The sequence below is a fragment of the Salipiger bermudensis genome, assembly GCF_017309175.1.
Lineage (GTDB): Bacteria > Pseudomonadota > Alphaproteobacteria > Rhodobacterales > Rhodobacteraceae > Salipiger > Salipiger bermudensis.
Genome location: NZ_JAEKJV010000018.1, coordinates 54907 through 111101, shown reverse-complemented (window position 1 = coordinate 111101; position 56195 = coordinate 54907). Strand labels below are relative to the sequence as shown.

The window sequence follows — 56195 nt, the reverse complement described above, 5'->3', positions numbered from 1 at the left end:
ATCGGTGGGTCGGGGGATTTCGCCCGCAACGCCTATGTCTCGATCTTCATGACGCCCTCGACCGCGAAGGGCGGCAAGATCTCGGCCATCGTGCCGATGGCCTCGCATGTTGATCACATCGCGCAGGATGTGCACGTGCTGGTGACCGAGCAGGGTCTGGCGGATCTGCGCGGGCTGGCGCCGAAGCAACGCGCCGAGCTGATCATCGAGCGCTGCGCCCATCCCGACTATCGTGAAGCTTTGCGCGACTATGCGACGCGGGCGAAGGCTGGCTCTTTCGGAGGTCATGCCCCGCATCTTCTGGGCGAGGCGCTGTCGTGGCACCAGCGCTTCGTCGAGACCGGATCGATGGGCTAGGGTGCGACATGCGGCGGTCTTACCGCTGCCTGCCGCGGATGTCGCCCTGCCGCGCGCCGAAATCCGCGCGGGGCAGCGTGCTGCGACGCTCTGCGTCTTGATTTCACGGACCGTCCGTCCGACGCTTGGGGCGACGCGACTCTGTCCTGCTTTGCCACGCCCGCCCGGGAGGCCCAGACCATGTCCCTGCTCGCCGACCTGCTGACCACCGTATTCGAGCGCCGTGCCCGCATCGGGCCGATCCTGCGCCGCGATCCGCGCAGCACCGAGGCGCTGATCTCCGACCTGATGGGCGCGAGATCGGAAACCGCGGCGCTGTCGCTGGCGCGGCGGGTGCTGCAGCGCTACGTCGAGATGGATGATGCCGGGAAGCTGGCCATCTTCCGCCACGTGGCCGAGACCTACGGGCTTGATGCCGAGGCGCTGCGCAGCGCGCTCGACGCCTTTGAGGCCGCGCCCTCCGGCACCACCTACCGCGCCTTCACCCACGCCTGCGAGGCCCCGAGGCAGGAGCTGATGCGGCGTCTCAACGCGGTGCCCGGCGGCACCGAGAGACTGGTGCAGATGCGCGCCGACCTGCGCCGGCTGGGCGGCGACGAGGCGGCGCTGCAGGCGCTGGATCTCGATGCCAAGCACCTGCTCCGGGCGTGGTTCAACCGTGGCTTCCTCGTGCTGCGCCCCATCAGCTGGGAGAGTCCGGCGCATATCCTCGAGAAGATCATCGAATACGAGGCGGTGCACGCGATCCACAGCTGGGACGACCTGCGTCGCCGTCTCAAGCCCGCCGACCGGCGCTGCTTTGCCTTCTTCCACCCGGCGATGCCCGACGAGCCGCTGATCTTCGTCGAGGTGGCGCTGACCAAGGGCATTCCCGGCTCGATCCAGAAACTGCTGGCCGAGGATCGCTTGCCCGGCGGCAGCGGCGAGGCCGACACGGCGGTGTTCTACTCGATCTCCAACTGCCAGCCGGGGCTCGCGGGGATCTCCTTCGGCAACTCGCTGATCAAGCAGGTGGTCTCGGACCTTGCCGCCGAACTGCCCGGTCTCAAGACCTTCGTGACGCTGTCGCCGATCCCCGGCCTGACGCGCTGGCTCAAGGCAGAGGGCCGGGGCTTCGATCCGCAAGACGGCAAGGCGATGGCGGCGCTTGCAGCGCATTACCTGCTGCATGCCAAGCGCCCGGACGGCCAGCCCGTCGATCCGGTGGCGCGCTTTCACTTGGGCAATGGCGCGATGGTGCAGGCAGTACACGCGGAGGCGGATGTCTCCGAGAACGGGCTGCGCCAGTCGGGCGGGGTGATGGTGAACTATCTCTACGATCTGAACCGGGTCGAGAAATATCACGACCGGTATGCCGACAGCTTCGAGGTCACCGCGGCGCAGGGCGTGAAATCGCTCGCCAACACGCGCGAGAAGGTGGCGGCGGGCTGAGCCGACCGCGCCTGCGCGCCGCGACCTAATGCATCTGCAATCTGGGTAACGGAGGGCGCCTGCGGGGCGCTCAGAACGCCTTGAACGTGAGCGTGGTGAGGGTGCGCTCGATCCCCGGCACATCCGCGAGCTGCTCGTTGATGTAGTGGCCGACATCCGAGCCCTCGGGGATGTAGAGCTTGACCAGCAGATCCCATTCGCCCGAGGTCGAATAGAGCTCGGAGTGGATTTCGCGCAGCGCGATTTCTTCCGCCACCTTGTAGGTGGTGCCGGGGGTGCAGCGGATCTGGACGAAAACGCAGGTGGTCATGGCGGTCTCCTTCGGGCGCAAGCTGGCACAGACGCCACGCCGGCACAAGATGCGCCAGCGCGCCGCTTGGCCTGCGCGCGCGGCGCGCCTATAAGCGCCCGGACATCCGAGGAGTATGCCCATGCGCAAGGCCAGCATCAGCCGCAAGACCGCCGAAACCGCGATCGAGGTCAGCGTCGATCTCGACGGCAGCGGCACCTATGACAACCAGACCGGCGTCGGCTTCTTCGATCACATGCTGGACCAGCTGTCGCGGCACTCGCTGATCGACATGACGATCCGCGCCGAGGGCGATTACCACATCGACGATCACCACACCGTCGAGGACACCGGCATCGCCATCGGGCAGGCGCTGGTCGAGGCCCTGGGCGACAAGCGCGGCATCCGCCGCTACGGCTCCTGCCACCTGCCGATGGATGACGCGCAAGTGCGCGCCGCGCTCGATCTCTCGGCGCGGCCCTTCCTGGTCTGGAACGTCGACTTCCCGAGCCAGAAGATCGGCACCTTCGATTGCGAGCTCGTGCGCGAGTTCTTCCAGGCGCTGGCGACCCATGGCGGCATCACGCTGCACGTGGACCAGCTGCACGGGTTCAACTCGCACCACATCGCCGAGGCCGCCTTCAAGGCCGTCGCCCGCGCGCTGCGCGAGGCGGTCGAGCCCGATCCGCGCAAGGGAGACGCCATTCCCTCGACCAAGGGCGCGCTCTGAGCGTGCCCGCGCCTAGGCGGCGATGACGGCCCCCGTGCCCGCAAGGGCGCGGGCCAGCGATTTCGGGTAGCAGATGAACAGGATCGCCGGGTTGGCAATGCCCTCGGCCGCGATGGTCTCTGAGAGCGCGCCCAGCGTGGTGGCGACGTGCCGCTCCTCCGGGGTGCTGGCCCGGGTCACGATCTCGACCGGGCAGGCGGCCGGGGCGCCGGCGCCCATCAGATCGGCCTGAACTTGCGCGGCGCGCTCCACCGCCATGTAGAATGCCATCGAGGTGCCGGGATGGGCGAGGCGGGCGCGGTCGGGGGCGGCGTCGCCGGGCTTGCAGGTGCCGGTGGTGATGACGAAGGTGTCGGTCTCGCCGCGCTCGGTCAGCGGGCGCCCGATGCTGGCGGCGGCGGCCGACGCGGCGGTGATGCCGGGCACGATCTCGATCTCGATGCCGGCGGCGCGCGCGGCGGCGATCTCCTCGCAGGCACGCCCGAAGATCGACGGGTCGCCGGATTTCAGCCGCACCACCCGCAGCCCGAGCCTGGCCTTGGCGACGATCAGCCGGTCGATGCGGCCCTGCGGCCATTTGCAGGCGCCCACGTCCTTGCCGACGTAGATGCGCTCGGCCCCGGGGCGGGCGAGCTCCATGATCTCGGGATCGACAAGCCGGTCGTAGAGCAGCACGTCGGCGGCACGGATACGCTCGAGCGCGCGCAGAGTAAGCAGGTCGCGGGCGCCGGGTCCGGCGCCGACGAGCGCGATGTGGCCTTTGGTCTTCGGATGCGTCATCGGGAGGATCTCCATGCGCAGGGTGCAGAAACAAAAAAAGCCGCCGACACGTCGCATCATCTGAAGCGACGGATCGAGCAGCTTTGCTCAGCGATCCCGGTCATTCGGGAGACAGGTGCGGCGCCGTTGCCGCGTGTTCTCAGCTAAGAGGGCAGGGGCGGGATTCGCGCAAGGGTTTTGTGCCGCAGCGGGGGGCTGCCCGCCGGCTTGGGGCCGAGCGGGGGCGTATCTGCACAGAACGCAGGCAGTCCGGCGCGATCAGTAGCGCTGCCGCTCGATGCTCACCCGACCGTTGGCGTCGCTGCGCAGGAATGTCAGGTCGCCATAGTCCAGCGGAGGAGCTCCGGGCAGGCCGAGGGTCTCCCAGATCGTCGTCAGGTTGCCCTTGTTGCCGACCCAGAGCACGCTGCGCCCGGCCGATGCGGCGGCAAGCGCCGCGGTCGGGGCTTCCTGCGGGATGCGGTTGACGGCGAGGCCGCGGGCCTCGGCGATGGGGGCGGCGGTGTCGAGATTGCGCTGGATGCCGGGGCTGTAGATCGCGTCGAGCGCCACGCCGTCGAGCGCCGTCACCAGATCCCGCGCACGCTGCCTGCCACGGTCGTTGAGCATGTCCTCGGAGCCGCTGCGGTCGCCATGCCGGGTCAGGATCAGCGTGCTGTCCGGCGCCAATGTCACCGGCCCGCTCGCGCCGCAGGCGGCGAGCGCGGTGGCGGCGAGGATGAAGTAACGGCGTTGCATGGCGATGACCCTCCCTGATGTCCCTCGCGGAAGCATATCAAAACGAGACGCCTTGCCGGATGTTTTCTTGGGCCGGGATGGGGGCGGTCTTGATGCGGGCGCAATGCAAAGGCCCCCGCAGATCGCTGCGGGGGCCCCTGTGTATCGTGTGACCTGCGCTCGGTCGCGCGGGTGTCAGTCCAGCGCGGCGTCGCAGCGCGCGCAGGTCGCGGGGTGGGCGTGGGTGCCCACGTCGGGAAGGATCTTCCAGCAGCGCTGGCACTTCTGGCCCTCGGCCTTCTCGAACACCACGCCGACGCCCGGCACCTCGGTCATGCGGAAGGCCTCCTGCGGGGCGGGGTCTGCGGTCAGGCGGATGCCCGAGGTGATGCAGAGATCCTCGAAGGTCACGGTCTTGAGGGCCGCGAGCATCTCGGCATCTTCCACATGCACGATGGGGGCCGCCTCGAGCGAGGCGCCGATCACCTTGTCCGTCCGCTGGATTTCCAGCGCCGCGGTCACCGCGCGGCGCGCGGCGCGGACCTTGGCCCACTTCTCGGCCAGTGCCTCGTCGCGCCAGCTTGCCGGCGTCTCGGGGAAGTCCTGCAGGTGGATCGAGCTTTCCGCGCCGGGGAAGCGGTCGAGCCAGACATCTTCCATGGTGAAGACGAGGATCGGCGCCAGCCAGCTGGTCAGGCGGTGGAACAGGATGTCCATCACCGTGCGCGCGGCGCGGCGGCGCTCGGTGTCGCCATCGCAATAGAGCGCGTCCTTGCGGATGTCGAAGTAGAAGGCCGACAGGTCCACGGTGCAGAAGGTAAAGACCGACTGGAACACCGACTGGAAATCGTAGCTGCGGTAGCCTTCCTGCACCTTCGCGTCGAGCTCGGCGAGACGGTGCAGCACCCAGCGCTCGAGCTCGGGCATGTCCTCTGCGGCGACCCGGTCGGCCTCGGTGAAATGCCCCAGCGCGCCCAGCATGAAGCGCATGGTGTTGCGCAGGCGGCGGTAGCTGTCGGCCACGCCCTTGAGGATCTCCGGCCCGATGCGCTGGTCGGCGGTGTAGTCGGTCTGGGCCACCCAGAGACGCAGGATGTCGGCGCCGTACTGCTTCACCACCTCTTCGGGGACGATGGTGTTGCCGAGCGACTTGGACATCTTGTTGCCCTTCTCGTCCAGCGTGAACCCGTGCGTCACCACGTTGCGATAGGGGGCGCGGCCGATGGTGCCGCAGGCCTGAAGCATTGAGGAGTGGAACCAGCCACGGTGCTGGTCGGTGCCCTCCATGTAGACATCGGCGATGCCGTCCTCGGTGCCGTCCTCGCGGTCGCGCAGCACGAAGGCGTGGGTCGAGCCACTGTCGAACCACACGTCGAGCACGTCGAAGACCTGCTCCCACTCGTCCGCCGCATAATCGGACCCGAGGAAGCGTTCCTTGGCGCCCTCGGCGTACCAGCAGTCGGCGCCCTCGGCCTCGAAGGCCTCGCAGATGCGGGCATTGACCGCCGGATCGCGCAGCAGGAAGCCCTCGTCGGTGGGCAGGGCGCCCTTCTTCACGAAGCAGGTCAGCGGCACGCCCCAGGCGCGCTGGCGCGACAGCACCCAGTCCGGGCGGCTCTCGATCATCGAGTAGAGTCGGTTGCGGCCCGATTGCGGGGTGAATTTCACCAGCTCGTCGATGGAGCGCAGCGAGCGCTCGCGGATGGTGGTGCCGTACGCGTCCTGACCGTCGCCCACGGCGCGGTCGATCGCGGCGAACCATTGCGGCGTGTTGCGGAAGATCACCGGCGCCTTGGACCGCCAGCTGTGCGGGTAGGAGTGCTTGATCTTGCCGCGCGCCAGCAGTCCGCCGACCTCGGTCAGCTTGTCGATCACCGCCTTGTTGGCGTTGCCTTCCTTGCCGTTCGGCTTGAGGATCATCTTGCCGCCGAAGAAGGGCAGGTCCTCGCGGAAAGAGCCGTCTTCCATGACATTGTAGGTGATGACCTGCTTGAGCATCCCGAGATCGCGGTAGAGCTCGAACTCCTCCATGCCGTGCGATGGCGCACAGTGCACGAAGCCGGTGCCTTCCTCGTCGGTGACGAAGGGCGCGGCACGGAAATCACGCGGATCGTCCCACTCGCCTTCGCCGCCCTCGGCGCCGGCCAGCGGATGCGCCAGCGTCATCGCGGCAAGCTGGTGCGGGGTCACGTCCGAGACGCGCGTCCACTGGCTCTCGTCGAGGCGCGCGCGGGCAAAGGTCTGCGCCGCGAGCTTGTCGGCGAGGATGTAGCGCTCGCCCTTGGCGGCCCAGCATTCCTCGGGCGTGTCGGTGACCTCGTAGAGCCCGTACTGGAACTCCTCGCCGAAAACGACGGCCTTGTTCGAGGGGATGGTCCAGGGGGTGGTGGTCCAGATCACCACGTAGGCGCCGAGGAACGTGTCATGCGCGGCCTGCGCGGCGCTGACCGCCGCCTGGCGCTCGTCGTCGCTTTCTTCCTCGCTGGCGCGGTCGACCTCGGGGGCGTCATATGCGCTGACCTTGAACTTCACCCAGATGGTGAAGCTTTCCTTGTCGTGGTACTCGACCTCGGCCTCGGCCAGCGCGGTCTTTTCCACCGGCGACCACATCACCGGCTTGGAGCCCTGGTAGAGCGTGCCGGTGGTCAGGAACTTCATGAACTCCTCGGCGATGACGCGCTCGGCGTGGTAGTTCATCGTCAGGTAGGGATCGGCCCAGTTGCCGGTGATGCCAAGGCGCTTGAACTCGTCGCGCTGGATGTCGACCCAGCCTTCGGCAAACTTGCGGCATTCCTGCCGGAAGTCGATCACCGGGACCTCGTCCTTGTTCTTGCCCTTGGCGCGGTACTGTTCCTCGATCTTCCACTCGATCGGCAGGCCGTGACAGTCCCAGCCCGGCACGTAGCGCGCCTCGTGGCCCATCATCTGGTGACTGCGGACGATCATGTCCTTGATCGTCTTGTTCAGCGCGTGGCCGATATGCAGGTGACCGTTGGCGTAGGGCGGGCCGTCATGCAGGGTGAACGGCGGGCGCTCGGCGCCTTTCTCGCGCAGGCGGTCGTAGATGCCGATGTTTTCCCAGCGCTCCAGCCACTCCGGCTCGCGCTTGGGCAGGCCCGCGCGCATCGGGAAGTCGGTCTTGGGAAGGTTCAGCGTGTCCTTGTAGTCAGGCGTTTCGGCGCACATGATCTGTGGTCCCGGTTCTTGAATCGTGAATTGGGGAATGGTCGGTCGGCGCGGTCGTCCATACGCCTTGTCCCGGCGACTCTGCTCTCAGAGCGCCGGGCATGTAATTCGAATGATGATCTCGAAACGGCCCATCATGGGCGGCCTTATAGGCCCGCGACTCGCGATGGTCCAGAGCTTGCGGCGGCGGCGCCAGGCGCGAGAGCTTGGCGAGAATCCCCCGAGCCGCGGCCGAATCCGGCGTCAGACCGCCGGTTGCGGCGATGCCGCGCTGCGGCGCGGCGGGGATCAGCCTACCTTAGGTTGTATTTCTGGCGGTCGATTGCCGCATTCGTCGTGATCGGGTCGCGGGTCGATACGCGGCCGGGCGGCTGTGCTTCACTTGGTCCAAGGAGGCGCGGCAGACCGTCGCGCCGGGCATCTGCCCCCCCCCCGCGCCGAGAAGGAGAGCCGTCATGGCCTATCCCGACGAACAGCTGAAGCGATCCGATCCCCATGCCCCGCAGGGCCGGGCCGATCCGGGGCCGCTTGGCCGCGCGCGCAGTGGCGGCAGCCGGCTGACCGGGATCCTCGTCGCCGTGATCCTGGTCCTCGGCGTGGTCTTCGCCGTGAATCTGTTTCTGGGCGGCGGCGAGACCGACACCGCGCCGGCGGCCGTCTCAGACACAACCGATACCACGGTGCCAGGGGATGGCGCCGTGGCCCCCGCGACCGGAGGGGCTGACGACACGGCACCGGTTGCGTCCGACGCGCCGGCCGAGTAAAGGCCCGCGTTCGCCGCTCCCGCCCCGGATCGAGGCTCCTTCCCTGACGGGAGTCGCGCCACCACTCACGGACCCTTGGGCGGGGGCGGCACATGTGTCGCGAGAATGGGGCATCGCGACCGCATCGGCGTCGCGATCCGGTTCCCGTCGAAATGTGACAATCCGGCCGCAACTGGCGGGAAGTGGCGCAGGCGATCCCGTCTTTGCGCGATCCGCCGCGCATGTCTGCGGCGGACGGAAATACCGCGCGACAAACACCCGTTCGAGGCCCATGTGAGCCTTGTTCTGCTCTTTCTGCCAATCGAGTATATTGCAATGTCCCAGTCGAGAGACGACTGCCCCCCGCCCGTGCGGCCCGAGCCGCTGTTGCCCGTCGATCTGCGCGGTCTGGATTGGACCGCCGCGCTTGTCTTCGCCGTTCTGCTGGCGCTTGGCATGCTGGTGGGCCACGACGCCGTGACCAACACCCGCGACACGCTGCGCGAACCGATGATCGAGGTGCAGGCGGCCTTGCCCTGACTCCGGCCTGCCGGCGATACGTTGGGCGCGCCGCCGGGGCTCAGGCACCGGCGAAGAGGCTGCCGACGATATAGGCGATGCTTGCCGCAACGCCTCCGATCACGAAAGTCTCCAGCCCGGAGCGCCACCACGGCGCCAGCGACCAGCGGCTCTTGTAGGCGCCGATGGCGAAGAACACCGCCATGGTCAGGAGCGTCGCGACGATAAAGGAGTGGGGCAGGGCCAGCAGGAACGGCAGCAGCGGCACCATCCCCGCGATCAGGAAGGCGCCGAAGGTGAAGAGCGCCGCCCGCAACGGGTGCGGATCCACCGAGGACAGGCCGTAGATCCCGTCGAGAATCATTGCGACCGCGTGCTCGGGGGTGCGGCTGATCTCGTCCGCGGCGCTGTCGAGCGTGCCATCCTGTAGCCCCTTGGCGGCGAAGATCCGGCGCAGATCGGCGCGCACTGCTTCGGGGTCGTGCCTGAGCCGCAAGGTCTCGATCCTGCGCAGGCGGTTGAGGTCGTCGAGCTCGGCCTTGGTGCCCGAGTAGTTGCCGGCGGCCATCGAGAAGCCATCGGCAAAGACATTGGCGAATCCCAGCGCGATGATCACCAGCGGCGGCAGGCCCGCGCCCGCCACCCCCGCAACGATGGCGAAGGTGGTGACCGCGCCGTCGATGGCCCCGTAGATGATGTCACGCAGGTTGCCGCGCCCGTTCGGAACGGCGGACGGCTGCGGGTCGTGGCTGGCAAGGGTCATGGCTGGCGTCTCCCGTCGCGACTCTGCCGCAGCGGTGGGGCGCATGGTATGAGATGGATCAAGCCGCGTCGGATGTCCCGGCTGCCGGCGCGGCTCAGGCCTTGTCGGCGCTCTTCACGAGCCCGGAAAGCGCGCTGCGGATGATCACGCGCACCGAGGGGCGCTTGACCGCCTGGAAGGGCAGGGGGCGGCAGACCTCGATGGCGGCAACGCCCACCCGCGCGGTCAGCGCGCCGTTGACCAGCCCCTCGCCGAAGCGGCGCGAGAGCTTGCCAAGCAGCCCGCCGCCGAGGATCGGCTCGAGCATGTCGTCGCCCACCGCGACCGCGCCGGTGGCCACCAGATGCGACATCACCGCCTTGGTCAGCCGCCAGCTGCCCAGCGTGCCGGAGCGGCCACCATAGATCTCGGCGATGCGGCGGATCATCCGCATGTTGGCGCCGAGCGCGGTGGCGACATCGGCCAGCGCCAGGGGCACCAGCGCCGTGACCGTCGCCACCTGCCGGGCCGAGGCCTCGACCTCGCGCCGGGCGGCGGCGTCGAGCGGTGAGAGCAGCTCGGTCTCGGCAAGTCCCAGAAGCCCCGACGCGTCGAAGATCTCGGCCTCGCGCTCGCGCAGGCGCTCGCGGCCCCAACGGGTGTCGTCGCGGCCCGCGTAGAGGGCGGTGAGTTTGCCGGTGACGGCGCGGGCGGCCTTGAGATCCTCGTCCGCCAGCGCCTGCGCCGAGGCGCGGTGCAGCGCGTCGACGCGGCTCAGCCGGGACAGCGCCGCCAGTTCCTTGATCACGATCAGCAGCACCACCAGAACGAAGAGCGCCATCAGCGCGGTGACGGCGTAGCCCAGCAGCGGCACCGAGACGATCAGGTCGGTGACGAAGCGCCAAGCGGCAATCGAGACCAGCGCCGAGATCAGCGTGCCGAGCAGCGCCCAGAACCAGCGTGCCAGCCACGACGGGCGGCGCGCGGCGAGCACCGCGGCGGTGGTCATCGCGCGGCCCTCGGGCAGGGTCGGGGCTATGTCCGGCTCGGGCACCGGGGGCGCCTCGGAGGGGGTGGCCGGGGCGGCGCTTTCATCAATCTCGAACAGCACCGGGCCGCGTCTGTCGCCGGGTTTGTCCTTGTCGCTCATGATCCGGGCTCCTTGGCTGCGACGCTGGCCGGGGCGATCCAGCGGTAATGGATGTCGGGCAGACCTTCCTCGTTGTCCGAGCCGTCGCCGCGCTCGATCTCGGCAAAGCCCGTGCCTTCGTAGAAGCGGCGGGCAGCGGTGTTGGCGGCGAAGGTCCAGAGGTCGAGCGCAGGGCTTTCGGCCTTGGCGTGAGCCATCAGCGCGCGGCCGATGCCGCGGCGCTGCCAGCCCGGGGCGATGAAGAGGGCGTGCACGTAGCTGCCTTCTCGGGCGAGAAAGCCCGTCACCGGGCCGCCCTCCGCGGCCTCGGCCACCGTCACCCAGCCGCGCGCGATCAGCAAATCGGCATGGGCGATGTCCTCGGCCGCCGAATGGAGGCGCGGTTTCCAGGCCCGCGCCGCCACCGCTGCGGACATCATCGCGCCCATCGGGCCCGCGTCTAGGCTGCGCGCCGGGCGCAGCGCAGACGTCACGTCCGGGCTCACAGCCGGTCTCCGATCAGGAACTGCGCAGCGCGGTCGAGGCGGATATGCGGCGGGCCCTCGCCGGGCTTGAGGCTGAGCCGCGACGGGGCGAAGCGCATGATGGCATAGTCGCCGTCGAGCCATCCCTCGGCGCCCTCGCGGGCGGGACCGAGCAGGCGGGCCGGGTCCTCGGGCAGCTCGCCGGGATAGAACGCCGCCTCGCGACCACGGCTGCCATCGTCCTGCAGCAGCGTGCCGCGCACGCAGTCGAAGCTGTCCCCGTTGCGCGGCAGGGTCTGTTCGACCGTGGCACGCAGAGAGGCGATCGACATGGCGCCGGTCTCGGCCCCGGCAAAGCGTGCGCGGTCGCGGGCGTCGCGGGTCAGCGCCTCCATGATGGCCGTCAGCCGGCCGTGCTGGGTGTGGTGCAGATGGTCGGCCTTGGTGGCGGCGAAGAGGATCTTCTCGACCCGCTTGCCGAGCAGCAGGCTGGTGAGGAAGGCGTTGGCACCCGGGCGGAAGGCGGTGAGGATCTCGGCCATCGTCCGGCGCAGATCCTCCATCGCAGCGGGGCCGGCATGGATCGCGCCGAGCGCATCGACCAGCACCACCTGCCGGTCGATGCGCGAGAAGTGGTCGCGGAAGAAGGGCTTCACGATCTGGGATTTGTAGGCCTCGAAGCGGCGCTCCATCTCGCGCCAGAGCGATTTGCGCGGCGGATCGGAGGGCTTGGGCAGCGGCGCGAAGGTCAGCGCCGGGCTGCCCTCCTTCTCGCCGGGCAGCAGGAAGCGACCCGGGGTGCAATCCGAGAAGCCGGCATTGCGCGCGGCGTGCAACGCTTCTGTGAAGCGGGAGGCCAGTGCCTTGGCGCGGACCTCGTCCAGCGTCTGCGCGCTGTCCTCGGCGTGCGCCATCGCGACGTAGTCGGCACCTCCGGGGCGATGCTCAAGGCGAGAAAGGCTCTCCTCGGCCCACTCGGCATAGCTCTTGTCCATCAGTCCCAGATCGAGCAGCCACTCACCGGGATAGTCGACGATGTCGAGATGCACGGTGCGTGGGCCCGACATGCCAGACAAGAGCCCGGTCGGGCGCAGCCGCAGCGACAGGCGCAATTGCGACACCGCGCGGGTGCTGTCGGGCCAGTGCGGGGTCGGGGAGGTCAGTGCGCCGAGATGGGCCTCGTAGTCGAAGCGCGGCATGGTGTCGTCGGGCTGCGGCTGAAGATAGGCGGCAAGGATGCGGCCCTCGCTCTCGGCCAGCAGCTGCGGCATCCGCGCCCGGTCCATGAGGTTGGCCACCAGCGAGGTGATGAACACCGTCTTGCCGGCGCGCGACAGGCCGGTGACGCCGAGCCGGACCACCGGCTCGGTGAACGGGCTGGTCAGCGTGTCGGTGACGTTTTCGACCCCGCGGGTCAGCCTGTCGGCGATGGTTCCGATGACCAAGGTCTGCCTCTCTGCCTGTGCTTGTCTGGCTGTGCTGCGCCCTACAGATAGACCCGGGGCCCCACAGTTGCCAGTGAGGCAGATCAGAAACCGAGCAGGGAGAGCATCCAGAAGCAGGCGGCGGAGAGCAGCGCGGCGGCGGGAACGGTGATCACCCAGGCCGCGACGATGGTCATGAAATGCGACCGTCGCACAAGCTTGCGGCGGGCACGTTCCTGCCGTGCGAGGCGGGTCCCGCTGGCGCCATTGACGTTCGCCTTCCGGGCGCGTCGCTCCATGTACCACTCGCGGAAGAAGCCGACGCCGAACACGCCGCCGACCGCGATGTGGGTCGAACTCACCGGCAGGCCGAGCCACGAGGCGGCGATCACGGTGACCGCGGCGGAGAGCGCCACGCAATAGGCGCGCATGGGGTTCAGCTTGGTGATCTGGCTCCCGACCATGCCGATCAGCTTCGGGCCGAAGAGCACGAGGCCGAAGGAAATTCCCAGCGCGCCGATCAGCATGACCCAGAGCGGGATCGTCACCTCGGCCGCCACTCCGGCGGATTGCTGGACGTAGACCACCGCCGCGAGCGGACCCACGGCATTGGCCACGTCATTGGCGCCGTGGGCGAAAGAGAGCAGCGCCGCCGAGACCACCAGCGGCAGCCGGAAGAGAGTCTTGAGCGAGCGGTTGCGGTTCTCGAGCCCCTCGGACTGGCGCCGGATGAAGGGCACCGACAGCGCCCAGAAGATCACCCCGGCCGCCGCGCCGATCAGCAGCGCGGTGGGCAGGTCGATCTTCATCACGTGCTTAAGGCCTTTCAGCGCCAGATAGGCCCCGAAGGCGGCGCTCATCAGGCCGATGAGCACCGGGACCCAGACCCGCGCGGCGGCGATCTTGTCCTCGACATAGATCACCCGCCACTTGATGAAGGCGAGCATGGCGGCGGCGATGATGCCGCCCAGCAGCGGCGAGATCACCCAGCTTGCGGCGATGGCGCCCATCGTCGGCCAGCTCACCGTGGCAAAGCCCGCCGCGGCGATGCCCGCGCCCATCACCCCGCCGACCACCGAATGGGTGGTCGAGACCGGGGCACCGACCCAGGTGGCGATGTTGACCCAGATCGAGGCCGCCAGCAGCGCTGCCATCATCGCGCGCACGAAGACCATCGTGTTGGACAGGCCTGCCGGATCGATGATGCCCTTGGAGATCGTCGACACGACGTCGCCGCCGGCCAGCAGCGCGCCTGCGCTCTCGAAGACCGCGGCGATCGCGATGGCCCCGAGCAGCGACAGCGCCTTGGCGCCGACCGCCGGGCCCATGTTGTTGGCCACGTCGTTGGCACCGATGTTGATCGCCATGTAGGCGCCGAAGGCCGCCGCCACGACCACAGCGAGCCCCTGCGGCTCACCGCCGGTGAAGATTGCTGCCGCCACCGCTGCCAGCGTGACGAAGACCAGGCTGACGCCCACACCGACCAGCGGGCGCGACGTGTACATGGTGGCAGCCTCGAGGCGCGACAGGCGATTGAGATCCTGATCGAGCGTCTTCCACTGATGCGGGGGCGTGTCCTGGGGCAATGTCGGAAAGTCCTGTAGGTCTGGCAACCGGTCCGGCGCGTCTTGCGCGGAGCTCAGTGTCGCGCCGTGTCAGCGAGCAGGGCCGGCAGGTCGCGCAGCAGCTCCGAGAGTTGCTCCTCATCGACCCGCTCGGCGGCCTCCTCGGGTGTCATCCAGTGGCGTTCGCGCTCATCCATCTCGGGATAGCTGTCGAGCAGTTTCTCGACCGAGACGGCGTAGACATCGACATCGGTGGCCACCGGGAGGCCGCCATCGAGCACCTTGTCATAGCGATAGCGGCCGATACGCGCAGGTCGTCCGGCCTCCGACTTGACCCCGGCCTCTTCCCACGCCTCCTGAAGCGCGGTGCCCGCAGCGTCGGTGCCGTGCATCGGCCAGCCCTTGGGGATGATCCAGCGCTTGGTTTCGCGCGAGGTGATCATCAGAACCTCGGGTCCGGTCTCGCCCGCGCGATGGCACAGCGCCGCAATCTGCACCCGCGGAGGGCGGCGCAGCATGGGGGCAATATAGCTTTTCCAGACGCGGGCAAGCATTCGGGTCACCGGTTTCGGGGCAGGTCAGGTCGGCCTCCCCTATAGAACCTGTCGCGAAAACTCAAGCCGGCAAGGCCGCAAGGGGGGTGCGGCATTGCCGAGATGCGACAGCGCTTGTATGGGAGCGGCCATGCCCAGATACGCCCTTCTCGTCGAATATGATGGCCGCCCCTTCGCCGGATGGCAGCGCCAGGCCGATCAGCCCTCGGTGCAGGGCGCGATCGAGGCGGCGTTGGCGCGGCTCGAAAAGCGTGACCACACCATCGCTGCCGCCGGGCGCACCGATGCGGGGGTTCATGCGCGCGGGCAGGTGGCCCATTGCGACATGGAGAAGGCGTGGGACCCGTTCCGCCTCTCCGAGGCGCTCAACTTCCACCTCAAGCCCGCGCCGGTGGCGATCCGCGCCTGTGCGGCGGTGAGCGACGACTGGCACGCGCGGTTCTCGGCCCATGAGCGGCGCTACCTGTTCCGGCTGCTGGTGCGCCGGGCTCCGGCCACGCTCGAGGCCGGGCAGGTCTGGCGGGTGATGAACCCGCTGTCGCTCGAGGCGATGCGCGCGGGCGCGGCCCATCTCATCGGGCAGCACGATTTCACCACCTTCCGCTCGACCATGTGCCAGGCCGCCTCGCCGGTGAAGACCATGGACGAGATCCGCATCGAGCAAACCGACACCGGAGCCGGAACGGAGTTCCGCTTCCACCTGCGCGCCCGCAGCTTCCTGCACAACCAGGTGCGCTCCATCGTCGGCACGCTCGAGCGTGTCGGCGCGGGCTCCTGGGCGCCCGAAGACGTCCGTTCGGCGCTCGAGGCCCGAGACCGCGCCGCCTGCGGGCCGGTGTGCCCGCCGGACGGGCTCTATCTCATGGGCGTGGGCTACGCGGACGATCCCTTCTCCGGCACATTCTAAACTGCGTTGCGGGGATGCCCGTGACCCGCGGTCAAGAAACCGCTTTGCGCCGCGGGCAAACCCCGCTATCAGCGCAGCCATGACGTTTGCGATCCGAATCCGACGAGCCTGAACGCTCCTCTGTCGTGCCTCCTCACCGGGGAGGCTCCTGCTTCGCACGTCTCACCCCCATGAAACTTGACTTGGCCCCGTGCCCTTGGCACCAATCGGGCCTCAATCCACCGAGGATATGCTGATGATCCCGTCCGTCCTGCCGACCTATTCCCGCGCGCCCCTGCACTTCGTGAAGGGCGAAGGCACCTGGCTGGTTGAGGAGGACGGCCGCCGATTTCTCGATCTGGGCAGCGGCATCGCGGTGAACGCGCTGGGTCACGCGCATCCGGCGCTGGTCGCCGCGCTGACGGCGCAGGCACAGAACCTGTGGCACGTGTCGAACCTCTACGAGATCCCGCAGCAGCAGGCTCTGGCCGACAAGCTGGTCGCGGAAAGCTTTGCCGACACCGTGTTCTTCACCAATTCCGGCACCGAGAGCTGCGAGCTGGCGGTGAAGATGGCGCGCAAGTACTGGTACGACAAAGGCCAGCCCGAGAAGACCGACATCATCGCCTTCGCGGGCTCGTTCCACGGCCGCTCCTCGGCGGGCATCGCCGCGGCGGGCTCGGAGAAGATGACCAAGGGTTTCGGCCCGCTGCTGCCGGGCTTCAAGCACCTGCCTTGGGGCGATCACGAGGCGCTGGACGCGGCCATCGACGACAACACCGCGGCCATTCTGATCGAGCCGGTTCAGGGCGAGGGTGGCATCCGTCCGCTGCCCGACCAGTGCCTGCAGGGGCTGCGCAAGCTCTGCGACGAGAAGGGCGTGCTGCTCGTTCTCGACGAGGTGCAATGCGGCATCGGCCGGACCGGTCGGCTCTTCGCCCATGAATGGGCCGGCATTGCGCCCGACATCATGATGGTCGCCAAGGGCATCGGCGGCGGCTTCCCGCTGGGCGCGGTGCTGGCCACCGAGGAGGCCGCCTCGGGCATGACCGCCGGCACCCACGGCTCGACCTATGGCGGCAACCCGCTGGGCTGCGCGGTGGGCTGCGCGGTGATGGATCACGTCACCGACCCGGCTTTCCTCGACGGGGTCAACCGCAAGGCCGGCCTGCTGCGCCAGAAGCTCGAGGGCCTCGTCGCCGCCCATCCCGACATCTTCGAGGAGGTGCGCGGCATGGGCCTGATGCTCGGCCTCAAGTGCAAGATCGCCCCGGCGGACCTGGTCAAGGCCGGCTACGAGGCGCTGGTCATCACGGTGCCCGCCGCCGACAATGTCGTGCGCCTGCTGCCGCCGCTGACCATTACCGAGGACGAGATCGGCGAGGCCATCGCGCGTCTCGACACTGCCGCCTCCGCCCTCGCAACGCCCGCCTCTTCTTCGGTTTGACAAATACCTCGGGGTGAATGGGCGCTTCGCGCCCAGAGGGGCAGCGCCCCTCCACACCGCCAGACAAAAAAGAACATTCGCATGAACCACTTCCTCGACATCCACAAGACCGACAAGGACGACCTGCGGTCGATCATCGACGCCGCCAAGGCGATCAAGGACAAGCGCAACGGTCGCCCGCGCGCCGCCCCCGACGACGATCTGCCGCTCAAGGACCGCATGGTCGCACTGATCTTCGAGAAGCCCTCGACCCGGACCCGCGTGTCCTTCGACGTGGGCGTGCGCCAGATGGGCGGCCAGACCATGGTGCTGTCGGGCTCCGACATGCAGCTCGGTCACGGCGAGACCATCGCCGACACCGCCCGCGTGCTGTCGCGCTTTGTCGACATGATCATGATCCGGACCTTCGACGAGGCGGTGCTGACCGAGATGGCGGAATATGCCGACGTGCCGGTGATCAACGGTCTCACCGACCGCACCCACCCCTGCCAGATCATGGCCGACATCCTCACCTTCGAGGAGCATCGCGGCCCGATCGCCGGCAAGAAGGTGGTGTGGTGCGGCGACGGCAACAATGTCTGCGCCTCGTTCCTGCACGCCGCCGGCCAGTTCGGCTTCGACCTGACCTTCACCGGCCCGGTGCAGCTCGACCCCGAGATGGAATTCGTCGGCCTCGCCCGCAACCAGGGCAGCACCATCACCATCGAGCGCGACCCGTTCAAGGCGGTCGAGGGCGCCGACCTGGTGGTCGCCGACACCTGGGTGTCGATGCATGACGCGCAATCCGCCAAGGAGCGCCGCCACAACATGCTGCGCCCCTACCAGGTCAACGACAAGCTGATGGAGGCCGCCGGCAAGGACGCGCTCTTCATGCACTGCCTGCCGGCGCATCGCGGAGAGGAGGTCACCTCCGAGATCATGGACGGGCCGCAATCGGTGATCTGGGATGAGGCCGAGAACCGGCTGCACGCCCAGAAGGCGATCATGCGCTGGTGCGTGGGGGGCTGAGACGCCGCACCCGGCTGACCGGCCTCGCGCCCGCGTCACCGGGGTCTTTAATGAGTATTTGGAACGTAGAGAAGACCCGGGCCGGTCACTTGGCGGGCCCGGGTCTTCTCTGGTTCAAAAATACCTCGGGGTGAATTGGCCCGCAGGGCCAAGAGGGGCAGCGCCCCTCAGCTTCCCCGCGGCTTGGCGCGCAGGGTCGGGTCCGCCTGGCGCGGGTCCTCGGGCCACGGGTGCCTCGGGTACTGCGCCTTCATGTCCTTGCGCACATCCGCATAGGAGCCGTCCCAGAACCCCGGCAGGTCCATGGTGGTCTGCACCGGGCGGCGCGCGGGCGAGAGCAGCGTGACGCGCAGCGGACGCCGGCCCACCGTGGGGTGGCTGCGCTGGCCGAACATCTCCTGCAGGCGCAGCGCGATCTCCGGGTGCTCGCCGGAATAGTCGATGGGGATCTCGCGCCCCAGGGGCGTGGTGAACTTGCCCGGCACGGACGCGTCGAGCGCCTGCATCTGGCCCCAGTCGAGCCGGGCGCGCAGCGCCGGCAACAAATCGAAGCGCTTCCAGTCCTCGGCGCTCTTCACTCCGGAAAGGTAGGGCAGCAGCCAGTCCTCGAGCGTCTGCATCAGCGCGGGCTCGGACATGTCGGGCAGGTCGAGCCCGCCTTCGCGGCCGATGGCTGCGCGGGCGCAGAAGCGGCGCGCGGCGTCGGAGAGGGCAATGCCGAGATCGCGCACCCCGTCGAGCATGGCGCGCGCCACCGCGTCGGGCGGGGCATCCTTCCAGAGCCGGTCGTCGAGCGCGATGGCGCCGAGCCGTTCCTGCTGACGCGCCAGCACGCGGCGCTCGCGCTTCGACCACTCACACAGATCGCGCCAGCGGATCTGGTCCGGGAACAGCGCGCGCAGCTCGCTTTCGGTGATCTGCGTGGCCTGCCGGATGCGGGCCTCGCGCGGATTGCCGTCGGTGTCGGTGACCACGATGAGCCGGGCCGAGGCCAGCGGGTCGGCGGCGTCGAGCATCGCGCCCTTGCCGCCGGAGAGCTGGAAGCGCGGAGCGTCGCCCTTGCGGCGCAGGCCGATGCGGTCGGGATAGGCGAGCGCGGCCATGGCGGCGGCGCTCATCGTCTCGTCGTGGCCTCCCTTCGTCCGCGCCCGCAGCCGCTTGGCCTCGGAGCGGATGCGCTCCAGCGGGGCGCGGTTGAGCCTGTAGGGCCGGGTCGCCTCGAAGCGTTTGGGGTCGCGCAGCGCCTCGAGCCGCAGGGCGAGATCGGTGGGCGCGCCGGTGAGCGGGTCGCGCTCGGCCAGCAGTGCCGCGAGCGGGGCGGCCTCAGGGCCGGCCAGCGTCAGCATGTGGCCGAGGCGCGGATGCAGAGGCACTGCGGCAAGCGCCTTGCCGTGCTCCGTGATGCGGCGCTGGTCGTCGAGCGCTCCCAGCATCTGCAGAAGCGCCTGCGCCTCGGCAAAGGCGCCGGGATTGGGCGCGCTCAGGAACGGCAGATCCTCCGGCGTGGCGCCCCAGAGCGCCAGTTCCAGCGCCAGCCCGGCCAGATCTGCGGTCTCGATCTCGGCCGGGGGGTAGGCTTGCAGAGCGCCTTCCTCGCCTTTGGTCCAGAGCCGGTAGGCCACGCCCTCGGCGACGCGACCGGCGCGGCCGGCGCGCTGGGTGGCCTCGGCGCGGGTGACACGCTCGGTCACCAGCCGCGCCATGCCCGAGCCCGGGTCGAACCGCGCCCGTCGTGCGCGGCCGCCATCGACCACCACGCGGATGTCCTCGATGGTCAGCGAGGTCTCGGCGATCGCGGTGGCGAGCACCAGCTTGCGGCCCTTGCTCTCGGGGCGGATGGCGGCGCGCTGGTCTGCGAATGCCATGGCACCGAAAAGCGGACGCACCGTCACGTCGCCGGGGAGGCGGCCCTTGAGCCTCGCCTCGGTGCGGCGGATCTCGCCCTCGCCCGGAAGGAAGGCGAGAATGCCGCCCTCGGTCTCGCCCGCGGCCTGCACGATCAGCTCTGCCATGCTGTCCTCGAAGCGGCGTTGCTTGGGCAGGGGGGCGTCGAGCCAGCGGGTCTCGACCGGGAAGGCGCGGCCCTGCGAGGTGATGACGGGCGCCTGCATGAGCTCGGCCACCGGGCCCGCGTCGAGCGTGGCGGACATGGCGAGCAGGATCAGGTCGTCGCGCAGGGCGCCTGCCACTTCAAGACAGAGCGCGAGGCCGAGATCGGCGTTCAGAGACCGCTCGTGAAATTCGTCGAAGATCACCGCGCCGATCCCGGAGAGCGCGGGGTCGGATTGCAGCATCCGGGTCAGGATGCCCTCGGTGACCACCTCGATGCGGGTGGCGTTCGAGATCTTGGCCTCGCCGCGGATGCGGTAGCCCACGGTCTCGCCCGGGGCTTCGCCCAGCGTGTCGGCCATCCGCGCGGCGCTGGCGCGCGCGGCAAGGCGGCGCGGCTCGAGCATCAGGATGGTCTGGTCGGTGAGACCCGCGTCGAGCATGGCCAGCGGCACGCGGGTGGTCTTGCCGGCGCCGGGGGGCGCCTGCAGCACGGCGCGGCCCTCGGCGCGGAGGGCGGTGAGGAGCTCGGGCAGGGCGTCGTCTATGGGCAGGCGGGTCATGGCGTGGGTTATGCGGGAGTGCGCGGACGGCGTCGAGGGGGCGTGAGGCCGGTCGTGGCGGAGGGGGCGATCCTTTCGGGGGCGCTGCCCCCGTCCGCGCACGGCGCGGCCTCCCCCGAGGTATTTTCGAACCAGAGAAGATGCCGGGGGCGCGCCCAGGAGGAGATGCTGGCGGGGGGCTGGACATCGGCGCGGCTTGCGGGTCAGGTCAGGGGCGGCAGAGAAGAGGGCAGAGGCATGGATATCGAGGATCTGGCAGAGCGCATCCTGGCCGGCGAGCGGCGGGCCCTTGCGCGGGCGATCACGCTGGTGGAGAGCGGTCGCGCCGATCATCGGGCGCAGGCACGGGCGCTGATCGAGCGGCTGCACGGTCACGAGAACGTCGCGCTGCGGGTCGGGCTCTCGGGCACGCCCGGGGTCGGCAAGTCGACCTTCATCGAGGCGTTCGGGATGATGCTCACCGCGCAGGGGCTCAAGGTGGCGGTGCTGGCGGTGGATCCGTCCTCGTCGCGCTCGGGCGGGTCGATCCTTGGCGACAAGACCCGGATGGAACGGCTGTCGCGGGACCGCAACGCCTTTATCCGGCCGTCTCCCTCGCAATCGCACCTGGGCGGCGTGGCGCGGCGCACCCGCGAGGCGATCGATCTCTGCGAGGCGGCCGGGTTCGACGTGATCCTGATCGAGACCGTGGGGGTGGGCCAGTCGGAGACCGTGGTGGCCGAGATGTCGGACCTGTTCCTGCTGCTGCTGGCGCCCGCCGGGGGCGACGAGCTGCAAGGGGTGAAGCGCGGCATCATGGAGACCGCCGACATCATCCTGATCAACAAGGCCGATGGCGATCTCAAGGCCACCGCGACGCGGACCTGTGCCGACTATGCCGGTGCGCTGCGGCTGCTGCGCAAGCGGGCGCAGGATCCGGAAGGATTCCCGAAGGCTCTGACGGTCTCGGCGGTGGAGGAGAACGGGCTCGACCGGGCGTGGGACGAGATGACCGCGCTCAGCGACTGGCGTCGCGAGACTGGGCATTTCGAGGCTCGCCGGGCGGCGCAGGCGCGCTACTGGTTCGAGGCGGAGGTGCGCGAGGGGTTGCTGGCGCGGCTGCGGCGCGAGCCGGTCAAGGGCGCGATGGCGGCGCTGGCGCACCAGGTCGAGGACGGCGAGATCAGCGCGGCCGCCGCGGCGGAGGAGCTGCTCGAGACCTATCTTGGCGAGGTGCCGCAGGTCTGAGGGGGATTCGGGCCGACTCTGCGACGGCCTTTGACGCCCCGCCGGAGCGGTGGCTCGACATCGCGAAATCCGCGTGAAACAAGCGGTTTCACGGCCTTTGGCAAAGCCCCGGTGGAAGGGGTTGACGCGCGAGGGGCTTGGAGCTAGAGAAGCCCGACCAGATTCCGGGCGCCCCTGGTGGCGCCCTTTCATATTGGCGGAACGATCGGCAGGAGCTGCCTCTCACCGGTCCGAAGCCCCGAGACGATGAGGATGGACCCATGTCGCGCGTATGCGAACTGACCGGCAAAGGCCCGATGACGGGTCACAATGTTAGCCACGCCAACAACAAGACCAAGCGGCGCTTCCTGCCGAACCTGAACGATGTGACGCTGCAGTCCGAGACCCTGGGTCGCGGCGTGAAGCTGCGCATCTCGGCTTCGGCCCTGCGCTCGGTGGACCACCGCGGCGGCCTGGACAAGTTCCTGGACAAGGCCAAGGACGCCGAACTCAGCGCCACCGCGCTGAAGGTGAAGAAAGAGATTGCAAAGGCCCGCGCAGCGCAGGCCTGAGCCACTTGATTCCACAGAATCATCCACAGCCCCGATGCAAGCCGCATCGGGGCTGTTTCCTTTTGTCACATGACATTTCGGGCCATGTTGCCTAAACCTTCGGCGATGGTTCGGAAAAGATATCCACTGGTCGCATTTTTGCTGGTTCTGGCGGTCGCGCTGACCGGGTTCCAGATGGCAGTCGCGCGCGCCCAGCCGCAACCCGTCGGTCAGATGGTGATCTGTACCGGGCTGGGTCTGACCACGGTGATGGTCGATTCCGAGGGCGCTCCGGTGTCGCAGAGCCATGTCTGCCCCGACGGCCTCCTGACCCTGTTCCTCTCCGCCGGCGGCGCCTGGGAATCGCCTGTGCGTCTGCTGGACTGGGTTCCTCTGCCGCAGATCATGGTGACGGTGCGCGGGCAGGGGCTGCAGGCCCCGCGCGCGCAGGCGCGTGATCCGCCGGTCCCGGTCTGACCTCCCAAAGACAGACCTCACGGACCCACAAAGATCACAGGACAGACAAGATGAAATCCCTGATTCTCGCCGGCGCCGCTGCGCTGGCCCTTTCGACGCCCGCCCTCGCCGACATCGCCGTGCACGACGCCTATGCCCGCAGCGCCATGGCCAGCGCCAAGACCGGCGCCGCCTTCATGGTGATCGAGAACACCGGCGACAGCGACGACCGGCTGGTCTCGGCCACCTCCGACGCCGCGATGAAGGTCGAACTGCACACCCACGTGGCCGACGGAAACGGCGTGATGAAGATGATGGAGGTCGAGGAAGGCTTCGTCATCCCCGCGAATGGCCAGCACGCGTTGGCGCGCGGCGGTGACCACGTGATGTTCATGGGGCTGACCGGCCCCTTCGTGCAGGACGAGACCGTCACTGTCACGCTGACCTTCGAGAACGCCGGCGAGATGGTGGTCGAGATACCGGTGGATCTCGAGCGTCAGCCGATGCACGGCGCCGGTCATTCCGGCCATGGCGGCATGAACAAGATGAGCAACTGAGCGCTCAGCCGGTGATGAGAGAGGCCGCGTCCGGGGCAGACCCGGGCGCGGCCTTTCCGTGTCCGGGCCTCAGTCGAGCAGCTCTGCGACCCAGGCGGGCACCACCTCGCTGGCGGGGCCGATGCGGTGATCCTCGAACGCGCCCGTGATCTCGCTCTCGGCCAGGTTCAGCTCGATGGTCCGGGCACCGGCATAGGCCGCGCCCTGCACGAAGCCCGCCGCCGGGTAGACCTGACCCGAGGTGCCGATCGCGGCAAAGAGGTCGCAGCCCAGCAGGTGATCCTCGATCTCGTCCATGTGGTAGGGCATCTCACCGAACCAGACGATGTCGGGGCGGCCCGTGGGGGCGGCGCAGGCCGGGCATGGCTCACCGGGAGACATCTCGGGCGGGGCGGTCCAGCGGTGGCCGCAGGCAAAGCACAGCGCGCCCGAGAGTTCGCCGTGCATGTGGATCGCGGTGGCGCCGGCTTTCTCGTGCAGCCCGTCGACATTCTGCGTCACGATCACCACCTCGCCGGGCCAGTGGCGCTGCAGCCGCGCCAGCGCTGCGTGAGCCGGGTTCGGCACCGCATCTGCGGCCTGCACCCGGCGGGCATTGTAGAAGCCGTGCACCAGCGCGGGATCGCGGGCGAATCCCTCTGGCGTGGCGACGTCCTCGATGCGGTGCTTCGCCCAGAGCCCACCCTCGTCGCGGAAGGTGCCAAGGCCGCTTTCGGCCGAGATGCCGGCTCCGGTGAGGATCACGATCTTGTCGGCCATGCTTTTCCCTTCCTGGCTGCCGCGTTAGGCTCCGGCGCAAAAGGAGCGCGCCCCATGACCCAGAGTATCCTCTTCGTCTGCCTCGGCAATATCTGCCGTTCGCCCTCGGCCGAGGGGGTGGTGCGGCAGATGGCGGCAGAGCGCGGGCTGGCGCTGCAGCTTGACAGCGCCGGCACCGGCACGTGGCATCTGGGCGATCCACCCTACGCGCCGATGCAGGCCGCCGCCAGTGCGCGGGGCTATGACCTTTCGGCGTTGCGGGCGCGGCAGGTGAGCCGGTCGGATTTCGACCGCTTCGACCTGATCGTGGCAATGGACGGCGACAACCTCGCCAATCTCGAAGCGATGCGGCCGGGGCAGGGCGGTGCCGAGCTGCGGCTGTTCACCGACTACGCCGCGTCCACCGGCGCGCGCGAGGTGCCCGATCCGTATTTCACCCGCGATTTCGACGGCACGCTCGATCTGATCGAGATCGCCGCCCAAGGGCTTCTGGATCAGCTCTCGGAATAGATCGCGCGTGTGACGAACCAAGTCACCGGGAAGGCGACCACGGCGCCCGCCGCGGCAGAGGCGACGATCGGCACCAGCGTGTCGAAGCCGGCCACCAGCGCCGCGACGATGAAGCTGCCCGCCAACGTGGTCCCGATCAGCGAGTAGAGAATTCCTGCCAGTCTGAGCATGGATCTGTCTCCCGATGGCCGCCCGGTGGGGCGGTCTTGCAAGTGAATTCATATCGAATGCGGAATGTGTTCCTTGATCGGGATCAAGAAAAGAGCAAATGGTCAATTCGGGTATTCAACCAGCGCGCGAGCCTTGCAGTCGCGGCGCGGTTGCCGCAGATTCAGCGGTATTGCATTTGAGCTATCAGGATTTCGAGAATGAAGAGATTGCGCATTCTTGGCGCGGGCCTGCTGATGTTGTCCGCCTGCGCCGCGCCGACCCGGCAGGATATCGTAGAACTCCGGGCCATGCAGGAGGTGACCTGCGCCAGCCGCCCCGGCACCTGCAGCTACGAGAACAGCCCGCTCAAGGTCTCTGATCGGACAGTGACCCTGCCGAGGCGGCCCTACGCGTTCCGCCCGGTGGCACAGACGCTGCATTTCACCGATGCGCAGCGGCGCCAGTGGACCGCGCCTCGGGGCATCCTGACCGACGGGGCCTCGATTCCGCTGCTTTTCGTGTCCATCGTGGGCCAGCCCACCGCGCCGGAATACATTAACGCGGGCGCGCTGCACGACGCCTATTGCGGTGTTGGCAACGAAGGCATGGCGAATTTCCACAATGGCCGCTGGCAGGATGTGCACCGGATGTTCTTTGATGCCCTGGTGGCCGCGGGGACGCCCGAGCAGCGGGCCAAGGTCCTGTTCGCGGCGGTTTGGCTCGGTGGGCCGCGCTGGGACTATCACGTCTCGCTGCAGGAGGTTCCGCAAGGGGCGATGCAGCAGGCGATGCGGCAGGCCAAGCGCTACATCGAAGAGAGAGACCCGTCGTTGTCGGAGCTGGAAGCATACCTGCTGCGGCTCGAGAAGGGCATCATCCGCGGCCATCCCGACCTGTTCGCCCAGCTTCTGCCTGATGGCGGGGAGGGCCCGCGCCAAGGCTACGAGGCGCCGGTCGAAGATGAAGCGGAGTACGAGCCGCCGGTGCGCGACGACCCGGTCTCTGAAGAGCCGGGCCAGGAATTTCCCGATGAGTACGAGATTCCGGGCGACGACTTCACGGATATCGAGCTCTAGGGCGCAGCTCCCCGGGATCTTGCCGGTCGCGTTTCGCTGGCCACGTCTCAAAAAGAAAAAGGCGCCGGAGTTCCGGCGCCTTTCTACATCGTCCTCGCGTCGTGGTCTCAGACCAGACGCGACACCTCCTTCGCGGCGCGCACGAAATCCTTGAACAGGGGATGCGGATCGAAGGGCTTGGACTTCAGCTCGGGGTGGAACTGCACGCCGATGAACCACGGGTGATCCGGCCATTCCACGATCTCCGGCAGGCGCCCGTCGGGCGACATGCCCGAGAAGCAGATGCCGGCCTCTTCGAGGGGCTTGCGGTACTTGATGTCGACCTCGTAGCGGTGACGGTGACGCTCGTCGATGGTGGTGGTGCCGTAGACTTCGGCGACCTTGGAACCCTCGGTCAGAACCGCGTCATAGGCGCCAAGCCGCATGGTGCCGCCCTTGTCGTCGGCCACCGAGCGGTTCACCTTCTGGTTGCCCTGCACCCATTCCTTGAGGTGGTAGACCACCGGCTCGAAGCGCTTCTCGCCGGCCTCGTGGTCGAACTCTTCCGAGCCCGCCTTGCTCACGCCGGCGACGTTGCGGGCCGCTTCGATGACGGCCATCTGCATGCCGAGGCAGATGCCCAGATAGGGCACATTGTGCTCGCGCGCGAACTGCGCCGCCTTGATCTTGCCCTCGGTGCCGCGCTCGCCGAAGCCGCCGGGCACGAGGATCGCGTCGTAGTTCTCGAGGTAGGGGGCCGCGTCCTCGCGGTCGAAAAGCTCGGCATCGACCCAGCTCACCTTGACCTTCACCCGGTTCGCCATGCCGCCATGGGTCAGTGCCTCGGCGATGGACTTATACGCATCCTCGAGCTGGGTGTACTTGCCCACGATGGCAACGTTGACCTCGCCCTCGGGGTTGTGGATGCGCTCGCTGACGTCGTCCCACTTCTCGAGGTTGGGTCGCGGTGCCGGGGTGATCTGGAACGCATCCAGCACCGCCTGATCGAGCCCCTCGCGGTGATAGGCCAGCGGCGCGTCGTAGATCGACGACAGGTCCTGCGCGGCGATCACGCTGTCGGGGCGCACGTTGCAGAACAGTGCCAGCTTCTCGCGCTCCTTCTGCGGGATCGGGCCCTCGGAGCGGCAGACGAGGATGTCGGGCGCGATGCCGATCGAGCGGAGTTCCTTGACCGAGTGCTGGGTCGGCTTGGTCTTCAGCTCGCCGCTGGCCTTGATCCAGGGCAGCAGTGTCAGATGCATGAAGATGCACTGGCCGCGCGGCTTGTCCTGCGCGTATTGGCGGATCGCCTCGAAGAAGGGCAGGCCCTCGATGTCGCCGACGGTGCCGCCGATCTCGCAGAGCATGAAATCGACCTCGTCCTCGCCGATCGAAAGCCAGTCCTTGATCTCGTCCGTGACGTGGGGAATCACCTGGATGGTCTTGCCGAGATAATCGCCGCGGCGCTCCTTCTCGAGCACGTTGGTGTAGATCCGCCCCGACGAGACCGAGTCGGTCTTGCGCGCCGGCACACCGGTGAAGCGCTCGTAATGGCCGAGGTCGAGATCGGTCTCGGCGCCATCATCGGTGACGAAGACCTCGCCGTGCTCGAAGGGCGACATGGTGCCCGGATCGACATTGAGATAGGGGTCGAGCTTGCGCAGCCGGACCGAGAAGCCGCGTGCCTGCAGCAGCGCACCAAGCGCCGCACTGGCAAGGCCCTTGCCCAGCGAAGAAACGACACCGCCTGTGATGAAGATGTAACGTGCCATTGTGGCAGGACCCCGTGATTTGCATCTAATTCTGGACACCCACGGGCCTTTCGGACCGCAGCATCACGGGAGTCCATATATAAAGGATTCGGGCTGCACTGTCCAGAGAACCGCAAGATGCTGTTGCGGTTCAGGGTGCAGCCCTCAATCTATGGTGGTTCGGCCAGAAGGCCTTAGTCTGCGCGCGGAACCAGCGGCGCGTCGGGCGCGGTTTCGCTGTCGGAGGCCGACGGCGGCGGCAGCAGCGCGTCGGTGTCGATCTCGCCCGGTGCGGTCTGCTCTGCGGCCGGCGCCGAGCCCGATCCGCCGAGGCGGTCCATGACCGAGACGCCCGAGGCATCCTGAGCGGCCAGGATCGTCAGCGTGATCGACGTCACGATGAAGCCGATCGCCAGGATCCATGTCACCTTGCCGAGCGCGGTCGCGGCCGCGCGCTGGCTCATGGCGCCACCGCCACCACCCATGCCGAGCCCGCCCCCTTCGGAGCGCTGCAGCAGCACCGCGCCGATCAGCGACAGCGCGAGAAGAAGATGGACGATGAGAATGACGTTCTGCATGGAAGGTCCCGAAGCCTGCGGTCTTGGCGCGCTATGTAGGGGAAGCCGCTGATGGGCGCAACCCGCGAGATGGGCCTGTCGGTCAGGGGGAGCGGTTGACGCCACGGGCAGGGGGCAGTGCGGGCGGCGCCCGACGGAAAGATGACTCGAATGACTCTCTTTATGATTGAATCAACTCGGCGGGAAAATAATTGAGGTAGTGTATTGCCCGAAAGCCGGGCGCTCGCTACCGTCGCCATCATGAGACAGGACAGACCCCTTCTCGGCATCGCTCTGATGCTCGGTTTTTGCATCATTGCGCCGCTCGCCGACGCGGTGGCGAAGCTCATTGCCGACACGGTGCCGCTTGCCGAGCTGGTCTTCTTCCGCTTCGCGGTTCAGGCGGCGCTCTTGGTGCCCTTGATGCTGCTGACAGGGCGCAGCTTCCGCCTGCGCCGGCGGGTTGCTGGGATCGTGTTCCTGCGCACGCTCATGCATATTCTCGGCATCGGCATGATGGTGACCGCGCTGCGTTACCTGCCGCTTGCCGATGCCATCGCCATTGCCTTCGTCATGCCCTTCATGTTGCTGATACTGGGTCATTATTTCATGGGGGAAGAGGTCGGCTGGCGGCGCCTCGTGGCGTGCGCGATCGGCTTCATCGGCACGCTTCTCGTGGTCCAGCCCGCGTTCCGAGATGTCGGCTGGCCGGCGCTGTTGCCGCTGGGCGTGGCGCTCAACTTCTCGCTCTTCATGATCACCACGCGGCAGATCTCGCGCGATATCGATGCGGTGTCGCTGCAGGCGATCTCCGGTCTGATGGCGATGGTGGTGATCGCGCCGATGATGTTGCTCCTGCCTGCGGGCCGCATCCCCGAGATCCAGTGGGTGTCGGTCTCGCTCGAGACCTGGTCGCTGCTGCTGTCGATCGGTCTGCTCGGCACCGTGGCGCATCTGCTGATGACCTGGTCTCTGCGCTACGCGCCGGGGGCCACGCTGGCGCCGATGCAGTATCTCGAGATGCCCTTCGCCACGCTGTTCGGCTTCATGATCTTTCAGGAACTGCCGAATCCCATGGCGACGCTGGGGATCTGCATCATCATGTCCGCGGGCCTCTTCATCCTCGCGCGCGAGCGGGCCATCCACCGGGCGCAGAAAGCAGCGCCCGCGCCAGTTCCGGAAGGTGTGACACCGGCAGAATGATGAGCATGAGCGGCGCGTCGAAGCGCAGCGAGACTGTCTCGGCGCTGGTCTCGTTCGAGGTGCCCGCGCGCTGCGCCGGGGTGAAGTCGAGCCCGCCCAGCGGCCAGCGCAACCCCGTGCTTTCGCCGTGCACCAGCCCCATCGGATAGAGCGAAAACCGAAGCCCGACCGGCAGCGTCAGGGTGATCTGCGGCGGCGCCAGCGCGATGGCGTCCTCCTCGCCCACGAGGATGCAGCGCCGATCCGCGCGCATGGCCAGAACCGTCAGCGCCGCGAGCTGATGATCGACGCGCGGGCCCAGAAACCCGGTGCCGAAGACCAGCGGCGCCGCAATATTGCGCAGGCACTTGTCGAAATCGGTGCTGTCCTGCTCGGCAATGTGATGCACGCGCTCCGCCGGGATCTGCGCCCGGTCGCTCTCGGATAGAGAATCGAGGTCGCCGATCACGGCGTCCGGCAGCGCACCCGCTCGCAGCAGGGTCGCCGCGCCGCCGTCTGCGGCCACCCGCGTCTCGCACCGGGCCAGAAGCGGGGCGAGATGCGCTTCGGGGCTGTCTCCGCCGCCCACCAGAAGGATCGGCTCGGCGCGTCTCAGGATGGGAGCATTCATGGCAAATTTACGGCTTTCAGTGACAGAGGTCACAATGGAGACACGAAATGATACGCTCGGGACCAAAGATTCGGTCGGCTTTCGTCTCGTATGACGTGGTAAACACATTGTTGCAAAGCGATTGAGAGTGAGCAGCACATGGTGAGTTCGAGCAAAATTCTTACGGTCTCCTACGGCACCTTCTCCTGTACTGCGGAGGGGTTCGAGGATCCGCTGGAGGTGGTGAAGGACGCCACCCACTTCTTCCGTGGTGTGGTCCGCGAAGACCGCTTCTTCGGAGCCGAGCCGCCGCAGTTCGACCCCGAACTCGCGGCCGAGTTGCTGCAATCTCAGATCAGTGCCGAGGCAGGGCAGGGCAAGCTGACCCTGCGCAGCCCCTTCGCTGGTGCCGGGGCGTCCAGCGGCGCGATGAGCGCCGCGCTTTCCGCGGGCCGCGCGCCGGAGCGCTCCGCCGCAGACGAGGTGGGCGAGCTGCCCGCGGCTGCCGCTGAGACACCGGCCTCCACGCCCGAAACAACAGCGCCCAAGGCAACCGCGCCCAAGACAACCGCGACCGAGGCTGTTGCCGAGATGGCGGCGGAGCCCGCCCCCGAGGAGCCGAAAGTTGCCGTCTCCTACCAGGGCGACGGCAGCGAGGACGATCTGGAAGAGGCCCGCCGGGCCGAGGATACCATCGCTTCGATCCTTGCCGACGAGGCCGGCGACGACAGCCTCGCGGCCGAGGCGGCCCTCTTCGGAGAGGCCGACGGTGGCGAGATCCCCGCCGCGCCGCAACCCGGCGTCGGGCTGAGCGATCCGGAAAGCGTGGCGGCCAAGCTGCGCCGCATCCGCGCCGTCGTGGCGCAGGGTGGCCCTGCGGATGCAGAGGCAGAGCCCGAGGCGGAAGAGGCCGAAGCCTCGGTCTCGGCGATGCTCGAGGCTCTGGAGCCCGTGCGCGATGAGACCCCGAGCTCGGTGCAGGCGCTGCGCGACAACCTGTTCACCGACACGCTCGCCAGTGCCGCGTTCGAGGATGGGTTCGAGGACGACGCCGAGGACGAGGATGACAGTGCGCTCTACGACGCGCCGCCCGAGACCGATGCAGAGACCGCCGAAGAGACCACGGCAGAATCGGAGGCACCGGCAGCCGAGCCCAAGAACGCGCCTGCGCGTCCGCGCGCACGCGTGGTAAAGGTCAAGCGGGCGGCGTTCGACGCTGCCGCTGGCAAGGGCCTGATCGAGGACATCGCCGAAGCCTCCGCTGCTCCGGCCGCTCCGGTCAGCAGCCTGAGCCCGGAAGACGAGGATGATCTGGCCCGCGAGCTCGCCGCCGTCCGCGCCGAGCTGCAGGACGACTTCGAAGACGGCTGGGACGCAGAGGACGACCTCGAGGACGTCGCCGAGGCGCAGGATGATGACGCCGTGGCGGAAGATGTGGCCGCAGAGCTTGGCGGTGACACCGAGCTGGCTGCCGCCGTCGGCGCGGCGATGTTGAACGACGACAGCGACGACAGCTGGGAATATGACGACGAGTGGGACGACGAGGACGAGGACGCCACCGCCCGCGGCGCCGAGACCGCCGCCCCGCTGCGTCTCGAGACCTCCGACGCCGCACCGCAGGAGGACTGGGACGAGGACGGCGACAGCACGTTGGAGTTCGAGTTCTCTGACAGCTTCGAGGACGATGAAGATGCCGAGGACGACACTGACCTCGCCGCAGGGGACGATGCGGACAGCGCGGCCGAGGCCGAGCGCGAGGAAGCTCAGCGCCGCGCCGCGCATGAGGAGGTCCGCAAGGCGGTGAAGATGTCGAGCCCGGCCCGTGCCATGCTCACCGAGCGCCGGGTCGAGGACAACGACGCCTCGCGCATCCTCGACGAGACCAACACCCAGCTCCAGGAGCCGGAAGGCAACCGCCGCCGCAGCGCCATCGCACATCTGCGCGCCGCCGTGGCCGCGACCCGTGCCGACAAGCTTCTGGGACGCAAGCGCGATGCGGGCGAACAGGCCGAGCCCTATCGCGAGGATCTCGCCAATGTGGTGCGCCCGCGACGCCCCGCAGCCCCCGCGGGCCACACCGAGCGCCCGGCCGAGATCGCGCGCCCGGCGCCGCTCAAGCTGGTGGCCGAGCAGCGCGTCGACTCCGAGACGCCGGCACCGCGTCCGCGTCGCGTGCGTCTCGCCGATATCGACGAGACGGCGGCGCTGAGCGCGGGCGAAGGGGATGACAGCTTTGCCGAATATGCCGAGAGCGTCGGCGCCCGCGACCTGCCGGAGCTGCTCGAGGCGGCGGCGGCCTACATGTCCTTCGTCGAGCGCCGCGAACAGTTCTCGCGCCCGCAGCTGATGACCAAGGTGCGTCAGGTCGAGACCGAGGAATCGAGCCGCGAGGACCGGCTGCGCAGCTTTGGCCAGCTGCTGCGCGAGGGCAAGATCGAGAAGACCCGCGGCGGCCGCTTCACCGCCTCGGAGCGGATAAGCTTCAAGCCGGATGCGCGCGCCGCGAGCTGATCGATCCGGCCTCACATGAGACGACCGCAGCGGCGGGGGCCACGGCCCTCGCCGTTTGCGTTTTGTCAGGATGGATGTCGGGCGGTGGAGACGGGAAGGGGCGCTGCCCCCTCTTGGCGCTGTGCGCCAATTCACCCCCGAGGTATTTTTGAACCAAAGAAGCCAGGAGCGCTGCGCCCCTGGCTTCTCTTCGTCAAAAATACTCCCGCCGGAGGCTGGCCGGCCTGTTCCGCCAGTGCCGCGCCGGTCAAGAGCGTGGCCCTTGCCACAGGCGTGCGAAACCGTCCGACGGGCCAGGGCCGCGCTCTTGACCGGCCAAAAAAGACAAACCCCCGAAAGGCAGGGCCCCGGGGGTCGTCGAGTTCTTGTGTTGGAAGGTCAGCTGCCTGACCTGAGCCGGAAAACCCGGTGCGGATGCCTCAGAGGAGACCTTCGCGTTGGGCTTTCTTGCGCGCCAGCTTGCGGGCACGGCGGATGGCCTCGGCCTTCTCGCGCGCTTTCTTCTCGGACGGCTTCTCGAAATGCTGCTTGAGCTTCATTTCACGGAACACGCCTTCGCGCTGCAGCTTCTTCTTCAGGGCACGGAGCGCCTGATCGACATTGTTGTCGCGAACACTAACCTGCATGTGGTTTTCACCACCTTTCTAAGTTTGAGTTGCAAGGAATTGCAGGAGGTGGCCGTATAGCAAGGCCGGGCTAAATTGTCTAGGGTCTAGAAACTCTATTGAGTCGAAGGAGAGGCCCATGACGGACGATGCAGCCGGGCGCTTGCTGGATGCGGCGCTGAACCATGTTGCCTTCGATGGCTGGTCGGAGACAACGTTCCGCGCCGCGGTCGCCGATGCCGGGATGGATCCGGTAGTGGCGCGCGGCCTGTTCCCGCGCGGGCGGGTCGATCTCGCGGTGGCGTTCCACAAGCGTGGCGACGATGCCATGGTGGCAGCGCTGGCCGAGATGGACAAGGCGGCTGACGGCGCGCCGCTGCGCTACCGGGACAAGGTGACCCGTGCGGTGCGCACCCGGCTCGAAGTGGTCAAGGACCGCGAGGCGGTGCGCCGCGGCACCACGCTTTTTGCCCTGCCGATCTATGCCCCCGACGGGGCCAAGCTGATCTGGGGCACCTCCGACCGGATCTGGACCGTGCTTGGTGACACCGCGCGCGATTTCAACTGGTACAGCAAGCGGGCGACGCTGAGCGGGGTCTATTCCTCGACGGTGCTCTACTGGCTGGGCGACGATTCGCTTGACCACCAGGCCACGTGGGAGTTCCTCGACCGTCGCATCGAGGACGTGATGCGCTTCGAGAAGACCAAGGCGAAGGTGCGCGAGAACCCGCTGCTGAAGCGCGTCTTCGCGGGCCCCGAGAAGGTGCTGGGCTCCATCCGGGCGCCGCGCGCCGTGCGGGAAAACGATCTGCCGGGCGGCTGGACCGCCCCGCGCTGACAGAACAGGGAAGACCGAATGACTGACACGATGCGCGCCGTCGAGATCTCCGAGCCCGGCGGGCCGGAGGTGCTGCGCCCGACCACCCGGCCCGTGCCGCAACCGGGACATGGCGAGGTGGTCATCCAGGTGGCCTGGGCCGGGGTGAACCGGCCCGACGCCCTGCAGCGGGCGGGCCGCTACGCGCCGCCCGCCGGCGCCAGCGACCTGCCGGGGCTCGAGGCCTCGGGCACCGTGTCGGCGGTGGGGCCCGGGGTGACCTGGCCCGCGGTGGGCGACGCGGTCTGCGCGCTGCTGCCGGGCGGCGGCTATGCCGAATACGTGGTCACACCGGCGGCGCATTGCCTGCCGGTGCCCGAGGGCATGGGCCTGCGCGAGGCGGCCTGCCTGCCCGAGACTTATTTCACCGTCTGGTCGAACGTGTTCCAGCGCGGGGCGCTGAAGGCCGGGGAGCGCTTTCTCGTGCATGGCGGCTCATCGGGCATCGGCACGACGGCGATCCAGCTGGCGCATGTGATGGGCGCGCGGGTCTTCGCCACCGCCGGATCGGCGGAGAAATGTGCCGCCTGCCTGTCACTGGGGGCCGAGCGCGCGATCAACTACCGCGAGGAGGATTTCGTCGAGGTCCTGCGAGCCGAGGGCGGGGCGGATCTGATCCTCGACATGGTGGGTGGCGATTACATCCCGCGCAACGTCAAGACGCTGGCCGACGATGGCCGGCTGGTGCAGATTGCCTTCCTGCAAGCGCCGAAGGTCGAACTGAACTTCGTGCATCTGATGGTGCGGCGGCTGACCATCACCGGCTCGACCCTGCGCCCGCAGAGCGTCGAGGCGAAAGCGCGCATCGCGGCCTCGCTGCGCGAGCATGTCTGGCCGCTGCTCGATGCCGGGCGGATCGGTCCGGTGATGGATTCCGAGGTCCCGCTCGAGAAGGCCTCGGAGGCCCATGCGCGGATGGAGAGCTCTGCGCATGTGGGCAAGATCGTCCTGAAGGTCGCCTGAGCGCTGTCCGGCGTGGGCGCGACCCCACGCCGGATGAGGCGCGTCAGACCACCGCGCGACGGTAGAAATGCCAGCTGGCGTGGCCAAGCACAGGCAGCACCACGATGAACCCCAGCAGCAGCGGGATGGCCGCGAGCATCATCAGGATGCCCAGGGTGGCCCCCCAGCACAGTACCACCATCGGGTTGCTCTTCAGCACCCGGATCGAGGTGGCCACCGCCATCGGCGCCCCGACATGGCGGTCGATGACCAGCGGGAAGGACACCACCGAGGTGGCCAGCGCGACCAGCGCAAACGCCGCGCCGACGCCGCAGCCGAGAAGGATCATCCACCAGCCGCCCGAGGTGCCGAAGAGCTGGTAGAGGAAGCCAGAGAAGGTTTCTGGCATCGCGGCGCCCATGGTCATGGCATGGATCTCGGCGGCGGTCAGCAGCCAGATGACGAAGAGTGCCGCGAGGTAGATCCCCATCACCAGGAGCGCGCCGAAGCCCGGCGAGCCCATCACCGCGACGGCGTGACCCCAGTGCGGCACCTCGCCCATCTCGCGCCGCCGGCTCATCTCGTAGAGCCCGACCGCGGCGACGGGTCCGAGGATCGCGAAGCCCGCAACCAGCGGGAACAGCATCGGCAGCAGCGCCATGTGCAGGCCGATGCCCATGAGGACGAGGCCGACCACCGGGTAGACCAGCACAAGCGCCATGACATCACTGCGGCAGGCCTTGAAATCTTCCCAGCCCTCCTTGAGTGCGGCGCTGATGTCGGAGAGGTCCATGTTGCGGACCTCGGGGGTTTCCGCCTGATCGCTGCCAAGCTCGCGGCTGCTCGCGGCGAGGTGATGGCCGGCATCGTTCAGGCGTTGTGCTGTCCAGGACAGCGGGTTTCCGATCGTGTGGGACATGGGTCTCCTCCCTCTGGCATGTGCAGCGCCAGGAGAGGTCCGGCCGGAAACGCGCGGGGCCGGACCTGCCGGCGCCATGTCTCGGCAGTGTACCATGGTTTGCGGCCATGGGCGTTCACAAGCGATTGTCGCTGCGGCTTTGGGGCCTTGTGCCCGGAGCCGCACCGACGCAGTCTCGGCGCCAAACGATGCGCGAACAGAGGAGGATCCCATGGCGGGAACGGCACGTACGGTCATCATCGAGGAACACGGCGGCCCCGAGGCGCTGAAGCTGGCGGACTGGCCGGTCGGCGAGCCGGGGCCGGGCGAGGTTCGCATCCGGCACAAGGCCTGCGGGCTGAACTTCATCGACTGCTACCAGCGCTCGGGTCTCTACCCGATGACGCTGCCGCATGCGCTCGGCATGGAGGCGTCCGGTGTGATCGACGCGGTGGGCGAGGGCGTCGCGCATCTCGAGGTCGGCGATCGCGCCGCCTATGCCGCAGCCCCTCCGGGCGCCTATTGCGAGGCGCGGGTGATGCCCGCGGCGCAGGTCTGCCGGCTGCCTGACGCGATCTCCTTCGAGGAGGGCGCGGCGATGATGCTGAAGGGGCTGACGGTGCAGTATCTCTTCCACCGCACGACGCCGCTTCAGGCCGGCGACACGGTGCTGTTCCACGCTGCCGCGGGCGGTGTCGGGCTGATCGCCTGCCAGTGGGCCAAGTCCGAGGGCATCCGGCTGATCGGCACCGCCGGCTCGGACGAGAAATGCGCGCTGGCGATGGAGCACGGAGCGGATGCCTGCATCAACTACGCCACCGAGGACTGGGTCGCGAAGGTCCGTGAACTCACCGACGGAAAGGGTGTCGACGTGGTGATGGACTCGGTCGGCAAGGCGACCTTCGAGGGCTCGCTCGACTGCCTCAAGCCGCTTGGCATGATGATCTCCTTCGGCAACGCCTCTGGTGCGGTCGACGCGTTCAACCTCGGCGTTCTGGCACAGAAGGGCTCGCTCAAGGTGACGCGCCCGACCCTGTTCACCCATATCGCCGACCATGGCACCTGCCAGTCGATGGCCGGAATGCTGTTCGGCAAGGTCTCGTCGGGCGAGGTCAAGATCCGCATCGACCAGCGCTTCCCGCTCGAGGATGTCGCCGAGGCGCACCGGGTGCTGGAGGCGCGCCGCACCACCGGCCAGACCATCCTGACGCTGGAGTGAGCTGAAGGAGCGCCCCTTGCGGCGCGCGCAGGCCTTGCCCGGTCCCGTCTCCGCCGGGTCCGGGAGGTCAGGGGGCGCTGCCCCCTCTTGGCGCTGTGCGCCAATCCACCCCCGAGGTATTTGGAAACCAGAGAAGACAAGGAGCGCCGTGCCCCTGGCTTCTCTTCGTCAAAAATACTCCCGCCGGAGGCGTCCGAGGCTGCCAGCCGTGCTGCCACCTGTGGCCGGGCGGGCCGCGATCATGCAGAGACTCGTCGCGGGCGGAAAAAGGCGCTAAGCGGGCGGCATGGACGAGACATTCGAGATCTTCCTGGCCTGTGCGCCGGGGCTGGAGGCGGCGCTGACGGCAGAGGCCAAGGCGGCGGGGTTCGGGCCGTTGCGGCCGGCGGCGGGCGGCGTGGCCTTCGATGGTGGCTGGCCCGAGGTGTGGCGCGCCAACCTGTGCCTGCGGGGCGCGGCGCGGGTACTGGCGCGGATCGGCGGGTTTCCCGCGGTGCATTTGGCGCAGCTCGACAAGCGGGCGCGGAAATTTCCCTGGGGCGATGTGCTGCGGGCCGACCAGCCGTTCAAGGTCGAGGCGGTGAGCCGCAAGTCCAAGATCTATCACGCGGGCGCCGCGAAGCAGCGGGTCGAGACCGCGATCACCGAGACGCTCGGCGCGCCGCCGGGCGATGACGGGGTGCGGCTTCTGGTACGCATCGAGGACAACCTCGTGACCTTCTCGGTCGACACCTCCGGGGCGCCGCTGCACCGGCGAGGCCATAAGGAGGCGGTGGGCAAGGCGCCGATGCGCGAGACGCTGGCGGCGCTGTTCCTGCGCCAATGCGGTTATCGCGGCGAGGAACCGGTGCTCGACCCGATGTGTGGCTCGGGCACTTTCGTGCTGGAAGCCGCCGAGATCGCCGCCGGGCTGGCACCGGGCCGCACGCGCGGTTTCGATTTCGAGCGGCTCGCCGGGTTCGATGCCGTGGACTGGGCCGCGTTCAAGGCGGCGCAGGCGCCCGGCGAGACGGCCCTGCGCTTTCACGGCTTCGACCGCGATGCCGGCGCGGTGCGCTCGGCCACGGCCAATGCCGAGCGGGCGGGGGTGACGGAGATCACCCGCTTCACCTGCCAGCCTGTCAGCGCGCTGGAGCCGCCCGAGGGGCCGCCGGGGCTGGTCATGGTGAACCCGCCCTATGGCGCGCGGATCGGCAAGCCGGGGCCGCTGCACGCGCTGCATCGCAGCCTGGGCGAGGTGCTGATGCAACGCTTCCGCGGCTGGCGGGTGGGCATCGTGACCTCCGAGCCGGGGCTGGCGCGCGAGACCGGGCTGCCGTTTCTGCCGCCGGGACCGCCGGTGGCGCATGGCTCGCTGAAGATCCGGCTCTACCGTACCGAGGCGCTCTGACGCCTCTGCCTCTTCTCAGAATCGCTCTTCGCCCTATATTGAAGAGCATGAAAACGCTTGCTGCCCTCTGCCTCTCGGCCAGTCTGCTGGCCATGCCCGTCACCGCACAGGACGCCGGAGAGGAGGCGCCCGAGGATGGAGGCGGTCTGATGAAGCGCGGCGCCCAGATGTTCTTCGAGGGGCTGATGGGCGAGCTCGATCCCGCCCTGCGCGAGCTCGAAGACCTTGCCGGAGAGATGCAGCCGGCGTTGCGCAGCTTCGGCGAGGAGATGGGCCCGGCGCTGCAGGATCTGATGGGCAAGGTGAAGGACTGGTCGGTCTATCACCCGCCGGAAATGCTTGAGAATGGTGACATCATCCTGCGCCGCCGCGAGCCGCTGGAGCGCGACGACGACGGGATCCTGCCGCGCGACCGTGACTGGCCCGAACGCGACCGCGAGTTGCCGCCGCTCGACGGGACGCCGCCGGATCGAGAGCGGGGCGGCGAGATCGAGCTCTGAGCCAAGGTCGCGCCGCGCCCTGGCATGGGATCAAGACGATCTGCAATTGGACCATCGGCGTTGGGACAAGGACAGCTCAGTCGATCTCGACCTGCATATCTTCGGCGTTCAGGGCGCGTGCCAGCGACTTGAAGCGCGATTCGGCGACCTCGCCATAGAGCGGCGCCACATCCGGTGCCATCCGCAGCGACAGGCGCTTGGCCTTGCCGTCCCAACCGAGCGAGGCGCCGTCTTCCTTGCTGACATCCGACATCCACAGCATCGAGCCGAAGCGCATCGCCTTGCCGAGCACCTCGGCCTCCTGCAGTTCTTCGTCGCTGAGCAGCGCGTAATAGGCCTCGAACAGCCCCTCGCGCTTGTTCTTGTACCGGTGCAGCAGGGCGAGGCCGAGAAACACCCGCTCGGGGTGGGTGAGGCCGCCGAGATTGGCGCGCGTGGCGTTGTCGAAGCAGGTCTGCGCCCGGTAGTCGGGATGGGCGCGCCAGCTCACGTCGTGCAGCAGGCAGGCGGCCTTGACGATGCGCGTGCGCTCCGGGCCGGCATTGGCGAAGAGCGGCGCGACGAAGCGGTAGAGCTTCTTGCCGAAGCCGGGCAGGCGGGCATCCTTGGCCTCGGAGAAGCGGCAGGCCTCGACCAGTGGGTCGCGGTCGCGCAGCTTCTGCGGCATCTGCTCGTAGAGCAGGCCCTCGCGGATGCCGTAGGACGAAATTGCGATGCCGGCGGGCGAGAAGGTCTCGATGAGTCGGCCAAGCACCTCGCCGGCATAGGGCACGAGGCTCATCCGCGCCGAAGAGATCGAGCAGGCGCCGCGTAGCGCCTCGAGATCGGATTTCTCGATGAATTTCAGCGTGTCCGCGACCGCATCCTTGTCCATACGGTATTCGTGCAGAACGTGCAGCGGGTAGCCGCGGCGCTCCATGTCGATGCGGGCGATGGCGCGCCACGAGCCGCCAACGAGGAAGAGCTGCGCGTCGCGCTGCCCGATCACCTCGGCGAGCTTGTCGATATGCTTGGCGATGTGCTTCTCGCGGGCCTTCTTGCCGCCCTCGAGATCCTTGAAACGCAGCGGACCCAGCGGCGAGGTCACGCGGCGGCCGACCTGGCCCTCGGAGAGCTCGGCCAGCTCCATCGAGGAGCCGCCTATATCGCAGATTAGCCCGTTGGCGCCGGGCCATCCGAGCAGTACACCCTGTGCCGAGAGCCGAGCCTCTTCCTCGCCATCGATGACCCAGATCTTCAGGCCGGTCTGCTTTTCGATCTCGGCGCGGAAGGCCGGGCCGTCCTCGGCCTCGCGCATGGCGGCGGTGGCGACAGCGGTGAGCGGCGGCAGATCCATGCCACGGGCCAGCGTCTGGAACCGGGCCAGCGCCGACAGCGCCCGTGCCTTGCCCTCGGGGTTCAGCCGCCCGGTTTCGGGCATGCCCGCGCCGAGGCCGCACATGATCTTTTCGTTGTAGAAATAGGCCGGGCTGCGCGCCGCGCCGTCGAAGACGACGAGCCGCACAGAGTTCGAGCCGATGTCGACGACACCCACACGAGACAGGCGGCGGGCCTGCGGATCCTCGAAAAGCGGGCGGCCGAAAGGCCCCCAGTCGCCTTGGGCGGAGTCGCTCTGTCCGTCCATCTGCATCCCCGGCTGTGGTCCGCGTTTGCTCTACCACGCTTCGGGCGCGCGGCGAAAGCACTTCATTGGGGCAACGTTGCCGGGGCCGGGAGTGTTCCCGCGGGGGATCAGCGGAACAGCGAGAGCAGCACACCCGGAGCGCCGTTGGCGATGGACATGGCCTGAATGGCGAGCTGCTGCTGGACCTGAAGCGCCTGCAGCCGGGCCGAGCTTTCCTCGAGATCCGCATCGACGAGAACGCCGATTCCCGAGGTCATGGCGTCGGTCAGGCGGTCGTTGAAGCTGGTCTGTGTCTCGAGCCGTCGCTGGTCCGAGCCGAAGGCCGCAGCCGCGTTGGTGGAGATGTCGAGCAGCCCCTCGATCGTCGCGAGGGCGTCATTGGCGCCGTCGGCGGTGGTGACATCGAGATCGGCGAGCAGTTCCAGCCCCCCGCCGATGGTGTTGCCGGCATCGGCGCTCAGCGTATCGATCTTCACGGCGATGGTGTCGCTCGCGGTGGTGACCTCGGAAGAAATATCGAGCGAACTGCCCGAGGCCTGCACCTGCAGGACAGAGCTGTCGATGCCGGACCGGGCGGCATAGCTGGCATAGCGCTGCGACAGCTGCGAGAGCACATCGCCGATGCCGTCGCCATCGCGGGCGACATAGGAGATCGGCGCGCTGGCCATCTCGGCGCGGGATTGCGTGGCGCCGGAGGTGGTGCGCAGATCAGCCTGCACGAAGGTCGAACCGTCGCCGTCGGTTCCGTAGAGCGAAAGCGAGAAGGCCATGCCGGTGCTCACGGTGAGGCCGCTGGCGTCGAGCGTGGCGCTGCGGGTGAGGTTGAGCGTGGCCGAGACCTCGGAGCCGCTGTAGGTGCCGCCCGAGGCGGTGATCTCGCGGCGCGCGGTCGAGAGGTCCTGCTTGCCAATGCTGATGTCGACGCCGCGCACGCCGAGCGAATCGCGCTGCAGGAAGCCCAGCACCGCCTCGCTGCCCGAGCCTGCGCCGGTGTCGCGGTTGTTCAGCAGGTTGAGGCCGTTGAACTGCGCCGTCTCGACCACGGCGCCGATCTGATCGCGCAGCGAGGAGACGGTGTTCTGGATCTTGGCGCGGTCGACATTCTCTTCCTGCGCCGTGACCACCTGTCCCTTGATCTCGGTCAGCAGCTCGGTGATCGTCTCGGCGCCCTTGCGGGCAACGGCGAGGGTGGCGCCGCCAAGCGCGAGGCTGTCGGCCACCTTGCGGTAGCCCAGCACGTCGGCCTCCATGGTCTTGGCGATGGCCCAGACCGCGGCGTTGTCCTCGGCGCCGGCAACGCGGCGGCCGGTGGCGATCTCGGTCTGCACCTCGGCGATGCTGGTATTGATGCTTTGCAGGGTCATCAGCGCGATGGTCGCGCTGTCATTGGTCAGGATGCTGGACATGGGGTGCCTGTTCTCGGGGATGCCTGTACGGGGCTGTTCGGGGGAAGCGCGCAGTTCACGCGAGACGGGCCCGGGTCGGGGCATTCGAGGCAGCGATTTCGCCGCAAGCGGTGCGTCGCCCGGACCGGAAGCCGAGACAGTCTACGCCCGCGCCGCCGCCCCCATGACGCAACCCGTAGACTGGGCGTTGGCGGTTAACTCTGGGCTAAGGGAATGCGGTGTCAGCGTGGTGATTTCGGGGCAGTTCCGGGGCGCGAGGCGCGGGGCGCGCATCCCGCAGACCGGTTTGACCGACATCCGGCCGACCACGAAAAAGCGCCGGGGCGACAACCGCTCCGGCGCTTCAGGAGATCTGTCCGAAACCCTCAGTCCTCGCCGTGGGTCAGTTTCGGCACGTCGCCGGCACCGGCAGAGCCGCGTCCCGAGAGCGAGGGGTTCTCCATGAAGAAGCGGTGGCAGTTGAACGGCGTCTCGCCCTCGCTCACCGGGTGGCGGCTGAACTTGCCGGTGGGTTCCATCACCCAGCTCTGCGCCGTGTCGGCGAGGTTGGCCGCCATGATCTGGCTGACGATCTGCGCCTTCACCGTCTGGTTCTGGATCTCGACCCCGGTCTCGATGCGGCGGTTGAGGTTGCGCCCCATCCAGTCCGCCGAGGACATGAACACCCGCGCCTTGTCATGCGGCAGGCCGTGGCCGTTGCCGAAGCAGGCGATGCGCGAATGCTCGAGGAAGCGACCGACGATCGACTTTACCCGGATGTTCTCGGACAGCCCCGCGATGCCGGGCTTGAGCCCGCAGATGCCGCGGATCACGCAGTCGATCTCGACGCCGGCCTGGCTCGCCGCATAGAGCGCATCGATCATGTTGGGCTCGATCAGCGAGTTCATCTTCAGCCAGATCCGCGCCGGGCGCCCCGCACGGGCGTGCTCGGCCTCGGCGGCGATCAGTTCGAGCATCTTGGGCTTGAGCGAATGCGGCGAGATCACGAGGTTCTCCAGCCCCTCGGGCATGGCGTAGCCGCTGAGATAGTTGAAGATCTTCGCCGCATCGCGCCCCAGCGCCGCGTCGCAGGTGAAGAACGACAGGTCGGTATAGATCTTGGCGGTGATCGGGTGGTAGTTGCCCGTTCCCCAGTGCGTGTAGGTCACCAGCTTGTCGCCCTCTCGGCGCACCACCTGGGAGATCTTGGCGTGGGTCTTCCACTCGAGGAAGCCATAGACCACATGTGCGCCCGAGCGTTCCAGCCGGCGCGACTGGCGGATGTTGGCGGCCTCGTCGAACCGCGCCTTCAGCTCGACCAGCGCGGTGATCGACTTGCCCTCTTCGGCGGCCTCGCAGAGCGCCTCGACGATGGGCGAGTCCTTGGATGTGCGGTAGAGCGTCTGCTTGATCGCCACCACGTCCGGATCGAGCGCCGCCTGCTTGAGGAAGCGCACCACCATGTCGAAGGTCTCGTAGGGGTGGTGCAGCAGCATGTCCTTCTGGGCGATGGCCGAGAACATGTTGCCGTCATGGTCCTGCACCCGTTCCGGCACGCGCGGCGTGAAGGTCGGCCAGAGCAGGTCGGGGCGGCTGCCCAGCACCAGCTCCTTGACGTCGGCGATGCCGATCATGCCGTCAAGCTCGATGACCTCGTCATCCTGCACGTGCAGCTCGTTCTGCAGGGTGCGGCGCAGATCCTTGGGCGCGCCGGCGGTCATCGTCAGACGGACCACCTCGCCGCGGCGGCGGCGTTTCAGCGCCACCTCGAACTCGCGCACGAGATCCTCGGCCTCTTCCTCGACCTCGAGGTCGCTGTCGCGCAGCACGCGGAAGCCGAAGTGATCCTTCACCCGGTAGCCGGGGAACATGCTCTCGATGTGGAGCAGCAGCACATCCTCGAGGAAGATGAAGCGTTGCTGGCCCTCGGGCGCGGGCAGCGCCATGAAGCGGTCGATCTGGTGCGGGATCGGCAGCAGCGCGTCGCGGGTGCGCCGGTCACGCTTGCGCTCGAGCGAGATTGCGAGGCAGTAGCCCATGTTGGCGATGAACGGGAACGGGTGCGCCGGGTCGATGGCGAGCGGCGACAGCACCGGGAAAACCTGGGTCAGGAAGGCATGCTCGAGATGGGCACGGTCGGCCTCGTCGAGCTCGTCGCGGGGCACGATATCGATACCTTCCGCGGCCATCTCGATCTCGAGCGCGTGCAGCACCTTCTGCTGATGCGCCATCAGCTTGCGGGCATCCTCGTTGATCTCGACCAGCTGCTGTGCCGGGGTCAGCCCGTCGGCGGCGGGATTGGTGTTGCCCGCATGCGCGAGCTCGCGGAGGCCGGCGACGCGCACGGTGTAGAACTCGTCGAGATTGGCCGCCGAGATCGACAGGAAGCGCAGCCTTTCGAGCAGCGGCACGCGCGGATTCTCGGCTTCCTCCAGGACGCGCCAGTTGAAGCCGAGCCAGCTCAGCTCGCGATTGTAGAAGCGACCGGGACCTTCGAGGTCGAGCTCGGTCATCTCGGTCGGGGCAGGCAGCGGGGCCTTCAGGAAATCTGCGATACTCATGTGGGGCTTATGCGCGTCCATTTGAAACAGGTTCGTGACGGTCATAGGAATTATTCTGCCTCGGGGCGCTGACCTGGATCAAGCCTCGCGAGGATGTCCCGCGCCAGGCTGCGCGTGATGCCCTTGGGCCGCCCCATGGCGTTGGCGTCGAGCGCCGTCACCAGCGCGCGCGCCATGGCAAAGCTGCGCGGCATGTGCCGCACGAGGTAGGGGATGACGTCGGCGGCAGGCACGCATTGCCGGTCCGCGAGCATCTTGGCGATCACCGCCGCCAGCAGCGTGTCGTCTGGGTCGGGCAGGGTGGCGGTCTGGGTGCCTTCCATGCGGCTCTTGAGGTCGGGGATCACCAGCGGCCAGAGCGACGGCGCCGAGCGGGCGGTCACGAGCAGCGGCTGGCGCTGGGCCAGCGCGAGGTTGTGCAGGTGAAACAGCGCCTCCTCGGCGGGGCGGTCCCCGGCGATGCGGTCTCCATCCTCGACGCAGATCGGCGCCGTGGCGAGCGCCGGGATGTCGGCCTGCGGAAGGCTCGCGGCGGGCACGATGGCGGCGCCCGTCTCGGCGGCCCACACATGCGCGAGATGGGTCTTGCCGGCGCCCGAGGGCCCCACCAGAACCATCTTGCCGTTGGGCCAGCTCTGCCAGTTGTCGAGCAGCGCCACCGCAAGCCCGTTGGACTGCCCGACGAAATAGTCCTCGCGTCCCAGCGCGGCGCGAACCGGCAGGGGCAGGGGAAGCTGGTCGGGTGTGATCATCCTTGATCCTCGTCCGTCTCGAGGCCGCGATAGAGCCGGCTCTCGATATACTGGTCGACAAGGAAACGCGCGACCACGCCGAGCGCCGCCGCCAGTGGCACCGCCACCAGCATGCCGACGAAGCCGAAGATCGAGCCGAAGACCGACAGGGCGAGGATCAGCCAGACCGGGTGCAGCCCGACCGATTCCCCGACCAGCTTGGGGGTCAGGAAATTGCCCTCGAGGAACTGGCCGAAGAAGAAAATCCCGGCGACCGCCGCGATCCAGACCCATTCACCCCAGAACTGGAACAGCGCCAGCCCGATGGCCAGCGCGCCGCCGACGATGGCGCCGACATAGGGAATGAAGGTCAGTATCCCCGCGACAACGCCCACCACGAGGCCGAAGTTCAGCCCCACCAGCCACAGTGCCAGCGCGTAGTAGAAGCCGAGGATCAGGCAGACCGAGCCCATGCCGCGGATGAAGCCCGCCAGCGTCTTGTCGATGTCGCGGGCCAGCTTCCGGATCACCGGTGCGTGGTCGCGCGGCAGCAGGCTGTCGACGCGGGCCACCATGTTGTCCCAGTCGAGCAGCATGTAGACCGCCACCACCGGCACGATGACGAAGAGCAGCAGGATGTTGATCAGCGACATCGCCGAGGTCAGCACCGCGTCGATCAGCTGCGCGCCGCGCTCGCGGATGGTCTCGCCGATCGAGACCAGGGTCTCGCGCACCGGGCTGCCCTCGACCATGATCGAGGGGAAATGCGTGGTCAGGAACGCCTGAAGCTGGCGGAACAGCTCGGGCGCGGTCTCGATCAGCTGGCTGGTCTGGCGCACCAGAGCCGGCACCACCGCCAGCGCGAGGATGACGAAGATCAGGATCATCGCCACGGTGATCGTGCCCGTGGCCATGCCGCGGCTCATGCCGACCCGCTCGAGCCGGTCGGCCACGGGGTCGAGGAAATAGGCCACCGCGCCGCCGACGACGAAAGGCAGCAGCACGTCTCCGAGGACCCATAGCATGACGACGAAGATCGCCGCCGCGATGCCCCAGTATTTCAGCTGTGTCCGCACCGGCAGCGCCATGATCGGCCATTCCTTTTCGAAAAAACGTGTCCCTACATCGCGTCTCGCGCGCGATCTTGCAAGACTGGGCTGCGCTCGCCGGGCCGCGCACGGCCCCTTGCTCTTGCGCGGCCCTTCGCATACGCCATTCCGGACCGTTTTCCAGCCCGGGAGCCCCGCCCCATGCGTCTGAGCCGCTATTTCCTGCCCGTCCTCAAGGAGACGCCCGCCGAGGCGCAGATCGTCTCCCACCGCTACATGCTGCGCGCCGGCATGATCAAGCAGGCCAGCGCCGGGATCTATTCCTGGCTGCCGCTGGGCTACAAGGTGCTGCGCAAGATCGAGGACATCATCCACGACGAGCAGCGCCGCGCCGGCCACATCCCGATGCTGATGCCGACGATCCAGTCCGCCGATCTCTGGCGCGAGTCGGGCCGCTACGACGCCTACGGCGCCGAGATGCTGCGCATCACCGACCGCCACGACCGCGACATGCTCTACACGCCCACCGCCGAGGAGTTGATCACCGACATCTTCCGCGCCAACGTCTCGTCCTATCGCGACCTGCCGCTGACCATGTACCAGATCCAGTGGAAGTTCCGCGACGAGATCCGCCCGCGCTTCGGCGTGATGCGCGGCCGCGAGTTCTACATGAAGGATGGCTACAACTTCGACCTCACGAAAGAGGACGCGCTGCACGCCTACAACCGCCATCTGGTGAGCTACCTGCGCACCTATGAGCGCATGGGCCTGCAGGCGATCCCGATGCGCGCGGATTCCGGGCCGATCGGCGGCGACGACACGCACGAGTTCCTGGTGCTGGCCGAGACCGGCGAGTCGGAAGTGTTCTACGACAGCGAGATCACCGAACTGAAATTCGGCGACCGCGCCATCGACTACGACAGCGTCGAGCAGTGCCAGGCGGTGCTCGAGGAGTTCACCTCGCGCTACGCCCGCACCGACGAGACCCATGACGAGGCGGTGTTCAACCAGGTCCCCGAAGCGCGCCGCCGCACCGCGCGCGGCATCGAGGTCGGCCAGATCTTTTACTTCGGCACCAAGTATTCCGAGGCGATGGGCGCCACGGTCTCCGACAAGGATGGCAACCAGGTGCCGGTGCACATGGGCTCGCACGGCATCGGCGTGTCGCGCCTCTTGGGCGCCATCATCGAGGCCAGCCACGACGACCGCGGCATCATCTGGCCCGAGGGCGTGACGCCGTTCCATTGCGGCATCGTCAATCTCAAGACCGGCGACGCCGAGGCGGACGCGGCCTGCGACAAGATCCACGCGGCGCTGATCGCGCTGGGGCTCGACCCGCTCTACGACGACACCAACGAGCGCGCCGGCGCCAAGTTCGCGACGATGGACCTGATCGGCCTGCCGTGGCGCATCACCGTCGGCCCGCGTGGCCTGAAGAACGGCGTGGTCGAGCTGACCTCGCGCCGCACCGGCGAAAGCGAGGAGCTGCCCCCCGAGGCGGCGGTTGCGAAGATCGCAGAGATCTACGGCGTCGCCTGAGCTTCGGCGGGCCTGACAGCGCCGCGGATTCGCGCTAACCTGCTCCAATGGCCCCGCAGAGGGCCGTTGGAGGCAGTCATGATCATACGGGCACTCGCCCTCGCCGCCGGGATTGCCGGTGCGGCAGGGTTTTCCCAGTTTCCCGAATTCACCCAGCAATATGTCCAGCGCCTCGGCGGGGCGGTGGACGAGCTTGCGCGCAGCGTCCAGGCCTTCGACCGCGATGCCGCGGCGCTCGGCCTGGACAGGGAGGCGGCCCTCGCACAGCTCGCCACTGGTGGCGCCTTCGGTGCAGCCCGTGCCGAGACCATGCGCGAGACGTTGACGCGCCACGCGCGACTCTCCGGAGATCTCGCGGCACTCGAGGGCAAGAGCGCGCTGTCGCGTGTGCCCCTGGTGGCACATTTCGCCGACCCCGAGATCGCCGAGCGCACCTGGCAGGCCTATCGCCCGGGGGTGCCGATGACGGCGGAAGGCGCGATCTTCGCCGGAAGCGGGTTTGTCAGCGGCTGGCTTGCGGTGGCATTCCTGCTGTCCCTGCTGAGCCTGCCATTCCGCCGCAGGCCTCGCGGGAGAGGGCGGCGGGTCGAGCCGGTGCTGCACCGCCCCACCCAGGCGCCGCGCGGACACGGTCTTCGTGCCGTCAGGGGCGCTGCCCCTGCGCGCGCCGGGGCGCGCTTACCCCGGGATATTTAGAGCCAGAAGAAGACAGGGGCGTCTTCCCCGGCTTCTTCTGGCCAAAAAATTTCCCCGCCGGAGGCTGCCGGAGGGGGACGCTCGTGTCTCGCCGGGGGGATGCGTCACGCCGACGCCGCGATCAGGAAACCTGTGTGCGCTTGCGCACGCCGCTTGATGAGAGGGGGCGGGTCAGACCGCGGCCTTGACCTCGGCGACGATGCCTTCGACCACCCGGCTCAGCAGCGCCTCGTCCTCGCATTCCGCCATCACCCGGATCAGCGGCTCGGTGCCCGACTTGCGGATCAGCAGGCGGCCCTTGCCGGACAGCGTCGCCTCGGCCTCGGCGATGGCGCCCTGCACGCGGGCCGCCTCGAGCGGCGTCTGGCCGGCGGCGAAACGGACATTCTGCAGCAGTTGCGGCACCGGCTCGAAGCGGCGCGCCAGGCGCGAGGCGGGCTGGCCGGTGCGCACCATCTCGGCGAGGAACTGCATCCCCGCCATCAGCCCGTCGCCTGTGGTGGCGTAATCGGTCATCACGATATGGCCGGATTGCTCGCCGCCGAGGTTCCAGCCCTTCGCGCGCATCGCCTCGACCACGTAGCGGTCGCCCACCTTGGTGCGCTCGAGCCGCAGGCCGCGGCCGGTCAGGAAGCGCTCGAGCCCGAGATTCGACATCACCGTGGCCACCAGCGTGCCATCGACAAGCCGGTCTTCCTCGGCCCAGCGGGCGGCCATCAGCGCCATGATCTGGTCGCCGTCGGCGATGGTGCCGGTCTCGTCGATCAGCAGGATGCGGTCGGCATCGCCGTCAAGGCAGATGCCCACGTCGGCGCCATGCGCCACGACCGCTTCGGCCGCGGCCTGAGGCTTGGTCGAGCCGCAATTGTCGTTGATGTTCAGCCCGTTCGGGGAGGTGCCGAGCGGGATCACGTCGGCGCCGAGCTCCCAGAGCACCTCGGGCGCGGTCTTGTAGGCGGCGCCATTGGCGCAGTCGACCACCACCTTCATGCCGTCGAGCCGCATGCCGTGGGGCAGGGTGCCCTTGAGCCGCTCCTGATAGCGGAAGCGGCCGTCGTCGATGCGCTTGGCACGGCCGATATTGCCGGCCTGTGCCGGGGCCACGCCGGCCTCGACCAGCGCCTCGATCTCGGCCTCGGCCTCGTCGGAGAGCTTGAAGCCGTCGGGGCCGAAGAACTTGATGCCGTTGTCATCCGCCGGGTTGTGGCTGGCCGAGATCATGATGCCGAGATCGGCGCGCATGGACGGCGTCAAGAGCCCCACCGCCGGGGTCGGGACCGGGCCCAGCAGCAGCACGTTCATGCCGGTCGAGGTGAGGCCCGCGGTCAGGGCGTTCTCGAACATGTAGCCCGACAGCCGCGTGTCCTTGCCGATCACCACCCGGTGCACCCCGCCCTGTTCGCGGCGGAAATAGCGCCCTGCGGCGGCGCCGATCATCAGCGCCATCTCGGCGGTCATCGGGAAGGTGTTGGCGGTGCCGCGCACCCCGTCGGTTCCGAATAGCTTACGCGTCATGGCCTGCTCCCTTTTCGACTGCCTGCCACAGCGCGATGGCCTGGCGAGTTTCCGCGACATCGTGGACCCGGAAGATCTGCACCCCCTGCGCGATCCCGGCGAGCGCCACCGCGATCGAGCCGGGCGCGCGTTTTTTCGGATCGGGCGCGTCGCCGATGCGGCCGACGAAACCCTTGCGCGACACGCCCAGCAGGATCGGGCAGCCGAGCCCATGGAACAGGGCCAGCCCGTTCAGCAGCGCGAGATTGTGCGCCTGCGTCTTGCCGAAGCCGATGCCCGGATCGACCACGATCTTGTCGCGCGAGAGCCCCTTGGCCTCGAGCATCTCGACCTGTTCCTCGAGGAAATCGTAGACGTCGAGCAGCACGTCGTCGTAGCACGGCGCGTCCTGCATGGTCTGCGGATCGCCCTGGCTGTGCATGATGCAGACCGGCAGGGCGTTCTCGACGCAGAAATCGGCCAGAGCGGGGTCATGGGTGAGCCCCGAGACGTCGTTGACCAGTGCCGCGCCGGCGCGGATCGCCGCCTTCGCCACCGCCATCTTGCGGGTGTCGATCGAGATCGGCACGCCGGCCAGCGCCCGAATCACCGGCTCGGTGCGCGAAATCTCCTCCCCCGGGGCCACGTCTTCGGCGCCGGGGCGGGTGCTCTCGCCGCCGATGTCCAGAAGGTCGGCGCCGTCGGTCATCAGCCGCCTCCCGCGCAGCGCGGCCTCGGTGCTGGAGCCGTCGAGCCCGCCATCGGAGAAGCTGTCGGGCGTGACGTTGAGGATCGCCATGATCTGCGGCTGGCGCATGTCGAGCCCGAGAAGCGGCGCGCGCGGCGTGGTCAGGCGGGCCAGAGCGGCCTCCGGGATCTCGGAGGCGTGGATCCGCGTGACGCTGCCGTCGCGGCGATGTCGGGCGACATGGGAGAACCAGCGCGGGCCGCCGGCCAGCGGCAGGGCATCCTCGGGGCGGGGGGCGTCGGAGCGGACGAGGGGGCGGTAATAATCTCGCATGACCGGGTTGTGACGCCGCGCGCCGGGATTGGCAAGCAGCGGCGTCGCCGGCTGTTTCAGACTGTGACAGCGCGCGCCGGGACGGTGACGTCCTCGGGCAGGGATTCGCCGATCACCACCAGCTCGGAGGCCTCCATGTGCTCGGCGAACCAGCCGGCGAGCGCCACCGAGTCGCGTGGCCGCGAGGCCGGGCCCTGGGTGGCGTCGAGCACGATCTTGGAGGGCGCCCAGACGCAGATCTGGCCATTCTTCATCGCCCAGTCGAGCTCGGTGCGGGTGGAGACCACCTTGCAGCGCGGATCGCGCGCCGCCAGCATCCAGCCGTTCTGCTCGATGGCGAGCAGATCGACGCGGCGCTGCGCCAGAGGGTGGCCCGCCTGCGGGCGGTCCAGATCCGGCAGCCCGACGCAGAGGATCAGCGGGGCCGTCTCGGCGGCGAAGCCGTCGATCCAGCCGGCGAGCGCGTCCGAGGCGATGGCGGTATTCGAAAGATAGACGATGCGCGGATGCGGCCGCGGCTGTGCCACCTCGTTGAGGTGGGCACCGAAATCGCGCTTCGTGCGGACGATCTCGACCCCGAGCGCGCCGGGGCCGCGGTCGAGCTTCTCGATGCGGACGAAGGCGCGCATGGCCTGCGGCTCGAGCAGGATGCGCTCGGCGATGCGCTCGGCGAGCGTTTCCAGCAGGTTGAGACGCTCGGCCTCGAGCTCGGTGCTGATCGCCTCGGTGACGCGGTCGTAACTCAGGATGCGGTCGACATCGTCATCGAGCGGCCCGCCCGAGGGCGTGACCTCGACCACCACGTCGAAACGGATGCGCTGGGTGTGGCCGCGCTCGGCCTGAAAGGCGCCAATCTCGACCTCGCGCACATGCTCGCGCAGCGAGATGCGGTCGCGCGGCGCCTCGCCCTCGGTGGCGATGGCGCGCTCGGAGGGGTGCGCAAAGGCAAGGCGGATTTCGTCGGCCATGAGGGGCCCTCGCATGTGGACTTCAGGGGGCCGCCGCAGCACTTCTCTCGCGAGAGGGTTACAGGAGGCGCGAACCCCTCCTGAAGGGGAGGGCCGGGCGGGTTGCCCGATACCCTATCGCAGCGAATGGCCGGGCGCGAGGGCCGGAAAGCGGCGCTTTGCGCCGCGCCCGCGTCAGTTGCTGCTGATGCGGTAATCCGGGCGGTAGAACTGGTGCACGCCGATCGCGGCGGTCTGGTTGAACTTGCGCGACCAGGACGGGTTCACCGCAGTGGTGTGGTAGTAGGTCGCGCCGCCGGTCAGTGCGCGCGGGGCGCCCGAGAGCATGATCTTGGCAACCTTGCCGACGCGCTCCCAGGCGCGGGGCTCGTTGATGTGCTCGGGGTTGCCGTCGCAGGTATAGGTGAACTGGCAGGCGTATTTCCGGCCGGTGCCCTGGCGGATCACGCTGCAGACCGAATCCGGGAACTTTGCGCTGTCGACGCGGTTGAGAATGACCTCGGCCACGGCAAACTGGCCTTTCACGGTCTCGCCGCGAGCCTCGAAGTACAGCGCCTCGGCAAGGCACTCCCACTGGGCGCCGCCGCTGGCCTTGGGCTGGCTTTCGAGCCACGCGCGGTCGTAGGAAAATCCGCCCGGACGCGTTTCGGGCGAGACGAGCGCGTTGAAATGTGCTTTGGTCGCGGTATTGAGCCCGCGCTGTTCGAGCTTCACCAGACGGCGGATATTGTCCTGCTTCACTTCGGCAGCAAGCGGAGCGGCCGTCGCCAGCAGCGCCAGCGCGGTAAACATAGCCTTGATCATCTGTCCCTCTTTACGTCACGTCCCAGGTGGCGATTTCCCCAAAATCGCTCAAAACCGCGGCGTAATTAGTAAAATTGTTCCGAGCGGTCCAGCGCCCGGGACCGAAATGGGCGGATTCCGGCCCAAATACATCGTTAAGTTTACATATGTTGTGGCGCGGCAGCTGCGCCCCTACCCGATCTTGTCTCTAATTGCGAGTTGAGCGGCTGCTAGGCGCGCAACCGGAACGCGAAACGGGGAGCAACTCACGTAGTCGATGCCCGCGTTTCGGCAGAAAGCAATCGATTCGGGGTTGCCGCCATGCTCGCCGCAGACCGACAGCATGACCCCGCCATTGCCCTTGCGCCCGCGTTCCACGCCCACCCGGATCAGTTCGCCGACGCCCTCGGCGTCGAGCCGGTGGAACGGATCTTCGGGGAACACGCCTTGCTGCACGTAATGCGACATGAAGCGTCCGGCATCGTCGCGCGAGAGGCCGTAAGTCATCTGCGTGAGGTCGTTGGTGCCGAAGCTGAGGAAATGCGCGTGCTGGGCGATCTCGTCGGCACGCAGGCACGCGCGCGGGGTCTCGACCATGACGCCGAGAGAATAGTCGAAATCGCGGCCGCGCTCGTTGCGCACCGCCGCCGCCACCGCGTCGATGCGGTTGCGCACCAGCTCGACCTCGCGGCAGGCCGAGACCAGTGGCAGCATGATCTCGGGCACCACCGGCGCGCCTTCCTTGGAGGCCTCGAGCGTCGCCTCGAAGATGGCGCGGGCCTGCATGTCGTAGATCTCGGGCACCGCGATGCCGAGCCGCACGCCGCGCATCCCGAGCATGGGGTTGTATTCGCCCATGCTCTCGACCCGGCGGGTCACGTCCGAGACCGGCAGGTCGAGCGCCTCTGCCAGATCGCGCAGACCGGCGCGGTCGGAGGGCAGGAACTCGTGCAGCGGCGGATCGAAGAGGCGGATGCAGACCGGCATCCCCTCCATGATGCGAAACAGTTCGATGAAATCGGCGCGCTGCATCGGCAGCAGCCGGGCGAGGGCGGTCTTCCGGTCGTCGGGGCTGTCGGCGAAGATCATCTCGCGCATCGGTGTGATGCGCTCGGCCTCGAAGAACATGTGCTCGGTGCGGCAGAGCCCGATACCCTGCGCCGCGAAATTGCGCGCCGTGGTGGCGTCGGCCGGGGTGTCAGCATTGGCGCGGATGCCGATGTCGCGCTCGGCATCGGCCCAGGACATGAAGACGTGGAAGGTCTCGTCGAGCGCCGCCTCGATCATCTTCGGCGCACCGGCAAGCACCTGGCCCGAGCTGCCGTCGACGGTGAGCGTGTCGCCCTCTCGGAAGCGGCGGCCATCCTCGGCCAGCAGCGTCTTGTCGTTGAGGCGGAAGCCCATGCGCGCCGCGCCCACGACGCAGGGCAGGCCGAGGCCGCGGCCGATCACCGCCGCATGGCTGGTCATGCCGCCGCGTTCGGTCAGCACCGCCACAGCGGCGTGCATGCCGCGCACGTCCTCTGGCGAGGTCTCGCGCCGGACGAGGATGCAGGGCTCGCCGCGCGCCGCGCTGGCCTGCGCCTCGGAGGAGGAGAACACGATCCTGCCGGTCGCCGCCCCGGGAGAGGCCGCCACGCCGCGACCGATGGCGTCGCGCTCGGCCTCGGGGTCGATCTGCCGGTGCAGCAGCTCGGACAGGCCACGCGGTTCGACCCGCATCAGCGCTTCCTGTTGCGAGATGATGCCGTCATTGGCCAGCCGCACCGCGATCTGCAGCGCCGCGCGCGAGCTGCGCTTGACCCGTATGGCGTCGAGGATGTGCACCGCGCCATTTTCGAGCGTGAACTCGATCTGCATCTCGACCCGCAGTTTGCAGCGCACCAGCGCGGCGTAGTCCTTCAGCGTCTCGAAGGCCCCGGGCGCCAGCTCTTCCAGCGAGGGGCCGCGCGGATCGCGCTCGAGATAGAGCGAGCTCTGCTCGCACTGCAGCGCCTCGCGGCCCTGGCTCTGGCTCATGTAACGGCCGGTGATCTGCGGCTGCCCGGTCTCGGAATTGACCAGCTGCAGCACGCCCGAGCCGCATTCGCCCATGCCGAGCCCCAGCGCCATCTCCTGCACGATGAGCCCCAGCCCGGCATCGACCGGCGCGCCCTTGGCCTGGCGCAGCAGCCGCGCGGTGGTGCCCTCCCAGGCGCGCGCCATCGAGCGCAGCACCTCGGCCAGCTGCACGGCGGGATCCTGCGGGAAGGGCTCCTCGGCCTCGTCCTCGTAGCAGCGCAGCACGTCGCTCAGGCCTTCCTCGCCGGGGCTGTCGATCTCTTCGAAGACATCCGGATCGAGCCTCGCCACGTGGATGGCATAGGCCGTGACGAAGCGCTTGTAGAGATCCGAGGCAAGCTCGGGGCCCATGCGCTCGGAATACTCGACGAAGGCGGCGTCGTTCATGCCGATATTGAGCACCGAGCCGGGCCCGCCCCAATCGGGATCCTCCGAGGAGGGGCGCACACAGAGCAGCGCGCCGGGGGCGAACTCGCCGAGAATCGCGACCACGTCGGGCATTTCGCCCGCGGCGATGCGGTGCACGGTGTCGAAGCTCAGCGCCACGGTGCGCGGCACCGGCAGATCGAGCCGCACGAGCCGCTGCAGGCACTTGGCACGCCCCCCGTGGCTCGGCGTCGAGATCGGCGCCGATGGGGTGATGAGCGTGACCCGCGGGTCCTGGTCCTGTCGCAGCGTGTCGGGCACGGGAGATCCTGTTTTTCCGCAGTGCAGCATAACCCGGATCAGGGCAACCGCACCATCACCTTTTCAGGAGTACGTAAGGTTAAGACGCTGCGCCAAAGATGCCACCGCCGGGCGGGCGCGTGCAAGAAATCTCGGCACGCGCGCCGCAAGTCTTTGGTGTGGAAGGGCTTTCGGGCAACGCCCGCTCAGCCCTCGAGGCGGTTCAGATCGGCCACCTGAAGGCAACTCGTGCGGATGCGCGACAGCAGGTTGAGGCGGTTGCGGCGCACCACCGGGCTCTCGGAATTGACCTGCACCGCCTCGAAAAAGGCGTCGATCGGCGCGCGCAGACCGGCCATGGCGGTCATGGCAGCGGCGAAATCTTCCTTTTCCAGCGCGGGCTTGATCTCGGCATCGGCGGCATCGAGCGCGGCGAACAGCGCCTTTTCCTCGTCGACCTCGGCAAACTTGGGATCGGCGCCGAAGCTGTACTCGACCCCGTCCTTGTCCTCGGCCTGGGTGAGGATGTTGTTGGCACGCTTGAAGCCCTGCACCAGGTTTGCGCCGTCCTCGGTGCCCAGCACCTCGCCGAGCGCCGTGGCGCGGCGCACCACCTGAGCGAGGTCGTCATTGCCGGGCATCGCCAGCACCGCATCAATCACGTCATGCCGCACGCCTTCGCCCTTGAGGTGCACCTTGAGGCGGTCGTGGAAGAAGGCGAGCAGAT

General features: G+C 68.2%; 52 protein-coding genes (2 of these 52 only partly in view). 23 read left to right on the top strand and 29 right to left on the bottom strand.

Going from position 1 to position 56195, the window contains the following annotated elements:
• Together JF542_RS20240 and JF542_RS20235 are read left to right on the top strand one after the other, a co-directional pair.
• Positions 1-357: the final stretch of an acetyl-CoA hydrolase/transferase family protein gene (locus JF542_RS20240; protein WP_207077194.1), read on the top strand. It extends 1158 nt beyond the left edge of the window; the window shows 357 of its 1515 coding nt (coding positions 1159-1515); the start codon falls outside the window, past its left edge; it ends in the stop codon at positions 355-357.
• Between the two features lie 180 nt (positions 358-537).
• Positions 538-1788: a malonyl-CoA decarboxylase gene (locus JF542_RS20235; RefSeq protein WP_207077193.1), complete on the top strand. Its 1251-nt coding sequence runs from the start codon at positions 538-540 to the stop codon at positions 1786-1788.
• Positions 1789-1858: 70 nt separating this feature from the next.
• Here the strand turns inward: JF542_RS20235 and JF542_RS20230 are convergent, their stop codons facing one another.
• Positions 1859-2098 carry an Lrp/AsnC family transcriptional regulator gene (locus JF542_RS20230; protein ID WP_007798099.1) on the bottom strand — a complete coding sequence of 80 codons (240 nt, stop codon included), beginning with the start codon at positions 2096-2098 and terminating at the stop codon, positions 1859-1861.
• Positions 2099-2219: 121 nt separating this feature from the next.
• On the opposite strand from JF542_RS20230, the gene hisB reads away from it, so the two are divergent.
• Positions 2220-2807 carry an imidazoleglycerol-phosphate dehydratase HisB gene (hisB, locus tag JF542_RS20225; RefSeq protein WP_207077192.1) on the top strand — a complete coding sequence of 196 codons (588 nt, stop codon included), beginning with the start codon at positions 2220-2222 and terminating at the stop codon, positions 2805-2807.
• Between the two features lie 12 nt (positions 2808-2819).
• Here the strand turns inward: hisB and cobA are convergent, their stop codons facing one another.
• The 3 genes from cobA to ileS form a co-directional block, all read right to left on the bottom strand.
• On the bottom strand, positions 2820-3587 hold the full coding sequence (gene cobA / locus JF542_RS20220) for a uroporphyrinogen-III C-methyltransferase (protein ID WP_207077191.1): 768 nt from the start codon (positions 3585-3587) through the stop codon (positions 2820-2822).
• 258 nt (positions 3588-3845) lie between these two features.
• On the bottom strand, positions 3846-4325 hold the full coding sequence (locus JF542_RS20215; protein ID WP_207077190.1) for a histidine phosphatase family protein: 480 nt from the start codon (positions 4323-4325) through the stop codon (positions 3846-3848).
• Between the two features lie 174 nt (positions 4326-4499).
• A complete protein-coding gene (ileS, locus tag JF542_RS20210; RefSeq protein ID WP_207077189.1) occupies positions 4500-7490 on the bottom strand; it encodes an isoleucine--tRNA ligase in 2991 nt (996 codons plus the stop codon).
• A gap of 455 nt (positions 7491-7945) precedes the next feature.
• Here ileS and JF542_RS20205 point away from each other — a divergent pair, with 455 nt between their 5' ends.
• Both JF542_RS20205 and JF542_RS20200 read left to right on the top strand, forming a co-directional pair.
• Entirely contained in the window at positions 7946-8254 is a 309-nt protein-coding gene (locus JF542_RS20205; protein ID WP_007798112.1) for a hypothetical protein, read from the top strand.
• A 315-nt stretch (positions 8255-8569) separates the two neighbouring features.
• A complete protein-coding gene (locus JF542_RS20200) occupies positions 8570-8773 on the top strand; it encodes a hypothetical protein (protein WP_083793962.1) in 204 nt (67 codons plus the stop codon).
• Between the two features lie 40 nt (positions 8774-8813).
• Here the strand turns inward: JF542_RS20200 and JF542_RS20195 are convergent, their stop codons facing one another.
• The 6 genes from JF542_RS20195 to JF542_RS20170 form a co-directional block, all read right to left on the bottom strand.
• Positions 8814-9515, bottom strand: a complete 702-nt coding sequence (locus JF542_RS20195) for a VIT1/CCC1 transporter family protein (protein ID WP_207077188.1) — start codon at positions 9513-9515, stop codon at positions 8814-8816.
• Positions 9516-9609: 94 nt separating this feature from the next.
• The gene (locus tag JF542_RS20190; RefSeq protein WP_207077187.1) at positions 9610-10644 is read right to left on the bottom strand and encodes a YcjF family protein; all 1035 of its coding nucleotides are present in this window, start codon (positions 10642-10644) and stop codon (positions 9610-9612) included.
• Complete coding sequence (locus JF542_RS20185) at positions 10641-11072, bottom strand: GNAT family N-acetyltransferase (protein ID WP_207077200.1); 432 nt, start codon at positions 11070-11072, stop codon at positions 10641-10643. Before JF542_RS20185 ends, JF542_RS20190 begins: the two co-directional genes overlap by 4 nt.
• Positions 11073-11125: 53 nt before the next feature.
• Positions 11126-12553 (bottom strand): YcjX family GTP-binding protein, encoded by a 1428-nt coding sequence (locus JF542_RS20180; RefSeq protein ID WP_207077186.1) that lies wholly within the window; start codon positions 12551-12553, stop codon positions 11126-11128.
• An 83-nt stretch (positions 12554-12636) separates the two neighbouring features.
• A complete protein-coding gene (locus JF542_RS20175) occupies positions 12637-14118 on the bottom strand; it encodes an inorganic phosphate transporter (RefSeq protein ID WP_207077185.1) in 1482 nt (493 codons plus the stop codon).
• Between the two features lie 53 nt (positions 14119-14171).
• Positions 14172-14651 (bottom strand): NUDIX hydrolase, encoded by a 480-nt coding sequence (locus JF542_RS20170; RefSeq protein ID WP_207077184.1) that lies wholly within the window; start codon positions 14649-14651, stop codon positions 14172-14174.
• A 130-nt stretch (positions 14652-14781) separates the two neighbouring features.
• Here JF542_RS20170 and truA point away from each other — a divergent pair, with 130 nt between their 5' ends.
• The 3 genes from truA to argF all read left to right on the top strand — a co-directional run bounded on the left by truA (position 14782) and on the right by argF (position 17992).
• Entirely contained in the window at positions 14782-15558 is a 777-nt protein-coding gene (gene truA, locus JF542_RS20165) for a tRNA pseudouridine(38-40) synthase TruA (RefSeq protein WP_207077183.1), read from the top strand.
• Between the two features lie 235 nt (positions 15559-15793).
• On the top strand, positions 15794-16984 hold the full coding sequence (locus JF542_RS20160; protein ID WP_207077182.1) for an aspartate aminotransferase family protein: 1191 nt from the start codon (positions 15794-15796) through the stop codon (positions 16982-16984).
• 81 nt (positions 16985-17065) lie between these two features.
• Positions 17066-17992 (top strand): ornithine carbamoyltransferase, encoded by a 927-nt coding sequence (gene argF / locus JF542_RS20155; RefSeq protein ID WP_007798139.1) that lies wholly within the window; start codon positions 17066-17068, stop codon positions 17990-17992.
• 167 nt (positions 17993-18159) lie between these two features.
• Here the strand turns inward: argF and hrpB are convergent, their stop codons facing one another.
• A complete protein-coding gene (gene hrpB, locus JF542_RS20150) occupies positions 18160-20604 on the bottom strand; it encodes an ATP-dependent helicase HrpB (RefSeq protein WP_207077181.1) in 2445 nt (814 codons plus the stop codon).
• A 237-nt stretch (positions 20605-20841) separates the two neighbouring features.
• Here hrpB and meaB point away from each other — a divergent pair, with 237 nt between their 5' ends.
• The 4 genes from meaB to JF542_RS20130 all read left to right on the top strand — a co-directional run bounded on the left by meaB (position 20842) and on the right by JF542_RS20130 (position 23374).
• On the top strand, positions 20842-21831 hold the full coding sequence (gene meaB, locus JF542_RS20145; protein ID WP_207077180.1) for a methylmalonyl Co-A mutase-associated GTPase MeaB: 990 nt from the start codon (positions 20842-20844) through the stop codon (positions 21829-21831).
• Between the two features lie 260 nt (positions 21832-22091).
• Positions 22092-22382 (top strand): 50S ribosomal protein L28, encoded by a 291-nt coding sequence (gene rpmB / locus JF542_RS20140; RefSeq protein WP_007798152.1) that lies wholly within the window; start codon positions 22092-22094, stop codon positions 22380-22382.
• Positions 22383-22520: 138 nt separating this feature from the next.
• Positions 22521-22838 (top strand): hypothetical protein, encoded by a 318-nt coding sequence (locus JF542_RS20135; protein ID WP_207077179.1) that lies wholly within the window; start codon positions 22521-22523, stop codon positions 22836-22838.
• Between the two features lie 50 nt (positions 22839-22888).
• Positions 22889-23374, top strand: a complete 486-nt coding sequence (locus tag JF542_RS20130; protein WP_207077178.1) for a copper chaperone PCu(A)C — start codon at positions 22889-22891, stop codon at positions 23372-23374.
• Positions 23375-23443: 69 nt separating this feature from the next.
• On the opposite strand, the gene JF542_RS20125 is transcribed toward JF542_RS20130, so the two are convergent.
• On the bottom strand, positions 23444-24133 hold the full coding sequence (locus JF542_RS20125) for an NAD-dependent deacylase (RefSeq protein WP_207077177.1): 690 nt from the start codon (positions 24131-24133) through the stop codon (positions 23444-23446).
• A 54-nt stretch (positions 24134-24187) separates the two neighbouring features.
• On the opposite strand from JF542_RS20125, the gene JF542_RS20120 reads away from it, so the two are divergent.
• A complete protein-coding gene (locus JF542_RS20120) occupies positions 24188-24643 on the top strand; it encodes a low molecular weight protein-tyrosine-phosphatase (RefSeq protein WP_207077176.1) in 456 nt (151 codons plus the stop codon).
• Here the strand turns inward: JF542_RS20120 and JF542_RS20115 are convergent.
• Entirely contained in the window at positions 24628-24813 is a 186-nt protein-coding gene (locus JF542_RS20115) for a CTP synthetase (protein WP_207077175.1), read from the bottom strand. The two genes, JF542_RS20120 and JF542_RS20115, sit on opposite strands and share 16 nt — an antisense overlap.
• A gap of 198 nt (positions 24814-25011) precedes the next feature.
• On the opposite strand from JF542_RS20115, the gene JF542_RS20110 reads away from it, so the two are divergent.
• Complete coding sequence (locus tag JF542_RS20110) at positions 25012-25869, top strand: DUF1353 domain-containing protein (RefSeq protein ID WP_207077174.1); 858 nt, start codon at positions 25012-25014, stop codon at positions 25867-25869.
• 107 nt (positions 25870-25976) lie between these two features.
• Here the strand turns inward: JF542_RS20110 and JF542_RS20105 are convergent, their stop codons facing one another.
• The gene (locus JF542_RS20105; RefSeq protein WP_007798175.1) at positions 25977-27620 is read right to left on the bottom strand and encodes a CTP synthase; all 1644 of its coding nucleotides are present in this window, start codon (positions 27618-27620) and stop codon (positions 25977-25979) included.
• A 173-nt stretch (positions 27621-27793) separates the two neighbouring features.
• On the bottom strand, positions 27794-28177 hold the full coding sequence (secG, locus tag JF542_RS20100; RefSeq protein WP_207077173.1) for a preprotein translocase subunit SecG: 384 nt from the start codon (positions 28175-28177) through the stop codon (positions 27794-27796).
• A 240-nt stretch (positions 28178-28417) separates the two neighbouring features.
• Here secG and JF542_RS20095 point away from each other — a divergent pair, with 240 nt between their 5' ends.
• Entirely contained in the window at positions 28418-29359 is a 942-nt protein-coding gene (locus JF542_RS20095; protein ID WP_207077172.1) for a DMT family transporter, read from the top strand.
• On the opposite strand, the gene JF542_RS20090 is transcribed toward JF542_RS20095, so the two are convergent.
• Entirely contained in the window at positions 29274-29969 is a 696-nt protein-coding gene (locus JF542_RS20090; RefSeq protein ID WP_207077171.1) for a thiamine diphosphokinase, read from the bottom strand. The genes JF542_RS20095 and JF542_RS20090 overlap by 86 nt on opposite strands.
• 138 nt (positions 29970-30107) lie before the next feature.
• On the opposite strand from JF542_RS20090, the gene JF542_RS20085 reads away from it, so the two are divergent.
• Entirely contained in the window at positions 30108-32459 is a 2352-nt protein-coding gene (locus tag JF542_RS20085) for a hypothetical protein (protein WP_207077170.1), read from the top strand.
• A gap of 419 nt (positions 32460-32878) precedes the next feature.
• On the opposite strand, the gene rpsU is transcribed toward JF542_RS20085, so the two are convergent.
• A complete protein-coding gene (gene rpsU, locus JF542_RS20080) occupies positions 32879-33085 on the bottom strand; it encodes a 30S ribosomal protein S21 (protein WP_005614280.1) in 207 nt (68 codons plus the stop codon).
• A gap of 118 nt (positions 33086-33203) precedes the next feature.
• Between rpsU and JF542_RS20075 the strand changes: the two genes are divergently transcribed.
• Positions 33204-33902: a COQ9 family protein gene (locus JF542_RS20075; RefSeq protein ID WP_207077169.1), complete on the top strand. Its 699-nt coding sequence runs from the start codon at positions 33204-33206 to the stop codon at positions 33900-33902.
• An 18-nt stretch (positions 33903-33920) separates the two neighbouring features.
• Positions 33921-34904, top strand: a complete 984-nt coding sequence (locus JF542_RS20070) for an NAD(P)H-quinone oxidoreductase (protein WP_207077168.1) — start codon at positions 33921-33923, stop codon at positions 34902-34904.
• Between the two features lie 43 nt (positions 34905-34947).
• On the opposite strand, the gene JF542_RS20065 is transcribed toward JF542_RS20070, so the two are convergent.
• Positions 34948-35802: a DUF2189 domain-containing protein gene (locus tag JF542_RS20065; protein ID WP_207077167.1), complete on the bottom strand. Its 855-nt coding sequence runs from the start codon at positions 35800-35802 to the stop codon at positions 34948-34950.
• Positions 35803-36013: 211 nt separating this feature from the next.
• Here JF542_RS20065 and JF542_RS20060 point away from each other — a divergent pair, with 211 nt between their 5' ends.
• The 3 genes from JF542_RS20060 to JF542_RS20050 all read left to right on the top strand — a co-directional run bounded on the left by JF542_RS20060 (position 36014) and on the right by JF542_RS20050 (position 38890).
• Positions 36014-37000 (top strand): quinone oxidoreductase family protein, encoded by a 987-nt coding sequence (locus JF542_RS20060; protein WP_007798257.1) that lies wholly within the window; start codon positions 36014-36016, stop codon positions 36998-37000.
• A gap of 286 nt (positions 37001-37286) precedes the next feature.
• Positions 37287-38390: a THUMP domain-containing class I SAM-dependent RNA methyltransferase gene (locus tag JF542_RS20055; protein ID WP_207077166.1), complete on the top strand. Its 1104-nt coding sequence runs from the start codon at positions 37287-37289 to the stop codon at positions 38388-38390.
• Positions 38391-38437: 47 nt separating this feature from the next.
• On the top strand, positions 38438-38890 hold the full coding sequence (locus tag JF542_RS20050) for a hypothetical protein (protein WP_207077165.1): 453 nt from the start codon (positions 38438-38440) through the stop codon (positions 38888-38890).
• 76 nt (positions 38891-38966) lie between these two features.
• On the opposite strand, the gene JF542_RS20045 is transcribed toward JF542_RS20050, so the two are convergent.
• The 5 genes from JF542_RS20045 to JF542_RS20025 form a co-directional block, all read right to left on the bottom strand.
• On the bottom strand, positions 38967-40514 hold the full coding sequence (locus JF542_RS20045; RefSeq protein WP_207077164.1) for a Ppx/GppA family phosphatase: 1548 nt from the start codon (positions 40512-40514) through the stop codon (positions 38967-38969).
• A gap of 107 nt (positions 40515-40621) precedes the next feature.
• On the bottom strand, positions 40622-41920 hold the full coding sequence (locus JF542_RS20040) for a flagellin (protein ID WP_207077163.1): 1299 nt from the start codon (positions 41918-41920) through the stop codon (positions 40622-40624).
• A 365-nt stretch (positions 41921-42285) separates the two neighbouring features.
• A complete protein-coding gene (locus JF542_RS20035) occupies positions 42286-44460 on the bottom strand; it encodes an RNA degradosome polyphosphate kinase (RefSeq protein ID WP_207077162.1) in 2175 nt (724 codons plus the stop codon).
• Between the two features lie 50 nt (positions 44461-44510).
• On the bottom strand, positions 44511-45212 hold the full coding sequence (locus tag JF542_RS20030) for a P-loop NTPase family protein (protein ID WP_207077161.1): 702 nt from the start codon (positions 45210-45212) through the stop codon (positions 44511-44513).
• Positions 45209-46279 (bottom strand): AI-2E family transporter, encoded by a 1071-nt coding sequence (locus JF542_RS20025; RefSeq protein ID WP_207077160.1) that lies wholly within the window; start codon positions 46277-46279, stop codon positions 45209-45211. Before JF542_RS20025 ends, JF542_RS20030 begins: the two co-directional genes overlap by 4 nt.
• A gap of 162 nt (positions 46280-46441) precedes the next feature.
• On the opposite strand from JF542_RS20025, the gene proS reads away from it, so the two are divergent.
• Both proS and JF542_RS20015 read left to right on the top strand, forming a co-directional pair.
• Positions 46442-47779 carry a proline--tRNA ligase gene (proS, locus tag JF542_RS20020; RefSeq protein ID WP_207077159.1) on the top strand — a complete coding sequence of 446 codons (1338 nt, stop codon included), beginning with the start codon at positions 46442-46444 and terminating at the stop codon, positions 47777-47779.
• 78 nt (positions 47780-47857) lie between these two features.
• A complete protein-coding gene (locus tag JF542_RS20015) occupies positions 47858-48475 on the top strand; it encodes a DUF2937 family protein (RefSeq protein ID WP_207077158.1) in 618 nt (205 codons plus the stop codon).
• A gap of 171 nt (positions 48476-48646) precedes the next feature.
• On the opposite strand, the gene glmM is transcribed toward JF542_RS20015, so the two are convergent.
• The 6 genes from glmM to glyS form a co-directional block, all read right to left on the bottom strand.
• Positions 48647-49990, bottom strand: a complete 1344-nt coding sequence (glmM, locus tag JF542_RS20010) for a phosphoglucosamine mutase (protein ID WP_007798289.1) — start codon at positions 49988-49990, stop codon at positions 48647-48649.
• A complete protein-coding gene (gene folP / locus JF542_RS20005) occupies positions 49980-50990 on the bottom strand; it encodes a dihydropteroate synthase (RefSeq protein ID WP_207077157.1) in 1011 nt (336 codons plus the stop codon). The genes glmM and folP overlap by 11 nt, the downstream gene beginning before the upstream one ends.
• A 56-nt stretch (positions 50991-51046) precedes the next feature.
• Complete coding sequence (locus tag JF542_RS20000) at positions 51047-51958, bottom strand: dihydroneopterin aldolase (protein WP_207077156.1); 912 nt, start codon at positions 51956-51958, stop codon at positions 51047-51049.
• Positions 51959-52132: 174 nt separating this feature from the next.
• On the bottom strand, positions 52133-52762 hold the full coding sequence (locus JF542_RS19995) for a cell wall hydrolase (RefSeq protein ID WP_207077155.1): 630 nt from the start codon (positions 52760-52762) through the stop codon (positions 52133-52135).
• A gap of 171 nt (positions 52763-52933) precedes the next feature.
• Positions 52934-55519 (bottom strand): putative PEP-binding protein, encoded by a 2586-nt coding sequence (locus tag JF542_RS19990; protein ID WP_207077154.1) that lies wholly within the window; start codon positions 55517-55519, stop codon positions 52934-52936.
• A 155-nt stretch (positions 55520-55674) separates the two neighbouring features.
• Positions 55675-56195: the 3' end of a glycine--tRNA ligase subunit beta gene (gene glyS, locus JF542_RS19985; protein ID WP_207077153.1), read on the bottom strand. The gene runs 1705 nt beyond the window's last position; only the last 521 of its 2226 coding nucleotides appear in the window; its start codon lies beyond the right edge, outside the window; the stop codon is at positions 55675-55677.

Coding starts and splice junctions, on each gene's coding strand:
- JF542_RS20235 (WP_207077193.1), top strand. CDS start 538: ATGTCCCTGCTCGCCGACCTGCTGACCACCGTATTCGAGCGCCGTGCC.
- JF542_RS20230 (WP_007798099.1), bottom strand. CDS start 2,098: ATGACCACCTGCGTTTTCGTCCAGATCCGCTGCACCCCCGGCACCACC.
- hisB (WP_207077192.1), top strand. CDS start 2,220: ATGCGCAAGGCCAGCATCAGCCGCAAGACCGCCGAAACCGCGATCGAG.
- cobA (WP_207077191.1), bottom strand. CDS start 3,587: ATGACGCATCCGAAGACCAAAGGCCACATCGCGCTCGTCGGCGCCGGA.
- JF542_RS20215 (WP_207077190.1), bottom strand. CDS start 4,325: ATGCAACGCCGTTACTTCATCCTCGCCGCCACCGCGCTCGCCGCCTGC.
- ileS (WP_207077189.1), bottom strand. CDS start 7,490: ATGTGCGCCGAAACGCCTGACTACAAGGACACGCTGAACCTTCCCAAG.
- JF542_RS20205 (WP_007798112.1), top strand. CDS start 7,946: ATGGCCTATCCCGACGAACAGCTGAAGCGATCCGATCCCCATGCCCCG.
- JF542_RS20200 (WP_083793962.1), top strand. CDS start 8,570: ATGTCCCAGTCGAGAGACGACTGCCCCCCGCCCGTGCGGCCCGAGCCG.
- JF542_RS20195 (WP_207077188.1), bottom strand. CDS start 9,515: ATGACCCTTGCCAGCCACGACCCGCAGCCGTCCGCCGTTCCGAACGGG.
- JF542_RS20190 (WP_207077187.1), bottom strand. CDS start 10,644: ATGAGCGACAAGGACAAACCCGGCGACAGACGCGGCCCGGTGCTGTTC.
- JF542_RS20185 (WP_207077200.1), bottom strand. CDS start 11,072: ATGGGCGCGATGATGTCCGCAGCGGTGGCGGCGCGGGCCTGGAAACCG.
- JF542_RS20170 (WP_207077184.1), bottom strand. CDS start 14,651: ATGCTTGCCCGCGTCTGGAAAAGCTATATTGCCCCCATGCTGCGCCGC.
- truA (WP_207077183.1), top strand. CDS start 14,782: ATGCCCAGATACGCCCTTCTCGTCGAATATGATGGCCGCCCCTTCGCC.
- JF542_RS20160 (WP_207077182.1), top strand. CDS start 15,794: ATGATCCCGTCCGTCCTGCCGACCTATTCCCGCGCGCCCCTGCACTTC.
- argF (WP_007798139.1), top strand. CDS start 17,066: ATGAACCACTTCCTCGACATCCACAAGACCGACAAGGACGACCTGCGG.
- hrpB (WP_207077181.1), bottom strand. CDS start 20,604: ATGACCCGCCTGCCCATAGACGACGCCCTGCCCGAGCTCCTCACCGCC.
- meaB (WP_207077180.1), top strand. CDS start 20,842: ATGGATATCGAGGATCTGGCAGAGCGCATCCTGGCCGGCGAGCGGCGG.
- rpmB (WP_007798152.1), top strand. CDS start 22,092: ATGTCGCGCGTATGCGAACTGACCGGCAAAGGCCCGATGACGGGTCAC.
- JF542_RS20130 (WP_207077178.1), top strand. CDS start 22,889: ATGAAATCCCTGATTCTCGCCGGCGCCGCTGCGCTGGCCCTTTCGACG.
- JF542_RS20125 (WP_207077177.1), bottom strand. CDS start 24,133: ATGGCCGACAAGATCGTGATCCTCACCGGAGCCGGCATCTCGGCCGAA.
- JF542_RS20120 (WP_207077176.1), top strand. CDS start 24,188: ATGACCCAGAGTATCCTCTTCGTCTGCCTCGGCAATATCTGCCGTTCG.
- JF542_RS20115 (WP_207077175.1), bottom strand. CDS start 24,813: ATGCTCAGACTGGCAGGAATTCTCTACTCGCTGATCGGGACCACGTTG.
- JF542_RS20110 (WP_207077174.1), top strand. CDS start 25,012: ATGAAGAGATTGCGCATTCTTGGCGCGGGCCTGCTGATGTTGTCCGCC.
- JF542_RS20105 (WP_007798175.1), bottom strand. CDS start 27,620: ATGGCACGTTACATCTTCATCACAGGCGGTGTCGTTTCTTCGCTGGGC.
- secG (WP_207077173.1), bottom strand. CDS start 28,177: ATGCAGAACGTCATTCTCATCGTCCATCTTCTTCTCGCGCTGTCGCTG.
- JF542_RS20095 (WP_207077172.1), top strand. CDS start 28,418: ATGAGACAGGACAGACCCCTTCTCGGCATCGCTCTGATGCTCGGTTTT.
- JF542_RS20090 (WP_207077171.1), bottom strand. CDS start 29,969: ATGAATGCTCCCATCCTGAGACGCGCCGAGCCGATCCTTCTGGTGGGC.
- JF542_RS20085 (WP_207077170.1), top strand. CDS start 30,108: ATGGTGAGTTCGAGCAAAATTCTTACGGTCTCCTACGGCACCTTCTCC.
- rpsU (WP_005614280.1), bottom strand. CDS start 33,085: ATGCAGGTTAGTGTTCGCGACAACAATGTCGATCAGGCGCTCCGTGCC.
- JF542_RS20075 (WP_207077169.1), top strand. CDS start 33,204: ATGACGGACGATGCAGCCGGGCGCTTGCTGGATGCGGCGCTGAACCAT.
- JF542_RS20070 (WP_207077168.1), top strand. CDS start 33,921: ATGACTGACACGATGCGCGCCGTCGAGATCTCCGAGCCCGGCGGGCCG.
- JF542_RS20065 (WP_207077167.1), bottom strand. CDS start 35,802: ATGTCCCACACGATCGGAAACCCGCTGTCCTGGACAGCACAACGCCTG.
- JF542_RS20060 (WP_007798257.1), top strand. CDS start 36,014: ATGGCGGGAACGGCACGTACGGTCATCATCGAGGAACACGGCGGCCCC.
- JF542_RS20055 (WP_207077166.1), top strand. CDS start 37,287: ATGGACGAGACATTCGAGATCTTCCTGGCCTGTGCGCCGGGGCTGGAG.
- JF542_RS20050 (WP_207077165.1), top strand. CDS start 38,438: ATGAAAACGCTTGCTGCCCTCTGCCTCTCGGCCAGTCTGCTGGCCATG.
- JF542_RS20045 (WP_207077164.1), bottom strand. CDS start 40,514: ATGGACGGACAGAGCGACTCCGCCCAAGGCGACTGGGGGCCTTTCGGC.
- JF542_RS20040 (WP_207077163.1), bottom strand. CDS start 41,920: ATGTCCAGCATCCTGACCAATGACAGCGCGACCATCGCGCTGATGACC.
- JF542_RS20035 (WP_207077162.1), bottom strand. CDS start 44,460: ATGAGTATCGCAGATTTCCTGAAGGCCCCGCTGCCTGCCCCGACCGAG.
- JF542_RS20030 (WP_207077161.1), bottom strand. CDS start 45,212: ATGATCACACCCGACCAGCTTCCCCTGCCCCTGCCGGTTCGCGCCGCG.
- JF542_RS20025 (WP_207077160.1), bottom strand. CDS start 46,279: ATGGCGCTGCCGGTGCGGACACAGCTGAAATACTGGGGCATCGCGGCG.
- proS (WP_207077159.1), top strand. CDS start 46,442: ATGCGTCTGAGCCGCTATTTCCTGCCCGTCCTCAAGGAGACGCCCGCC.
- JF542_RS20015 (WP_207077158.1), top strand. CDS start 47,858: ATGATCATACGGGCACTCGCCCTCGCCGCCGGGATTGCCGGTGCGGCA.
- glmM (WP_007798289.1), bottom strand. CDS start 49,990: ATGACGCGTAAGCTATTCGGAACCGACGGGGTGCGCGGCACCGCCAAC.
- folP (WP_207077157.1), bottom strand. CDS start 50,990: ATGCGAGATTATTACCGCCCCCTCGTCCGCTCCGACGCCCCCCGCCCC.
- JF542_RS20000 (WP_207077156.1), bottom strand. CDS start 51,958: ATGGCCGACGAAATCCGCCTTGCCTTTGCGCACCCCTCCGAGCGCGCC.
- JF542_RS19995 (WP_207077155.1), bottom strand. CDS start 52,762: ATGATCAAGGCTATGTTTACCGCGCTGGCGCTGCTGGCGACGGCCGCT.
- JF542_RS19990 (WP_207077154.1), bottom strand. CDS start 55,519: ATGCTGCACTGCGGAAAAACAGGATCTCCCGTGCCCGACACGCTGCGA.